52 protein-coding genes and 2 tRNA genes (2 of these 54 cut by a window edge) are annotated in these 57098 nt (G+C 71.6%); 21 read left to right on the forward strand and 33 right to left on the reverse strand.

Annotated features, from left to right (window positions below):
• From ABEA87_RS09260 to leuC, 3 genes are all read right to left on the reverse strand, one after another.
• Positions 1-101: the start of an HU family DNA-binding protein gene (locus ABEA87_RS09260; RefSeq protein WP_345627911.1), read on the reverse strand. It extends 418 nt beyond the left edge of the window; 101 of the gene's 519 nt are visible here — the first part of the coding sequence; the start codon lies at positions 99-101; its stop codon lies off the left edge, out of view.
• Positions 102-266: 165 nt separating this feature from the next.
• Positions 267-857: a 3-isopropylmalate dehydratase small subunit gene (leuD, locus tag ABEA87_RS09265; RefSeq protein WP_345627913.1), complete on the reverse strand. Its 591-nt coding sequence runs from the start codon at positions 855-857 to the stop codon at positions 267-269.
• Between the two features lie 82 nt (positions 858-939).
• Positions 940-2358: a 3-isopropylmalate dehydratase large subunit gene (gene leuC, locus ABEA87_RS09270; RefSeq protein WP_345627915.1), complete on the reverse strand. Its 1419-nt coding sequence runs from the start codon at positions 2356-2358 to the stop codon at positions 940-942.
• 49 nt (positions 2359-2407) lie between these two features.
• Here leuC and ABEA87_RS09275 point away from each other — a divergent pair, with 49 nt between their 5' ends.
• Positions 2408-3094, forward strand: a complete 687-nt coding sequence (locus ABEA87_RS09275; protein WP_345627916.1) for an IclR family transcriptional regulator — start codon at positions 2408-2410, stop codon at positions 3092-3094.
• A gap of 326 nt (positions 3095-3420) precedes the next feature.
• Here ABEA87_RS09275 and ABEA87_RS09280 read toward each other — a convergent pair.
• The 3 genes from ABEA87_RS09280 to ABEA87_RS09290 form a co-directional block, all read right to left on the reverse strand.
• Positions 3421-3493 (reverse strand) — tRNA-Glu (locus ABEA87_RS09280).
• 16 nt (positions 3494-3509) lie between these two features.
• Positions 3510-3581: transfer RNA gene (locus tag ABEA87_RS09285), tRNA-Gln, on the reverse strand.
• A 69-nt stretch (positions 3582-3650) separates the two neighbouring features.
• Entirely contained in the window at positions 3651-4439 is a 789-nt protein-coding gene (locus ABEA87_RS09290) for a fumarylacetoacetate hydrolase family protein (protein WP_345627918.1), read from the reverse strand.
• A 33-nt stretch (positions 4440-4472) separates the two neighbouring features.
• On the opposite strand from ABEA87_RS09290, the gene ABEA87_RS09295 reads away from it, so the two are divergent.
• Entirely contained in the window at positions 4473-5372 is a 900-nt protein-coding gene (locus tag ABEA87_RS09295) for a 3-methyladenine DNA glycosylase (RefSeq protein WP_345627921.1), read from the forward strand.
• 104 nt (positions 5373-5476) lie between these two features.
• Here ABEA87_RS09295 and ABEA87_RS09300 read toward each other — a convergent pair whose 3' ends face one another.
• Complete coding sequence (locus ABEA87_RS09300) at positions 5477-6385, reverse strand: hypothetical protein (RefSeq protein ID WP_345627923.1); 909 nt, start codon at positions 6383-6385, stop codon at positions 5477-5479.
• A gap of 55 nt (positions 6386-6440) precedes the next feature.
• On the opposite strand from ABEA87_RS09300, the gene ABEA87_RS09305 reads away from it, so the two are divergent.
• Positions 6441-7388: an endonuclease/exonuclease/phosphatase family protein gene (locus ABEA87_RS09305; RefSeq protein ID WP_345627925.1), complete on the forward strand. Its 948-nt coding sequence runs from the start codon at positions 6441-6443 to the stop codon at positions 7386-7388.
• Positions 7389-7399: 11 nt separating this feature from the next.
• Here ABEA87_RS09305 and cimA read toward each other — a convergent pair whose 3' ends face one another.
• Positions 7400-8977, reverse strand: coding sequence for a citramalate synthase (gene cimA, locus ABEA87_RS09310; RefSeq protein ID WP_345627927.1), 1578 nt, complete (start codon positions 8975-8977; stop codon positions 7400-7402).
• Positions 8978-9476: 499 nt separating this feature from the next.
• On the opposite strand from cimA, the gene ABEA87_RS09315 reads away from it, so the two are divergent.
• Positions 9477-9950 carry a PRC-barrel domain-containing protein gene (locus ABEA87_RS09315; RefSeq protein ID WP_425570804.1) on the forward strand — a complete coding sequence of 158 codons (474 nt, stop codon included), beginning with the start codon at positions 9477-9479 and terminating at the stop codon, positions 9948-9950.
• A gap of 165 nt (positions 9951-10115) precedes the next feature.
• Positions 10116-10859, forward strand: a complete 744-nt coding sequence (locus ABEA87_RS09320) for a tyrosine-protein phosphatase (protein WP_345627929.1) — start codon at positions 10116-10118, stop codon at positions 10857-10859.
• Positions 10860-10888: 29 nt separating this feature from the next.
• Here the strand turns inward: ABEA87_RS09320 and ABEA87_RS09325 are convergent, their stop codons facing one another.
• A complete protein-coding gene (locus tag ABEA87_RS09325) occupies positions 10889-11965 on the reverse strand; it encodes a branched-chain amino acid aminotransferase (RefSeq protein ID WP_345627931.1) in 1077 nt (358 codons plus the stop codon).
• 158 nt (positions 11966-12123) lie between these two features.
• Positions 12124-13152 carry a 3-isopropylmalate dehydrogenase gene (locus tag ABEA87_RS09330; protein ID WP_345628209.1) on the reverse strand — a complete coding sequence of 343 codons (1029 nt, stop codon included), beginning with the start codon at positions 13150-13152 and terminating at the stop codon, positions 12124-12126.
• Positions 13153-13385: 233 nt separating this feature from the next.
• Here ABEA87_RS09330 and ABEA87_RS09335 point away from each other — a divergent pair, with 233 nt between their 5' ends.
• From ABEA87_RS09335 to ABEA87_RS09350, 4 genes are all read left to right on the forward strand, one after another.
• Positions 13386-14144, forward strand: coding sequence for an FAD:protein FMN transferase (locus ABEA87_RS09335; protein WP_345627933.1), 759 nt, complete (start codon positions 13386-13388; stop codon positions 14142-14144).
• Between the two features lie 68 nt (positions 14145-14212).
• Entirely contained in the window at positions 14213-14899 is a 687-nt protein-coding gene (locus ABEA87_RS09340; RefSeq protein WP_345627935.1) for an acyl-CoA-like ligand-binding transcription factor, read from the forward strand.
• Entirely contained in the window at positions 14893-16629 is a 1737-nt protein-coding gene (locus tag ABEA87_RS09345; protein ID WP_345627937.1) for an ABC transporter ATP-binding protein, read from the forward strand. Before ABEA87_RS09340 ends, ABEA87_RS09345 begins: the two co-directional genes overlap by 7 nt.
• 370 nt (positions 16630-16999) lie before the next feature.
• The gene (locus ABEA87_RS09350) at positions 17000-18961 is read left to right on the forward strand and encodes an ABC transporter ATP-binding protein (protein ID WP_345628211.1); all 1962 of its coding nucleotides are present in this window, start codon (positions 17000-17002) and stop codon (positions 18959-18961) included.
• A 14-nt stretch (positions 18962-18975) separates the two neighbouring features.
• Here the strand turns inward: ABEA87_RS09350 and serA are convergent, their stop codons facing one another.
• From serA to ABEA87_RS09370, 4 genes are all read right to left on the reverse strand, one after another.
• Complete coding sequence (gene serA / locus ABEA87_RS09355) at positions 18976-20574, reverse strand: phosphoglycerate dehydrogenase (RefSeq protein WP_345628213.1); 1599 nt, start codon at positions 20572-20574, stop codon at positions 18976-18978.
• Between the two features lie 327 nt (positions 20575-20901).
• On the reverse strand, positions 20902-21915 hold the full coding sequence (gene ilvC / locus ABEA87_RS09360) for a ketol-acid reductoisomerase (protein ID WP_345627939.1): 1014 nt from the start codon (positions 21913-21915) through the stop codon (positions 20902-20904).
• A 34-nt stretch (positions 21916-21949) separates the two neighbouring features.
• Positions 21950-22468 (reverse strand): acetolactate synthase small subunit, encoded by a 519-nt coding sequence (gene ilvN, locus ABEA87_RS09365; RefSeq protein ID WP_345627940.1) that lies wholly within the window; start codon positions 22466-22468, stop codon positions 21950-21952.
• Positions 22469-22508: 40 nt separating this feature from the next.
• Entirely contained in the window at positions 22509-24407 is a 1899-nt protein-coding gene (locus tag ABEA87_RS09370) for an acetolactate synthase large subunit (RefSeq protein WP_345627942.1), read from the reverse strand.
• Between the two features lie 330 nt (positions 24408-24737).
• Here ABEA87_RS09370 and ilvD point away from each other — a divergent pair, with 330 nt between their 5' ends.
• Positions 24738-26585: a dihydroxy-acid dehydratase gene (ilvD, locus tag ABEA87_RS09375; protein ID WP_345627944.1), complete on the forward strand. Its 1848-nt coding sequence runs from the start codon at positions 24738-24740 to the stop codon at positions 26583-26585.
• 115 nt (positions 26586-26700) lie between these two features.
• A complete protein-coding gene (locus ABEA87_RS09380) occupies positions 26701-27969 on the forward strand; it encodes a serine hydroxymethyltransferase (protein ID WP_345627946.1) in 1269 nt (422 codons plus the stop codon).
• Here ABEA87_RS09380 and ABEA87_RS09385 read toward each other — a convergent pair.
• Positions 27954-28529, reverse strand: a complete 576-nt coding sequence (locus ABEA87_RS09385; protein ID WP_425570806.1) for a winged helix-turn-helix transcriptional regulator — start codon at positions 28527-28529, stop codon at positions 27954-27956. The genes ABEA87_RS09380 and ABEA87_RS09385 overlap by 16 nt on opposite strands.
• 55 nt (positions 28530-28584) lie before the next feature.
• Here ABEA87_RS09385 and ABEA87_RS09390 point away from each other — a divergent pair, with 55 nt between their 5' ends.
• Both ABEA87_RS09390 and ABEA87_RS09395 read left to right on the forward strand, forming a co-directional pair.
• Positions 28585-29106, forward strand: coding sequence for a PaaI family thioesterase (locus ABEA87_RS09390; RefSeq protein WP_345627948.1), 522 nt, complete (start codon positions 28585-28587; stop codon positions 29104-29106).
• Positions 29107-29200: 94 nt separating this feature from the next.
• Positions 29201-29626 carry a PH domain-containing protein gene (locus tag ABEA87_RS09395; RefSeq protein WP_345627950.1) on the forward strand — a complete coding sequence of 142 codons (426 nt, stop codon included), beginning with the start codon at positions 29201-29203 and terminating at the stop codon, positions 29624-29626.
• Between the two features lie 9 nt (positions 29627-29635).
• Here the strand turns inward: ABEA87_RS09395 and ABEA87_RS09400 are convergent, their stop codons facing one another.
• A complete protein-coding gene (locus ABEA87_RS09400; protein WP_345627952.1) occupies positions 29636-30559 on the reverse strand; it encodes a 2-hydroxyacid dehydrogenase in 924 nt (307 codons plus the stop codon).
• A 148-nt stretch (positions 30560-30707) separates the two neighbouring features.
• Between ABEA87_RS09400 and ABEA87_RS09405 the strand changes: the two genes are divergently transcribed.
• Both ABEA87_RS09405 and ABEA87_RS09410 read left to right on the forward strand, forming a co-directional pair.
• Positions 30708-31955 (forward strand): PQQ-dependent sugar dehydrogenase, encoded by a 1248-nt coding sequence (locus ABEA87_RS09405; RefSeq protein ID WP_425570817.1) that lies wholly within the window; start codon positions 30708-30710, stop codon positions 31953-31955.
• 11 nt (positions 31956-31966) lie between these two features.
• Positions 31967-33598: a metallophosphoesterase family protein gene (locus tag ABEA87_RS09410; protein ID WP_345627956.1), complete on the forward strand. Its 1632-nt coding sequence runs from the start codon at positions 31967-31969 to the stop codon at positions 33596-33598.
• Between the two features lie 98 nt (positions 33599-33696).
• On the opposite strand, the gene gatB is transcribed toward ABEA87_RS09410, so the two are convergent.
• Complete coding sequence (gatB, locus tag ABEA87_RS09415) at positions 33697-35190, reverse strand: Asp-tRNA(Asn)/Glu-tRNA(Gln) amidotransferase subunit GatB (RefSeq protein WP_345627958.1); 1494 nt, start codon at positions 35188-35190, stop codon at positions 33697-33699.
• A gap of 96 nt (positions 35191-35286) precedes the next feature.
• Here gatB and ABEA87_RS09420 point away from each other — a divergent pair, with 96 nt between their 5' ends.
• Complete coding sequence (locus ABEA87_RS09420) at positions 35287-35469, forward strand: DUF4236 domain-containing protein (protein ID WP_345627959.1); 183 nt, start codon at positions 35287-35289, stop codon at positions 35467-35469.
• Between the two features lie 62 nt (positions 35470-35531).
• Here the strand turns inward: ABEA87_RS09420 and gatA are convergent, their stop codons facing one another.
• From gatA to ABEA87_RS09465, 9 genes are all read right to left on the reverse strand, one after another.
• A complete protein-coding gene (gene gatA, locus ABEA87_RS09425; protein ID WP_345627960.1) occupies positions 35532-37010 on the reverse strand; it encodes an Asp-tRNA(Asn)/Glu-tRNA(Gln) amidotransferase subunit GatA in 1479 nt (492 codons plus the stop codon).
• Complete coding sequence (gene gatC / locus ABEA87_RS09430) at positions 37007-37306, reverse strand: Asp-tRNA(Asn)/Glu-tRNA(Gln) amidotransferase subunit GatC (RefSeq protein ID WP_345627961.1); 300 nt, start codon at positions 37304-37306, stop codon at positions 37007-37009. The genes gatA and gatC overlap by 4 nt, the downstream gene beginning before the upstream one ends.
• A 70-nt stretch (positions 37307-37376) precedes the next feature.
• Positions 37377-39485 (reverse strand): putative bifunctional diguanylate cyclase/phosphodiesterase, encoded by a 2109-nt coding sequence (locus tag ABEA87_RS09435; RefSeq protein WP_345627963.1) that lies wholly within the window; start codon positions 39483-39485, stop codon positions 37377-37379.
• A 218-nt stretch (positions 39486-39703) separates the two neighbouring features.
• The gene (gene ligA, locus ABEA87_RS09440; RefSeq protein WP_345627965.1) at positions 39704-41851 is read right to left on the reverse strand and encodes an NAD-dependent DNA ligase LigA; all 2148 of its coding nucleotides are present in this window, start codon (positions 41849-41851) and stop codon (positions 39704-39706) included.
• A gap of 29 nt (positions 41852-41880) precedes the next feature.
• The gene (locus ABEA87_RS09445; RefSeq protein ID WP_345628215.1) at positions 41881-42837 is read right to left on the reverse strand and encodes a uroporphyrinogen decarboxylase/cobalamine-independent methonine synthase family protein; all 957 of its coding nucleotides are present in this window, start codon (positions 42835-42837) and stop codon (positions 41881-41883) included.
• 125 nt (positions 42838-42962) lie between these two features.
• Complete coding sequence (mnmA, locus tag ABEA87_RS09450; protein ID WP_345627967.1) at positions 42963-44048, reverse strand: tRNA 2-thiouridine(34) synthase MnmA; 1086 nt, start codon at positions 44046-44048, stop codon at positions 42963-42965.
• A 9-nt stretch (positions 44049-44057) separates the two neighbouring features.
• Complete coding sequence (locus tag ABEA87_RS09455; protein WP_345627968.1) at positions 44058-45236, reverse strand: cysteine desulfurase family protein; 1179 nt, start codon at positions 45234-45236, stop codon at positions 44058-44060.
• A 170-nt stretch (positions 45237-45406) separates the two neighbouring features.
• Complete coding sequence (locus ABEA87_RS09460) at positions 45407-46363, reverse strand: electron transfer flavoprotein subunit alpha/FixB family protein (protein ID WP_345627970.1); 957 nt, start codon at positions 46361-46363, stop codon at positions 45407-45409.
• 12 nt (positions 46364-46375) lie between these two features.
• The gene (locus ABEA87_RS09465; protein ID WP_345627972.1) at positions 46376-47155 is read right to left on the reverse strand and encodes an electron transfer flavoprotein subunit beta/FixA family protein; all 780 of its coding nucleotides are present in this window, start codon (positions 47153-47155) and stop codon (positions 46376-46378) included.
• A gap of 192 nt (positions 47156-47347) precedes the next feature.
• On the opposite strand from ABEA87_RS09465, the gene ABEA87_RS09470 reads away from it, so the two are divergent.
• The 4 genes from ABEA87_RS09470 to ABEA87_RS09485 are packed head-to-tail and all read left to right on the forward strand — an operon-like array spanning position 47348 to position 49739.
• Positions 47348-48508: a mechanosensitive ion channel family protein gene (locus ABEA87_RS09470; protein ID WP_345627974.1), complete on the forward strand. Its 1161-nt coding sequence runs from the start codon at positions 47348-47350 to the stop codon at positions 48506-48508.
• 10 nt (positions 48509-48518) lie between these two features.
• Entirely contained in the window at positions 48519-48905 is a 387-nt protein-coding gene (locus ABEA87_RS09475; RefSeq protein WP_345628217.1) for a YidH family protein, read from the forward strand.
• Positions 48902-49243 carry a DUF202 domain-containing protein gene (locus ABEA87_RS09480; RefSeq protein WP_345627976.1) on the forward strand — a complete coding sequence of 114 codons (342 nt, stop codon included), beginning with the start codon at positions 48902-48904 and terminating at the stop codon, positions 49241-49243. Before ABEA87_RS09475 ends, ABEA87_RS09480 begins: the two co-directional genes overlap by 4 nt.
• A gap of 4 nt (positions 49244-49247) precedes the next feature.
• A complete protein-coding gene (locus tag ABEA87_RS09485) occupies positions 49248-49739 on the forward strand; it encodes a PLD nuclease N-terminal domain-containing protein (protein ID WP_345627978.1) in 492 nt (163 codons plus the stop codon).
• Between the two features lie 3 nt (positions 49740-49742).
• On the opposite strand, the gene ABEA87_RS09490 is transcribed toward ABEA87_RS09485, so the two are convergent.
• A complete protein-coding gene (locus tag ABEA87_RS09490) occupies positions 49743-50441 on the reverse strand; it encodes a hypothetical protein (RefSeq protein WP_345627980.1) in 699 nt (232 codons plus the stop codon).
• Between the two features lie 10 nt (positions 50442-50451).
• Here ABEA87_RS09490 and ABEA87_RS09495 point away from each other — a divergent pair, with 10 nt between their 5' ends.
• Positions 50452-50823: a hypothetical protein gene (locus ABEA87_RS09495; RefSeq protein ID WP_345627982.1), complete on the forward strand. Its 372-nt coding sequence runs from the start codon at positions 50452-50454 to the stop codon at positions 50821-50823.
• Between the two features lie 89 nt (positions 50824-50912).
• Here ABEA87_RS09495 and ABEA87_RS09500 read toward each other — a convergent pair whose 3' ends face one another.
• The 6 genes from ABEA87_RS09500 to ABEA87_RS09525 all read right to left on the reverse strand — a co-directional run.
• Positions 50913-51668 carry a hypothetical protein gene (locus ABEA87_RS09500; RefSeq protein ID WP_345627984.1) on the reverse strand — a complete coding sequence of 252 codons (756 nt, stop codon included), beginning with the start codon at positions 51666-51668 and terminating at the stop codon, positions 50913-50915.
• Between the two features lie 517 nt (positions 51669-52185).
• Positions 52186-53340, reverse strand: coding sequence for a hypothetical protein (locus ABEA87_RS09505; RefSeq protein WP_345627986.1), 1155 nt, complete (start codon positions 53338-53340; stop codon positions 52186-52188).
• Between the two features lie 21 nt (positions 53341-53361).
• Positions 53362-54981: an acetolactate synthase gene (locus ABEA87_RS09510; RefSeq protein ID WP_345627988.1), complete on the reverse strand. Its 1620-nt coding sequence runs from the start codon at positions 54979-54981 to the stop codon at positions 53362-53364.
• 87 nt (positions 54982-55068) lie between these two features.
• The gene (locus tag ABEA87_RS09515) at positions 55069-55839 is read right to left on the reverse strand and encodes an enoyl-CoA hydratase/isomerase family protein (RefSeq protein ID WP_425570820.1); all 771 of its coding nucleotides are present in this window, start codon (positions 55837-55839) and stop codon (positions 55069-55071) included.
• A 38-nt stretch (positions 55840-55877) separates the two neighbouring features.
• Positions 55878-56252, reverse strand: coding sequence for a YccF domain-containing protein (locus ABEA87_RS09520; RefSeq protein ID WP_345627992.1), 375 nt, complete (start codon positions 56250-56252; stop codon positions 55878-55880).
• A gap of 11 nt (positions 56253-56263) precedes the next feature.
• A protein-coding gene (locus tag ABEA87_RS09525) for a ribokinase (RefSeq protein WP_345627993.1) crosses the window boundary here: on the reverse strand, positions 56264-57098 show its 3' portion. Its footprint extends 119 nt past the window's final position; 835 of the gene's 954 nt are visible here — the last part of the coding sequence; the start codon falls outside the window, past its right edge — the gene reads right to left on this strand; it ends in the stop codon at positions 56264-56266.

Consider the following 57098-nt stretch of genomic DNA (forward strand, 5'->3'; position numbering starts at 1 on the left):
GCCGACTGGATCTCGGCGAGCACCGCGTCGAGCGCCGAGGCCGCCGACTTCTTGTCCCCCAAGCGGACCGCGAGCGCATCGATGAGCTCGGCCTTGTTCACGACATTCCCTCCCGTACACATTGTTGGCCTCAATGCGGCCATTCTGCGCGCACGGTATGCCCTTCGCGCCAAAAGCACAAACATCTGGCAGAAAAAAGCCGTTGTGTCGTAACGGAAACTCCCCCGGTCGGCTGAGCATCCGGGGGAGTTCCAGGGGTTCGCGAGCTACGCGACAGCAGGCTTGAAGCGCAGCCTTGTCGTCTCGTACTCCGCGATCGTGGTCTCGTGTCGCAGCGTCAATCCGATGTCGTCCAGCCCCTCCATCAAGCGCCAGCGACTGAAGTCGTCGACCGGGAACGACCAGCTCAGACCCGCTGCGCGGACCTCGCGAGCGGCGAGGTCCACGGTCACCTCAAGGCTTGGATCCGCCTCCACGGCGTCCCACAACGATTCGATGACTGTCAATTCAAGCTCGACCGGCAGGAGCCCTTCCTTGAGGGCGTTGCCGCGGAAGATGTCGCCGAAGCGCGGGGCGAGCACCGCGTGGAAGCCCCAGTCGCGCAACGCCCACACGGCGTGTTCACGCGATGACCCCGTGCCGAACTCAGGCCCGGCAACGAGGATCGACGCTCCCGAATACTTTTGATCGTTGAGGACGAATGCCGGATCGGCGTCCCGCCACGAGCGGAAGAGACCGTCCTCGAACCCGGAGCGGGTGACCCGCTTGAGGTACACCGCCGGGATGATCTGGTCGGTGTCCACGTTGGACCGGCGCAGCGGCACGGCCGTCCCCGTGTGGACAGTGAACTTATCCATGATTCCTCCAATAGGGCCGCTGGCGGGCCACGGGCTCAGGCCCGTACCCGGCCGGCCGGGGGCTGAGCTGGCGATCCGAGGCTCAGTTCAGATCCGTGGGCGCGGCCAGGTGGCCGAGGACCGCCGTGGCGGCGGCGACCGACGGGGATACCAGGTGGGTGCGCCCGCCCTTGCCCTGCCGGCCCTCGAAGTTGCGGTTGGACGTGGACGCGGAGCGCTGGCCCGGCGCGAGGATGTCCGGGTTCATGCCCAGGCACATCGAGCAGCCGGCGAAGCGCCACTCCGCACCCGCCTCGGTGAAGACCTCGTTCAGGCCCTCCTCTTCGGCCGCCGCCCGTACCGCGGCGGAGCCCGGCACGACCAGCATCCGTACGCCGCCGGCCACCTTGCGGCCGCGCAGCACGTCGGCCGCCGCCCGCAGGTCCTCCAGCCGCCCGTTCGTGCACGAGCCGACGAAGACCACGTCGATCGGCACCTCCCGCAGCGGCGTGCCGGGCGTCAGCGCCATGTAGTCCAGGGCCCGCGCGGCCGCGCTGCGCTCGGCCTCGCTGGCGAAGCCGGCCGGGTCGGGCACCTGGGCGGACAGCGGCGCGCCCTGCCCCGGGTTGGTCCCCCAGGTGACGAACGGCGTGACGGCGCTGGCGTCGAGCGTGACCTCGGTGTCGAACGTGGCACCCTCGTCGGTGGCCAGGGTCCGCCAGTAGGCCACGGCCTCGTCCCACGCGGCGCCCTTGGGCGCGTAGTCCCGCCCGGCGAGGTAAGCGAACGTTGTCTCGTCCGGCGCGACCATGCCGGCCCGGGCGCCCCACTCGATCGACATGTTGGAGACGGTCATCCGGCCCTCCATGGAGAGCTTGCGGATCGCCTCGCCCCGGTACTCCACGATGTGCCCGCGCCCGCCGCCGGTGCCGACCTGGGCGATCAGGGCCAGGATCAGGTCCTTGGCGGTCACCCCGTCGGCCAGCTCGCCGACCACGTTGACCGCCATGGTCTTCGGCCGCGACTGGGGCAGCGTCTGGGTCGCGAGCACGTGCTCGACCTCGCTGGTGCCGATGCCGAAGGCGATAGAGCCGAAGGCGCCGTGGGTCGAGGTGTGCGAGTCGCCACACACGATGGTCATGCCCGGCTGGCTGAGCCCGACCTGCGGACCGAGCACGTGCACGACCCCCTGCTGGGCGTCGCCGAGCGAGTGCAGCTTGATTCCGAACTCCGCGCAGTTCTTGCGCAGCGTCTCGATCTGGGTCCGCGACACGGGATCGGCGATGGTCAGCAGGTTGTCGGTCGGCGTGTTGTGGTCCTCGGTCGCGATCGTCAGATCCGGCCGGCGAACCGGGCGCCCGGCCATCCGCAGGCCATCAAATGCCTGCGGGCTGGTCACCTCGTGCACCAGGTGCAGATCGATGTAGAGCAGGTCCGGCTCGCCCGCGGCCGAGCGCACCACGTGCGCGTCCCAGACCTTCTCCGCCAAGGTTCGCGGTGTTGCTTCGGGTACTCCCACCATCTGGACATCCTAAAATCTGGGAGGTATGTTTCGCCTTGTGGGACACAGTATGAGCGGTGTCGGCGTTCTCGACAAGGCAGTGGTCATCCTCGCCGCCTGCGTAGACGGCGCCAGCCTCGCCGAACTCGTCGAGCGGACCAAGCTACCCCGGGCCACCGCCCACCGCCTGGCACAGGCGCTGGAGATCCACCGTTTACTCGTTCGTGACCAACAGGGCCGCTGGCGTCCCGGCCCGCGGCTGGGCGAACTGGCCAACGCCGCGCCCGACGTTCTGCTGACCGCGGCCGAGCCGATGCTCACCGCGTTGCGTGACGCCACCGGCGAAAGCGCCCAGCTCTACCTTCGCCGGGCCGACGAACGCATCTGCGTCGCCGCGGCCGAGCGCGCCAGCGGGCTGCGCGACACGGTGCCGATCGGCGCGGTGCTGCCGATGACCGCCGGCTCGGCCGCCCAGGTGCTGCTGGCCTGGGAGCCCCCGGAGGCGGTCATGCCGCTGCTGCCCCGATGCAAGTTCACCGGCCGCACCCTGGCCGAGATCCGTCGACGCGGCTGGGCCCAGAGCGTGGGCGAGCGCGAGCTGGGGGTGGCCAGCGTCTCGGCGCCGATCCGCGACCGCACCGGCCGGGTGATCGCCGCTATCAGCGTGTCCGGGCCGATCGAGCGGCTGGGGCGGCGCCCCGGTGACCGGCACGCGATGGCCGTGGTCCGGGCCGGGCAGCGCCTGTCCGGGCTGTAGCCCGGTCGAGGCCCGGGCCGTCACGGCTGGGGCCCTGGGGCCCGGGTCGTCACGGGCCTCGGCCCACCGCGGCCAGCCCCACCACGGCCGGCCCCACCACGGCCGGCCCCACCACGGCCGGCCCCACCACGGCCGGCCCCGCCACAATCAGGGCCCACCACAGTCCGAGCCCACCACAGCCGGCCGCTGCCGGGGCCCGAGCGGTTGCCGGCTCTTATCCGGAGAACCCGGAGCGCTTCTTCAGGGAAAGCACTCAGCCCACCGATCCGGAATTCCAACGAAACGCGGAGCGCCTCCCCGAGGGGAGGCGCTCCGCGTATTACCTGTAGCCCCGACCGGATTCGAACCGGCGCTACCGCCTTGAGAGGGCGGCGTCCTGGGCCACTAGACGACGGGGCCAAGACTGTCTTACGGGCTGGGGTACCAGGACTCGAACCTAGACTAACTGAACCAGAATCAGTTGGGCTGCCAATTACCCCATACCCCATCGGTGCCGTTGTCCGGCGCCGGAACAAGACTCTACCTGACTGTCATAGGCGAGCCAAATCGGCTCCGGTCAGTCGAGCGCGGCGACCCGGTTGGCAAGCACACCCACCCCGCCGACCGAGACGGTGACCGTGTCCCCGGCGACGATCGGACTGACCCCGGCGGGCGTACCCGTCAAAATCACATCCCCTGGCAGCAGGGTCATGACGTGCGACACATAGGACACCAGGGTGGGTACGTCGAAGATCATGTCCTTGGTCCGGCCGAGCTGGCGGACCTCCTCGTTGACCTCGCACCGGACCTCGACGTCGTCCACCGCGACGTCCGTGGTGATCCACGGGCCGAGCGGGCAGAACGAGTCGAAGCCCTTCGCCCGGGTCCACTGGCCGTCCTGTCGCTGCAGGTCACGGGCGGTGACATCGTTCGCGCAGGTGTACCCGAAGACCGCCGCGGCGGCTGCGGACCGGTCGACCCGGCGAGCCCCGGACGCCCCGATGACCACCGCCAACTCGGCCTCGTGCTCGACGCGCTTGGACTGGGTGGGCAGCCGGATCACGTCGTTGGGGCCGATGACGGAGGTGGTCGGCTTCAGGAACAGCAGCGGCTCCTTCGGCACATCCGCATTGTGCTCGGCCGCGTGCTCGGCGTAGTTACGCCCGACGCACACCACCTTGCTCGGCAGGATGGGCGAGAGCAGGCGCACGTCGGCGACCGCCCAGCGCTCGCCGGTGAAGCGCAGCTCACCGAAGGGGTGCCCCTCGATGGCCGCGACGGTCAGCGCCTCGGGGCCGGCGTCGGCCTCACCCTCGACGGCTCCGAATGACAATCCGTTGGCATGTACAAAACGAGCGATTCGCACGCCCTCAATCTAGCCGGAACGGCGCGAGCCACAATGGCGGGTGTGAGCAATGTGGTAGCCGAGTCCGTCTGGCGCGACCGCCGGGCCGCGCACGAGCGGCGGGTGGACGGCTGGACCGCCGGGCACCGGGCCCGCCGGGCGACCGCCACGAAACACCCGGTCGAGGACTTCATGTTCGTCTACTACTCCCTGCGCCCTTCCCAGCTGCGCCGCTGGCACCCGGGCGCCGGGGTGGTGCTGGCCGGCGCCGACCCGGCGGAACTCGGCGCCCACTACGTCGCGGTCCCGGGCGGCGCCACGCTGGACACCCGGCCGGTGCTGGCCAAGCGCGCCGAGTTCCTGGCCTGGATCGGCCCCCTGCTCGAGCGGATGGCCGGCCGGGCGCCATACGTGGGCTGCTTCGGCATGCACGAGTGGGCCATGGTGTACGGGCTGGCCCCGAACGAGGTGCGGCACGAGCAGTGGCCGCTGCGGCTGACCCCGGAACGCACCGCCGAGGTCGTGGAGCAGACCGGGGTGCGGTGCGCGCACTTCGACGCGCACCGGTTCTTCACGCCGGCCGCGGTCCCACTCAACCAGTTCCAGCCGACCCGGGAACGGGAGATCGAACTGGAGCAGCCGGGCTGCCTGCACGGCAACATGGACCTCTACAAGTGGGCGTACAAGCTGTCCCCGCTGGTCGATTCGGAGCTGGTGGCCGACTCTTTCGGCCTGGCCCGGGAGATCCGCGAGCTGGACATGCGGGCCAGCCCGTACGACCTGGCCCCGCTCGGGTACGAGCCGGTACGGGTGGAGACGCCCGAGGGACGCGCCTACTACGCCCGGGCACAGCGCGACTTCGCCGTCCGGGCCGCTCCGCTGCGGGCCCGGCTCATCGACGCCATCGACCGTCTCAACCGCCTCGACCCGACCGGGCCCCGCGAATCCCGCTGAGAGGCGGCCCGGGCCGGCAGGCCCCGGTTTGAGGGTCGGGCCCGGCGACCCCATTTAAGGCGCGGGCCCGCCTCGGGCAGGCCCAGGGGCCCGCCCGAGGCCTCTCACTGCAGGATGTTCACCGCCCGCGCGACCACCAGGGCCACGGTCACCAGCGAGATCGCCGACTGGAACATCATCGCCAGCTTGGCCCACCGGGACAGCGGCAGCGTGTCCGTCGGGCTGAACGCCGTCGCGTTGGTGAACGACAGGTACAGGTAGTCCACGAAGCCCGGCTCCCAGTCCCGGCTCGTCAGCTCCGGCACGGTCATCTGGGAGAACAGGAAGTCGGGGTGCGGTCGCCGGGCGCTGGCCCGCGCCGCCGGCCCGCCCCGGTCGAGCTCCCAGTACCACAGCGCGAACACGATCACGTTGTTCAACCAGATGGCGGCGCCGTTGAGCAGCAGCGTGATCGGTTCGTCCGCCTCCGCGGCCGTGTGGTGCAGGATCCCCCACACCAGCGTGACGACCGACCAGGCGACCGCGAAGCTGGCCGCCGCGACCAGCATCAGGCCGGCGGCGCGCAGCAGCTTGCTCTCGCGGGTGAGCCGGACCGGGTTGCCGATCGACAGCAAGATGAACAGCACCAGTTCCAGCAGGGGCACCAGGTACCTCGGCCGGATCGACAGGTCCGGGGAGATGCTCAGCTGCAGCACGACGGCCACCAGAACGCTGGCGCCCACCGCCAGCCGGGTCTCCCCCTGGGTCTTGCGCAGCCACGCCGGCAGGCGGTGCGACACGCTGCCCGCGCCGGTGCGGCCGAATCCGGCCAGCAACTCCAGCCGGGCCAGCCGGACCCGCAGAGCGTCGTGCTGCGCCAGTTCCAGGCCATGTTCGCGGGTGTGCTCCCGCTCGTGTTCGAGCTCGAACGCCTCAAGGTCCGGCTCTGTGGCACCGCCCGGAACACCGGGGCTCGATTCCTCGGACGGCTCTGGGTTCCCGGAAGGCTCCGGATCCTCGGGGAGTTCTGTCACGCCGCTCATTGTGTACCCGAGGTCCCCCCCGGTCGGCGCTCGATACGGTTAGCGCATGACGATCGTGGCGTGGGTGCTTGCCGTGCCCTTCGCGGTGTGGGCGCTCATCCGGCTGTTCGGGCTCGAACGCGGCTGGCTGATGGTCTCCGGGATCGCCTTCACCCCGTACGTCGCGGTGGTCTCGGTGGTCCCGCTCGCCGTGGCGCTGCTGACCTGCCGCTGGTGGGCCGCCGCGCTGGCCGGCGCCGCGACGCTCGCGCTGGGCGCCTGCGTGCTGCCCCGGATGCTCGGCGGACCCGAGCGCCGCGAGGGGGTCGAACTGCGGGTACTGACCGCCAACGTGTTCCTGGGCGAGGCCGACCCGGACGCCCTGATCGCCCTGGTCGAGCAGTACCTGCCGGACGTGCTGACGCTGCAGGAGTACACCCCGGCGCTGGCCCGCAAGCTGACGGCCGGCGGCCTGGACGATCTCCTGCCGTACCGGGTGGTGGACGCGCAGCCGGGCGGGCACGGCTCGGCGCTGTACAGCCGGCACTCGTTGACCGGCACCGACCGCCGGATCGGGGCCGGCGGGTACCGGTCGGTCACCGCGGCCGTGGAGGTGCCGGGAGGCGGATCGGTGCTGGTCGAGTCCGCGCACCCGCCCGCGCCGTACGCGGCCGATCAGATGGGCCACTGGTTGACCGGGCAGGCGTCCATGGACCGGGCCACCCCGGACGGACCGCTGCGCGTGCTGGCCGGCGACTTCAACTCGACGCTGGACCACGCGGCGCTGCGCGCGTTGATCTTCTCCGGGTACCGGGACGCGGCGAGCGTGGTGGGCCGTGGCCTCACGCCGACCTGGCGGCTGCACCGGTGGCCGCTGCGCCGCACCCGGCTGCCCGGCGTCGCGCTGGACCACATCCTGGCGGACCGGCGGATCGCCGTGCGGGCGGCGGTCGTCTGCTCGTTGCCGGGCACCGACCACCGCCCGCTGTTCGCCGAGCTGATCCTGCCCGGCTGATCCGCCCGCGGCTACGCCGCGGGTACCGGGGCGAGCCCGTAGGTCAGCGCGTCGACCAGCGCGTGCCAGCTGGCCTCGACCACGTTCTCGTGCACCCCGACCGTGGTCCAGTCCCGGCCGGCCCGCGCCGTCTCCACCAGGACCCGGGTCACCGCCTGGGTGCCGTGCGAGCCCTCCAGGATCCGTACCTTGTAATCGGCCAGCTCGAAGTCGGCCAGCACCGGGTAGTGCCGCCGCAGCGCCACCCGCAGCGCCTCGTCCAGCGCGTTGACCGGGCCGTTGCCCTCGGCCGTGGCGATCACTCGCTCGCCGCGCACCCGCACCTTCACCGTCGCCTCGGAGATCACCGAGCCGTCCTCGCGGTGCTCCACCGTGGTCCGGTACGACTCCAGCGCGAACGGTCGGGTCACGCCCTCCAGTTCGGAGCGCACCAGCAGTTCGAAGGAGGCGTCCGCGGCCTCGAAGGACCAGCCTCGCGCCTCCAGGTCCTTGACCCGTTCGGTGACCCGGGCCAGCGTCTCCGGATGGCCGGCCAGATCGAGCCCCAACTCGCGGGATTTGAGTTCGATGCTGGCCCGGCCGGCCATCTCGGTGACCAGGATCCGCATGTCGTTTCCGACCACCGAGGGCTCCACGTGGTTGTAGAGCAACGGATCCACTTTGATCGCACTCGCGTGCAGCCCCGCCTTGTGAGCGAACGCGGCGGCCCCGACGTATGCCTGGTGGGTGTCGGGCGCGATGTTGGCGATCTCGGCGATGGCGTGCGAAACGCGAACCATCTTCTCCAGGCAGCCCTCCGGTAGGACCGGCAGCCCGAGCTTGAGTTGCAGGTTGCCCAGCACCGCGAACAGGTCGGCGTTGCCGGGGCGCTCGCCGTACCCGTTGGCGGTGCACTGGAAGTGCGTGATGCCGGACTCGACCGCGGCGACGGTGTTGGCCACCGCGCACGCGGTGTCGTTCTGGCAGTGGATGCCCAGCGCGTCGCCGTTCACGCCCAGCCGACCCATGAGGCCGGTGACCACGGCGGTGATCTGCGAGGGGAGCATGCCGCCGTTGGTGTCGCACAGGACCACCCGCTCGGCACCGGCGGACAGCGCGGTCGACACGACGCTGGCCGTGTAGTCGGGGTCGAAGCGGTATCCGTCGAAGAAGTGCTCACAGTCCAGGAAGACCCGCCGGCCCTGGGAGATCAGGTATTCGACGCTGTCGCGCACCATGGCCAGGTTCTCCTCGGCGGTGGTCCGCAGCGCGCGGGTGACGTGCCGGATGTCGGACTTCGCGACCAGGCACACCACCGGGGTCTGCGCGTCGAGCAGCGCCTGGATCTGCTTGTCCTCACGCACGTCGACGCCGGCCTTGCGGGTCGAACCGAAGGCCACCAGCACCGCGTGTTTGAGGTCGAGTTCGCTGCGCGCCCGTTCGAAGAACTCGGTGTCCTTGGGCATGGCCCCGGGCCAGCCCCCTTCGATGAATCCGACGCCGAGTTCGTCGAGCAGCCGCGCCACCGCTAGCTTGTCCACCACCGAGTAGCTGATGCCCTCGCGCTGTGCCCCGTCGCGCAGCGACGTGTCGAACACCTGATAGGCCATGGATTTCTCCTGTTCCTGAAGGGTCGTTTGGGGGTGGCGGTACCAACAAAAAGACCCCCCGCGGAGTGCGGGAGGTCTGCGCGCGCAGGGGATGTGCTGCGCGCGCTAATCGATAATCAGCCGGGAGTACCACAACGTCACGTTGAGTAGATTGCCACCGGTGTCCGCGTGCTGGAAGCAATCTCCCACATGGTGGGCAAACCCGTGATCGTCCTCACATCCTGCCGGCGCCGATCGGTGACCCGCGAAAATGGTCGCATCATTGGGTCAGACCATTCCGCTCGCCAGGCCCGATCGGCTCGCAGCGAGCGTTCGCATGGCCGGCGCTGCCACCGCTGCGTCGGCCATGTTCTTTTTCGGGTGTATCCGGGGCGTTGCAGGGGTACCTCCCCCAGAGGGCACACCAACTCCAAGCGGAGGTAGAGCCGTGAACAGGCCGAACCCCAACCTATTCCGAACTCCTGCGACGGGCGTACCGGTACCGGACCCGGTGGAGCCGGTGCCCGACACCGAACCGTACGGGGCGGCCGCCCCCGGTGTCGGTGCGGACCCGGCCGACTCGGGCGCCGCGCCGATGGGCGGGGACGTCCCGCCGATGACAACGCCGAGCGTCACTCGCCGCTTCGACGCCTGGAACTACCGGGAGGACTCCGGGGTCGGCGACGGATCCGACCTCGTCGGGTTCAGGATCGAGGCGACCGACGGGCACATCGGCAAGATCGACGAGGCCAGCGCTCTGGTCGGCGAGCAGTACCTGGTCGTCGACACCGGCCCATGGATCTTCGGTAAGAAGGTCCTCCTGCCGGCCGGCACGGTGAACCGCGTCGACCAGCTCGAACAGCGCATCTACGTCGACCGGACGAAGAGCCAGATCAAGGACGCGCCCCAGTTCGAGCCGGACACGTACGCCAGCCCGGAGTACCGCGAGAAGGTCGGCGGCTACTACGGGTCCACGTACGAGCGGCACCGGTAGCGCGGCGCCAGCGGTGCGGGGCGGGCGGGGCCGGATCGGGGCACCGCCCGCCCCGCCTATGCGCGGGCACTCCCGTCCCGGGGCACCGCCGCCCGCCGGTGGCGGAGGCTTCCTCGGCGGCACCGCCCGGGGTCAGGGTCGATCGGCCGGCGTAGGGTTCGGGTCGTGGACCAGAGCTTCGCCACCTTCTCCGCCCCCACCGTTTTCAACTTCCGCGATCTCGGCGGCCACCGCACGATCGACGGCCGCACCGTCCACTATGGACGGGTCTACCGATCCGATTCGCTGCACCGGCTGACCGGCGACGAGTGCGGGCAGCTGTGCGCCTTCGGGGTCCGAACGGTCCTCGACCTGCGCCGGCCGCACGAGATCGAGAGGGACGGCCGGATCCGGGAGACTCCCGGCCTCAGCTACCACAACATCCACCCCCTGCACCAGGAGTGGGACTCCGCCCTGTATGAGCCGGACGGCGGGCCGGCACGATACCTGGCCGACCGGTACATGGACATGATCCTGGAGGGCTCCGAGGGCATCGGCGAGGCGCTGCGGCTGGTCGCCGAACCCACCAGCGCCCCGCTGGTCATGCACTGCTTCGCCGGCAAGGACCGCACCGGCGTGCTGGCCGCGCTGACCCTGTCCCTGCTCGGGGTGGACGACGAGACCATCGCCGCCGACTACGGGCGCAGCGAGGCGGCGCGGGCGGCGCTCATCGCCCAGATGATCAGCGACTCGCCCGAGTTCGCCCGCGCCGGCGGCCCACCGGCCCAGATCGTGGCCTGCCCGCCGGAGGCGATGCTGCTGTTCCTGGCGCGGCTACGGGAGCGGTTCGGCTCGGTACCGGGCTTCGCCGCCTATGCCGGAGTGACCGATGGGCACGTCGCGTCGCTCCGTGCCCATCTGCTGGCCTGACTTCCCGGCGCCCGCTGGCGGGCGGTCGCTCAGATCACCCGGTGCACCCAGCCGTACGGGTCGGCCGCGCGGCCCCGCTGGATGTCCACCAGCTCGCGGCGCAGCCGCTCGGTCACCTCGGTGCCGGTCATGGTGAACTCCCCGTCGGGGAAGGCGACCCGGCCGATCGGCGTGATCACCGCGGCGGTGCCGCAGGCGAACGCCTCGCGCAGCTTGCCGCTCTCCGCATCGGTCCGCCACTCGTCGAACGAGTACGGCCGCTCGACCACCGTCATCCCCCGGTCCCGGGCGAGCGTGAGGATCGAGTCCCGGGTGATGCCCGGCAGGATGGTGCCGGTCAGCGCCGGGGTGACCATGGTGCCGTCGTCGTAGACGAAGAAGACGTTCATCCCGCCCAGCTCCTCGACGTAGCGGCGCTCCACCGCGTCGAGGAACACCACCTGGTCGCAGCCGCGCTCGGCGGCCTCGGCCTGGGCGCTGAGGCTGGCCGCGTAGTTGCCGCCGCACTTGGCGGCCCCGGTGCCGCCGGGAGCCGAACGGGTGTAGTCCTGCGACACCCACAGCGCGACCGGCTTGACGCCACCCTTGAAGTACGAGCCGACCGCCGAGGCGATCACCACGTACAGGTAGTCCGATGAGGGCTTCACGCCGAGGAACACCTCGGAGGCGAACATGAACGGGCGCAGGTAGAGGCTGCCGCCCTCGTCGGTCGGGATCCACTGGCGGTCGATGCGCACCAGCTCGTCGAGGGAGGCGAGGAACAGGTCCTCGGGCAGCGGCGCCATGGCCATCCGCTCCGCCGACCGGCGGAACCGGGCGGCGTTGGCGTCCGGCCGGAACATGGTGACCGAGCCGTCGTGGGCGTGGTAAGCCTTGAGCCCTTCGAAGATCTCCTGCGCGTAGTGCAGCACGGCGCTGGCCGGGTCGATGGCGATGGGCGCGCGCGGCTCGACCCGCGGGTCGTACCACCCCTTACCCTCCGCGTAGCGGACGGTGACCATGTGGTCCGAGAACACCCGGCCGAATCCCGGATCGGTCAGCAGCGCGGCCCGCTCCAGGTCCGAAACCGGCTGCGGATTCGGGCGGATCTCGAATTCGATGCTCATCTGTTCAATCCTCCGTAAGCGCTACGGGCCTGGTGAGAAAATACCCCGAACGTTCGTTCAGCGCGCACACGCACCCGGCCCGCGACGGCCCCTCGACCCGTAGTTGAAAGAAAGGGGCGCGCGACCCGTTCGTCGCGCGCCCCCCGTGAAGTCTGGGATCAGCGGGACAGCCCTGCGAGACGGTCGCCGACCTCGGCGGTGCGCACCGGCTGCCCTGGCTTACGCCCCGCCAGCTCGGTCGCGACCGCCTCGGATACTCGGCGGGCCTGCTCGGGGTGCCCGAGATGGTCGAGCAGAAGGGAGGCGGAAAGCACCGCCGCCACCGGGTCGGCGATGCCCTTGCCGGCGATGTCCGGCGCGGAGCCGTGCACCGGCTCGAACGTGGACGGGAACCGGCGATCCGGGTTGATGGATCCGCTGGCCGCCAGCCCGATCCCGCCGGTCACCGCGGCGGCGATATCGGTCAGGATGTCGCCGAACAGGTTGTCGGTGACGATCACGTCGTACCGCTGCGGCTGCGTCACCAGGAACATCGAGGCGGCGTCGACGTGCTGGTACTCGGTGGAGACGTCCGGGTGCTCGGCGGCGATCTCGGCGAACGTGCGCGCCCAGAGGCCCCCGGCGTGAGTCAACACGTTGGTCTTGTGGACCAGGGTCACCTTGCGCCGCTCGCGGCGCTCGGCCCGATCGAACGCGTCCCGGATGACCCGCTCCACGCCGTGTCGCGTGTTGAGGCTCTCCTCGGTCGCGATCTCCGCGGCCGTGCCCCGGTGCAGCACGCCGCCGGCGCCCACGTACAGGCCCTCGGTGCCCTCCCGGACCACGGTGAGGTCCACCTCGCCGGGCTTGACGTTGGCCAGTGGGCTCGTGGTGCCGGGCCACAGGCGGGACGGACGAAGGTTGACATACTGGTCAAAATCAAACCGAAGGCGCAGGAGCAGCCCGCGTTCCAGCACGCCCGGCGGCACGCTGGGGTCCCCGATCGCCCCGAGCAGGATGGCGTCGTGCTGGGCGAGCTCGTCGCGCACGCTGTCCGGCAGCACCTCGCCCGTGCGGTTGTACCGCGTGGCGCCGAGGTCGTACTCGGTGGATTCGATCCCGGGAAGGACCGCGTCGAGCACCTTGCGTGCCTCCGCGACCACTTCGGTCCCGATGCCGTCACCGGCCACCACCGCGATGCGCGCCACCGCCACGTCAAGCCTCCTCGCTCCGGATTATCTAGGGAACGTTAAGGCATCATCCTAAAGCTCGGTACGCCGGTCCCAGTATCTGGATTGATGCGGAGAATTGGCGGCTAGCGGCACGTCGGCACCGCCGGCCGGCATTCCCAGCGAACTGCCAGGCAATCGTCAGGGGATGGCCATCTGCCGCGCCTACAGTCAGCAACGACGGCTTCAGCACTAATGAGGGGAGCCACACAGTGCATGCGCTGTCCGAGCGGGTCATCGCCCGTCATAGTGTCCAGATAACGGGCGCGACCTACGCGTTTTGCATCGCGGCACCACCAACCATGGCCCGCCGCACGATCGGTGAGGCGCTCGCCGCGGCAGTGGCCGAGCTGCGCGCCGTAGACACCGCGCTCAGCCCCTTCCACCCGCGCTCGCTCGTGTCCGCGGTGCGCCGTGGGGAACTGGCGGCCGGCTCGTACCCGCCACCGCTGCTCGACATCATCGAACGCTGCGACGCGATGCGCGCGGCCACCGACGGCTGGTTCGACGCCTGGGCGGTACCGGGTGGTTTCGACCCCAGCGGCCTGGTCAAGGGCTGGGCGATCGACCGGGCCGCGGTACTGCTGCGGGCGGCCGGCATCGACGACTACGCGATCACCTCGGGCGGCGACTGGCTGGTGCGGGGCAACGGCCCGCGGGGCGGCGCCTGGCGCGTCGGGGTCGCCGACCCGGACAACCCGCTGCGGGTACTCGCGACGGTCGAGCTGACCGACGGCGCCGTGGCCACCTCCGGGTACGGGGCGCCGGTGATCGATCCGCACAGCGGCGGGCCGGCCCGATCCAGGGGCCCGGCAACCGTGACCGGCCCCACCCTGGCCACCGCCGACGCATACTCCACCGCGCTCTACGCGGCCGGCGAGGCCGGGCTGCCCTGGTTCCCCACCGCCGACGGGTACCGGGCGATCGTGGTGGCCGGCCGCCGCACACGGGATCTGCTCACGTTACGCTGAACGCTTAAGAACTTCGTGCCACGCATAATTGCGTGGCACGAACGTTCTGGCACCAGTACTTTGTCCGCGTGACCCTCCTCGATACCAATCAGGGGCGTCGCGCGGTCGATATCCCCGACGGGCCGATCTCCGACGGCCCGCCGGCTGGCCTGCGCGAGCGCAAGAAGCTCGCGACCCGCGACGCCCTGAGTGCCGCGGCGCTGCGCCTCGCCCTCGAGCGCGGGCCGGAGAACGTCCGCGTCGACGACATCGCGGCGGCGGCCGGCGTCTCGCCGCGCACCTACAACAACTACTTCTCCAGCCGGGAAGAGGCCATCTGCGTCGCGCTGACGGCCAACCTCGCGCTGCGGGTCCGCGGGGCGCTGTGCGCCCGGCCGGCCGGTACATCCCTGGCCGAGGCGATCGTCGACGCTCTGATCGCCCAGTACTGCGCCGGAGAGCCGGACCAGGCCACCATCTGCCTGCTGTTTTCAAGCCCCGCGCTGCGCAGCGAGTTCTTCGCGACCGCCACCGCGATGGAGCGGCCGCTGGCCGAGGCCATCGCCGAATGCACCGGCCAGGACGCCGCTCGCGATCTGTTCCCCCGGGTGCTCGCCGGCGCGGTCTCCGGGGCCGCCCGGGTGGCGGCGGAGCACTGGCTCGCGGCCGGCAGCGGCCCATCCCTGGCCACCGTGCTGCGCGAGGCGCTGAGTTGGGTCGCTCCGGCGCTACGGGCGGCCGCCACACCATCGAATCCCGGGGAGCCCGAGTGCTGATCCGACTATTGCGCACATACCTGCGTCCGTACCGGCCGACGATCACGCTGATCGTGCTGCTGCAACTGGTACAGACGCTGGCAACGCTCTACCTGCCGACCCTCAACGCCGACATCATCGACACCGGCGTGGTCCAGGGCGACACCGGTTACATCCTGCGCACGGGCGCCATCATGATCGCGGTGACCCTGGTGCAGGTGATCTGCTCGGGCGGCGCGGTGTACTTCGGCGCGCGGACGGCCATGGGGCTGGGCCGCGACGTCCGCAAGGAGGTGTTCCACCGGGTGATGTCGTTCTCTGCCCGGGAGATGGGCAAGTTCGGCACCCCCTCGCTGATCACCAGGACCACCAACGACGTCCAGCAGGTCCAGATGCTGGTGCTGATGACCTTCACGCTGATGGTGTCCGCACCGATCATGTGTGTCGGCGGCATCATCCTGGCGCTCAACCAGGACGTTCCGCTCTCCTCCCTGCTGCTGGTCATCGTGCCGGTCCTCGGCGTGCTGATGGGGTTGATCATCTCCCGGATGCGGCCGCTGTTCCGCCTGATGCAGGTGCGCATCGACCAGATCAACCGGGTGCTGCGGGAGCAGATCACCGGCGTCCGGGTGATCCGCGCGTTCGTCCGGGACACGCACGAGCGGGAGCGCTTCGGCTCCGCCAACAACCAGCTGTTCGATGTCTCACGGGGCGTCGGCCGGCTGATGGCGCTGATGTTCCCGGCCGTGATGCTGGTGGTCAACGTGTCCAGCGTCGCCGTCCTGTGGTTCGGCGGCCACCGGATCGACAGCGGCCACATGGAGATCGGCGCGCTGACCGCCTTCCTGAGCTACCTCATGCAGATCCTGATGTCGGTCATGATGGCCACCTTCATGTTCATGATGGTGCCCCGCGCCGAGGTCTGCGCCGAGCGGATCGAGGAGGTGCTCGACACCGACTCCAGCGTGGTTCCCCCGGCGAACCCGGTTCCGAGCGCCCGACGGCACGGCGAGCTGGAACTGCGCGACGTCGAGTTCCGCTACCCGGGCGCGGAGCAGCCGGTGCTGCGCGGGATCAACCTCTCGGCCCAGCCGGGCGAGGTCACCGCTGTGATCGGCAGTACGGGCAGCGGCAAGACCACGCTGATCAACCTGGTGCCGCGGCTCTTCGACGCCACCGCCGGCAGCGTGCTGGTGGACGGCGTGGACGTGCGCGAACTCGAGCCCAAGGTGCTGGCGAGCGCGGTCGGCTTCGTGCCACAGCGGCCGTACCTGTTCTCCGGCACGGTCGCCTCGAACCTGCGGTACGGCAATCCCGACGCCACGGACGACGAGCTGTGGCACGCGCTGGAGATCGCGCAGGCGCGGGGGTTCGTCGAGCAGATGCCCGACGGGCTGGACGCGCCCATCGCCCAGGGCGGCACCAACGTCTCCGGCGGGCAGCGACAGCGCCTGGCCATCGCCCGCGCGCTGGTCAGCCGCCCGGACATCTACCTGTTCGACGACTCCTTCTCGGCGCTGGACTACGCGACCGACGCGGCGCTGCGCGCGGCGCTGGCCCGCGAGACCGCCCGGGCGACGGTGGTCATCGTCGCCCAACGGGTCAGCACGATCCGGAACGCGAACCGGATCATCGTGCTCGACGAGGGCCGGGTGGTCGGCACCGGCACGCACGACGAGCTGATGAGCACCGATGAGACCTACCGGGAGATCGTGCTCTCCCAACTGACGGAGCAGGAGGCCGCGGCGTGAGCCGGTCAAGCGCCGCAGGCGCCAGGCTCACCGCCGCGAAGGACAACAACAGCGGCGTGAGCCGGTCAAGCGCCGCAGGCGCCAGGCTCAGCCGCGACGGGAAGGCGGAGGCGTGACCAGGCCAGGCAGGCAGACGGGTCCGGGCGACCGCCCGGGGGCCGGCGGCATGGGGCCGAACGGCTCGGGGGCCAGCGGGCCGACGCCGAGCGGTCCGAATTCGAGCGGCCCGAATTCGAGCGGTCCGAGCCCCAGCGGCCCGGGCCCCAGCGGCCCCGGCGCCAGCGCGCCGGGCGCGAGCGGCCCCGGCCGGGCCGGGCACGGTGCCGGCGAGCGGGCCACCCCACAGCGCGGGCTCGGTCCCTCGCCCGCGATGCGGCGCGGCCCGGGCGCGTTCATGGCCGGCGCGTCGACCGAGAAGTCGCTTGACTTCCGGCGATCCAGCCTGCGGCTGCTGCGTACCCTGCGGCCCGAGCGGGGCCTGGTCATCGTGGTGCTGCTGCTGGCCGCGGCGAGCGTCGGGCTGAGCGTCACCGGGCCGAAGATCCTCGGTCGGGCCACCGACCTGATCTTCTCGGGCGTCATCGGGCGGCAGCTGCCGGAGGGCGTGAGCAAGGCTCAGGCCATCGCCGGCCTGCGCCAGTCGGGTCACGGCTCGATCGCCGACATGGTCCAGTCCATGCACGTCGTACCCGGGCACGGCGTCGACTTCGACCAGGTCGGGCGCGTCCTGCTGCTGGTCGTGCTGATCTATTTCGGCGCGGGCGTGTTCGGTCTGCTGCAGGGCCGGCTGACCACCGCCGTCGTGCAGCGCGCGGTGTTCCGGCTGCGCGAGGAGGCCCAGACGAAGCTGGCCCGCCTGCCCCTGCGGTACTTCGACCAGCAGCCGCGCGGTGAGATCCTCAGCCGGGTCACCAACGACATCGACAACCTCGCCCAGTCGATGCAGCAGACGTTCGCCCAGATCGTCACGTCCCTGCTGACCATCATCGGTGTGCTGGTCATGATGTTCCTGATCTCCCCGCTGCTCGCGCTGATCGCGCTGGTCACGGTGCCGGTCTCGGTCTTCGTGACCACGAAGATCGGCAAGCGGGCCCAGCCGCGGTTCATCGCGCAGTGGGCCACCACCGGCCGGCTCAACGGCCACATCGAGGAGATGTACACCGGGCACTCGCTGGTCAAGACGTTCGGCCGGCAGGAGGAGGCGGCGGAGACCTTCGAGGAGCACAACGGCAAGCTCTTCGAGTCGGGCTTCCGGGCGCAGTTCATCTCCGGTCTGATCCAGCCCGCCATGATGTTCATCAGCAACGTCAACTACGTGTTCGTCGCCGTGGTCGGCGCGCTGCAGGTGGCCTCCGGCGCCATCAGCCTCGGCGACATACAGGCGTTCATCCAGTACTCCCGGCAGTTCAGCCAGCCGCTGACCCAGGTGGCGAGCATGGCCAACCTGCTGCAGTCGGGGGTGGCCTCGGCCGAGCGGGTGTTCGCGCTGCTGGACGCGGACGAGCAGGAGCCCGACCCGGACCCGGCCAGCACGCCCCGCCCGGCGCAGGTACACGGTCGGGTCGAGTTCGAGCACGTCTCGTTCCGGTACACCCCGGACACTCCGCTGATCGAGGATCTGTCGTTGACCGTCGAGCCGGGCCAGACGGTGGCCATCGTGGGCCCCACCGGTGCCGGCAAGACCACCCTGGTCAACCTGCTGATGCGGTTCTACGAGGTGACCGAGGGACGGATCACCCTCGACGGGGTGGACATCGCCACCATGAGCCGGGAGGAGCTGCGTTCCCGGACCGGCATGGTGCTCCAGGACGCCTGGCTGTTCGGCGGCACCATCGCGGAGAACATCGCCTACGGCGCCTCCGCCGGCTCACCTGAGCTGGACGGTACGCCCGCGGCGGTCAGCCACGAGCGCATCGTCGAGGCCGCCCGGGCCACCCACGTGGACAGGTTCGTGCGCACCCTGCCCGACGGGTACGACACGGCGCTGGACGAGGAGGGTACCGGCGTCAGCGCGGGCGAGAAGCAGCTGCTCACCATCGCGCGGGCGTTCCTCGCCGAACCGGCGATCCTGATCCTGGACGAGGCGACCAGCTCGGTGGACACCCGCACCGAGGTGCTGATCCAGCGGGCGATGAACTCGCTGCGCCAGGGGCGCACCAGCTTCGTCATCGCGCACCGGCTCTCCACGATCCGCGACGCCGATCTCATCCTGGTGATGGAGAACGGCAAGATCGTGGAGCAGGGCACCCACCACGAGCTGCTGGCCGCCGAGGGTGCGTACGCGCGGCTGTACTCCGCCCAGTTCGCGCAGGCCGTGACCGACGTGAACTAGTCCGAACCGAGCCGTCAGTCGGTCAGGTCCACGGTGGCGTACGCCGTGGCCCCGACCGACTCGGCGGTCTTGGCCATCAGGTCGGCCGCGACGGGCGAGTCGACGGTGAGCGTCATCAGCGCCTCGCCGCCGGCCGACCGCCGGGCGACCTGCATGGCCGCGATGTTCAGCCCGGCACCGCCCAGGATCGTGCCGACCGTGCCGACCACGCCCGGCCGGTCCAGGTACCGGAAGAACAGCAGCACGCCGTCCGCGGACAGCTCCAGGTCGAACCCGTCGACCCCGGTCAGCCGGACCCCGGCGGCCCCCGCGACGCCGTTGTGCACCGTGCCGCACACCTCCACCGCCCGGCCGTCCGGCAGAGCGCCGCGCAGCGACACCAGTGGCGGCTGCTCCTCACCGTCCGGCACGGCCGCGAGCGTGACCTCCACGCCGCGGTCGGCCGCGATCAGCGGCGCGTTGACGTACGTCACCCGCTCCTCGACCACCGCGGCGAACAGTCCCTTGGTGGCGGCCAGCCTGAGCACTGACACGTCATTGGCCACCACCGGGCCGCGCACCTCGATCTCCACGTTCACCGCGACTCCCCCGGCGACGGCGGTGAACACCTTGCCCAGCCGTTCGGCCAGCGGCAGCAGCGGGCGGACGTCCTCGGCGACCACGCCGCCGGCCTGGATGTTGGCCGCGTCCGGCACGAACTCGCCCCGCAGCGCCAGGCGCACGCTGCGCGCGACGGCGAGCCCGGCCTTGTCCTGAGCCTCGACGGTGGACGCGCCCAGGTGCGGTACGGCGACCACCGTGTCGAACCGCAGCAGCGGTGAGGAGGTGCACGGCTCCTGTTCGAACACGTCGAGCCCGGCCCCGGCCACCCGACCCTCGGCCAGCGCGGCGGCCAGCGCCCGCTCGTCGACCAGGCCGCCACGTGCCGCGTTGACGATCCGCGCCGTCGGCTTGACCAGCCGCAGCTCCTTCTCCCCGATCAGCCCGATGGTCTCCGGCGTCTTGGGCAGGTGGATGGTGATGAAGTCCGACTCGCGCAGCAGCTCCTCCAGGCCGACCAGCCTGACCCCCAGCTGCGCCGCCCGGGCCGGTTGGAGGTACGGGTCGTACGCGATCAACCTGGTGCCGAAGGCGGCCATGCGCTGCGCGACCAGCATGCCGATGCGCCCCAGGCCGACCACTCCCACGGTCTTGCCCTGGATCTCCACGCCCACGAACCGGGACCGCTTCCACTCGCCCCGGCGCAGCGAGGCGTTGGCCTCGGCGGTGTGCCGGGCGACCGAGAGCAGCAGCGTGATGGCCTGTTCGGCGGCGGAGACGATGTTGGAGGTCGGCGCGTTGACCACCATGACGCCGCGGGCGGTGGCGGCCGGCACCGCCACGTTGTCCAGCCCGACGCCGGCCCGGGCGATCACCCTCAGCCGGGGCGCCGCGGCGATCGCCTCGGCGTCCATCCGGGTGGCGCTGCGCACGATCACCGCGTCGGCGTCCGCCAGCCCGGCGAGCAGCGCCGGCCGGTCGGTGCCGTCCGCGTGGCGGACGTCGAAGTCGTCGGCGAGCACGTCGAGTGCCGCCGGAGCCAGTTCCTCGGTGATGAGCACGACAGGAGTCACGGTGTCGGTCACGGTGCCCTCGCTTGCCCTCGTTGCGCTGGCGGCCGAGGAGCGCCGCGCCGCGCTCCCATCGACGTTGATCGTACGGGCCGGGAGGACGCCAGGGGAGATAGACAAATGGCGATTGTTGCCGCGTTACCGAGTACCGCGCCGCTTGCCACGGCGATCGTGGCGGGGTCAGAAACGATCGCGGCCGCGGGCCGAACCGATCTGGCGGGGTCAGGAACGATCGTGGCGGGGGTCAGAAACGATCGTGGCGGCGGTCCACCGCTCGGGTGGCCGCCGCCAGGATCTCAGGCGTCGCTGGGAGCCGGGACGATCCGGCGCTCAGGCCGTCTCGGTGATCGGCCGGTCCACCCAGCTCATCATCCCGCGCAGCTGCTTGCCGGTCTCCTCGATCGGGTGCGCCGCGCTCTCCGCCCGCCACTTGTTGAAGTTCGGGCGGCCGGCGTCGTCCTCGGACATCCACTCGCGGGCGAACTCGCCGCTCTGGATCTCTCCGAGGATCTTGCGCATCTCGTCCTTGACCCGGGCGTCGACCACCCGCGGGCCCCGCGAGTAGTCGCCGTACTCGGCGGTGTCCGAGATGCTGTACCGCATCCGGGCGATGCCGCCCTCGTACATCAGGTCAACGATGAGCTTGAGCTCGTGCAGGCACTCGAAGTATGCGATCTCCGGCGCGTACCCGGCCTCGGTGAGCACCTCGAACCCGGTCTGTACCAGCGCCGAGGCGCCGCCGCACAGCACCGCCTGCTCGCCGAACAGGTCGGTCTCGGTCTCTTCCTTGAACGTGGTCTTGATGGCACCGGCGCGGGTGCCGCCGATGCCCCGCGCGTAGGACAGCGCCAGGGCCAGCGCCTGCCCGGTCGCGTCCTGCTCGACCGCGACCAGGACCGGAACGCCCTTGCCGTCGACGAACTGACGGCGCACCAGGTGGCCCGGGCCCTTCGGCGCGACCATGGCCACGTCGATGTCGGCCGGCGGCTCGATCAGCCCGTACCGGATGTTCAGGCCGTGCCCGAAGAACAGGGCCTTGCCCGGCTTCAGGTTCGGCGCGATGTCGTCGGCGTAGATCTTGCGCTGCGCCGTGTCCGGTGCGAGCAGCATGATCACGTCGGCCCAGGCGCTCACCTCGGCCGGCGTGCCCACCTCAAGACCCTGCTCCTGCGCCTTCGCCCGGCTCTTCGAGCCCTCCGGAAGGCCGATCCGCACCTCGACGCCGGAGTCGCGCAGCGACAGCGCGTGGGCGTGTCCCTGGCTGCCGTACCCGATGACGGCGACCTTCTTGCCGGCGACGAGGGACAGGTCCGCGTCGTCGTCGTAGTAGACCTCAGCGGTCACGTTTGAGTTTCCTTTCCAACTAGCGTGGGCCTGCTCAAGCGGCCGCGCGGAGCGCGGGACCACTGATCGACCGTGAGCCACGGCCGATCGCGACCAGGCCGGACTGCACCATTTCCTTGATCCCGTACGGTTCGAGGTCGCGCAGCAGCGCGTCCAGCTTATCGGCGGTACCCGTTGCCTCGATCGTCAACGTGTCCGGGGCGACGTCCACCACCCGGGCCCGGAACAGGTTCACTGTCTCCAGGATCTGGGTGCGGGTTGGCCGGTCCGCGCGGACCTTGACCAAGAGAAGCTCGCGGTGCACGCTCGTGGCCGGCTCCAGCTCGACAATTTTCAAAACGTTCACCAGCTTGTTGAGCTGCTTCGTCACCTGCTCCAGGGGTGAGGAGTCGGCGTTGACGACGATGGTGATGCGGGAGACCTCGGGGTGTTCGGTCTCGCCGACCGCGAGCGAGTCGATGTTGAAGCCGCGCCGGGAGAACAGCTGAGCCACCCGGGCGAGCACGCCCGGTTTGTTCTCGACCAGTACCGACAGCGTGTGCTTGTCGCTCATCACAGGTGATCCCTCTTCGTTGCGATCTCGGCGGCCGGCATCAGAGGTCGTCCTCGTCGAAGGCCGGGCGGACGCCACGGGCGAACATGATCTCATCGTTGCTGGTACCGGCGGCGACCATCGGCCACACCATCGCGTCCTTGCCGACCACGAAGTCGACCACGACCGGCGCGTCGTCGATGGCCATCGCCGCCTCGATCGTCTTGTCGACGTCGTCCTTGGACTCGCAGCGCAGTCCGATGCAGCCCAGCGCCTCGGCGAGCTTCACGAAGTCCGGCACCCGGTGCTTGTGGGTGCCCAGGTCGGTGTTGGAGTAGCGCTCGTTGTAGAACAGCGTCTGCCACTGGCGCACCATGCCCAGGTTGCCGTTGTTGATCACGGCGACCTTGAGCGGGATGTTCTCCAGCGCGCAGGTGGCCAGCTCCTGATTGGTCATCTGGAAGCAGCCGTCACCGTCGATCGCCCACACCGTGCTGTCCGGCCGGCCGACCTTCGCGCCCATCGCGGCGGGCACCGCGAATCCCATGGTGCCCAGGCCCCCGGAGTTGATCCAGGTGGCCGGGTTCTCGTACGAGATGAACTGGGACGCCCACATCTGGTGCTGGCCCACGCCGGCCACGTACACGGTGTCCGGCCCGGCGATCTCGCCGATCCGCTTGATCACGTGCTGCGGGGCGAGCGTGCCGTCGGTCGGCTCCTCCCAACCCAGCGGGTACCGCCCGCTCAGCTCGTCGAGCGTGCGCCACCACTCCTCCAGGTCGGCCTGGCGCCCGGCGGTGTGCTCGGCGGTCACCGCGGCGATCAGCTCGTCGATGACGAACCGGGCGTCGCCCACGATCGGCACGTCCGCGGTGCGGTTCTTGCCGATCTCGGCGGGGTCGATGTCGGCGTGCACCACCGCCGCGTTCGGCGCGAACGAGGGCAGGTGGCCGGTGACGCGGTCGTCGAAGCGCGCGCCCAGCGCGACGATCAGGTCGGCCCGCTGCAGCGAGTACACGGCTGGCACGGTGCCGTGCATGCCGGGCATGCCCAGGTGCTGCCGGTGCGAGTCGGGGAACGCGCCGCGCGCCATCAGTGTGGTGACCACCGGGATTCCGGTCAGCTCGGCCAGCGTCCGCAGCGCCTGGGCGGCGCCGGCGCGCAGCACCCCGCCGCCGACGTACAGCACCGGCCGGCGGGCGCCGACCATCATCCGGGCCGCCTCGCGGATCTGCTTGCCGTGCGGGTGCAGGGTCGGCCGGTAGCCGGGCAGGTCCAGGGTCGGCGGCCAGGAGAAGCTCGTCTGCCCCTGCAGCACGTCCTTGGGGATGTCCACCAGCACCGGGCCGGGACGGCCGCTGGATGCCAGGTGGAACGCCTCCGCCAGGATCCTGGGCAGCTCCTCGCCGGTCTGCACGAGGTAGTTGTGCTTGGTGATCGGCACCGTGATGCCGGCGATGTCCGCCTCCTGGAAGGCGTCCGTGCCGATCGCGCTGCGCGACACCTGGCCGGTGATCGCGACTATGCCGATCGAGTCCATGTAGGCGTCCGCGATCGGGGTGACCAGGTTGGTCGCGCCCGGACCCGAGGTGGCCATGCAGACGCCGACCCTGCCGGTGGCGTGCGCGTAGCCGCTGGCGGCGTGGCCCGCGCCCTGCTCGTGGCGGACCAGGATGTGACGGACCGCGGAGTCGAACAGCGGGTCGTAGGCGGGCAGGATGGCGCCGCCCGGGATCCCGAACACCACGTCTACGTCTAGTGCCTCGAGCGAGCGGACGAGCGCGCTGGCGCCGGTCATCGGCTCGTTGACCAGAGCCTTCGCGCGGACGGGCCGGTCGGCCGGTACCCGGGGCGAGGCGGCGGCCGGCTGCGCGGGCGCCGGGATGGCGCGGCCGGTGGCCGCCTGCCGATCCGGGGCGGCGCCGCGATGGGCGATGATGTCGGGTGTCGGTTTCGTCATGTCAGGCCTTTGCTCGAAGTGTTCGACTCGCTGATACGGACCTGGTCTCGGGCATTAAAAAAGCCCGCGTGCTGGACGCACGGGGCTGACGCACTCTCCGGAACGGGTGGAGAGTGCGTCTAGGTAAGTACTCGGGTGAGCCGGGACGATGACATGTTGCCTACTCTGACGCATCTCATTCGCTGAGTCAACCTGTCCCAGCATCCGGACGATCCGCAGGTGACCCCGTTGCCCGCGCGTCCCACCGCCGGGAAGGTCCATCCGTCCCGCCAAATGGACCGGCGGGACTGGGTGTCGCCGCGACCGGCCCGCCGGTGACAAACTGGGCGGATGCCTGAGCTGCGGTCGAAGACCTCCACCCACGGCCGGACCATGGCCGGCGCGCGCGCCCTGTGGCGGGCCACCGGAATGACCGACGCCGATTTCGGCAAGCCGATCATCGCCATCGCCAACAGCTTCACCCAGTTCGTACCGGGGCATGTGCACCTGCGCGACCTCGGTGCCCTGGTGGCCGAGTCGATCGCCGAGGCCGGCGGGGTCGGCCGGGAGTTCAACACGATCGCGGTGGACGACGGGATCGCCATGGGCCACGGCGGGATGCTCTACTCCCTGCCCAGCCGGGAGCTGATCGCCGACTCCGTCGAGTACATGGTCAACGCGCACTGCGCCGACGCCCTGGTGTGTATCTCCAACTGCGACAAGATCACGCCCGGCATGCTGCTGGCCGCGCTGCGCCTGAACATCCCGACCGTGTTCGTGTCCGGTGGCCCCATGGAGGCCGGCAAGACGGTGGCGATCGAGGGCGTCGTGCACTCCCGGATCGACCTGATCGACGCGATGATCGCCTCGTCCAACGAGGCGGTGACCGACGCCCAGCTCGACGAGATCGAGCGCTCGGCGTGCCCGACCTGCGGCTCGTGCTCCGGCATGTTCACCGCCAACTCGATGAACTGCCTGACCGAGGCGATGGGCCTGGCGCTGCCCGGCAACGGCTCGACGCTGGCCACCCACGCCGCCCGCCGGGCGCTGTTCCAGGAGGCCGGCCGGGTGGTGGTCGACCTGGCCCACCGGTACTACGACAACGACGACCACTCGGTCCTGCCGCGCTCGATCGCGAGCCCGCACGCGTTCGAGAACGCGATGGCCCTGGACGTGGCGATGGGCGGCTCCACCAACACGGTGCTGCACCTGCTGGCCGCGGCCCGGGAGGCGGGGCTGGACTTCGGCGTGGCCGACATCGACGCGGTCTCCCGCCGGGTGCCGTGCCTGGCCAAGGTCGCGCCGAACACGCCGAAGTACCACATGGAGGACGTGCACCGGGCCGGCGGCATCCCGGCCATCCTCGGCGAGCTGAACCGGGCCGGGCTGCTGCACCGGGACGTGACGACGGTCCACTCGTCCAGTGTGGACGAGTGGCTGTCCACCTGGGACGTCCGCGCCCCCGCGCCGTCCGCGGAGGCGGTCGAGCTGTTCCACGCGGCACCCGGGGGTGTCCGCACCACCGAGCCGTTCTCCACCGCCAACCGCTGGGACCGGCTGGACACCGACGCCGCGGACGGCTGCATCCGCTCGATCGACCACGCCTACTCCGCCGACGGCGGCCTGGCCATCCTGTTCGGCAACATCGCGCCCGAGGGCTGCGTGGTCAAGACCGCCGGGGTGCCGGAGGAGGTGTGGCGGTTCAGCGGGCCGGCCGTGGTGTTCGAGTCGCAGGAGGACGCGGTCAGCGGCATCCTGGCCGACCGGGTCAAGCCCGGCGACGTCGTGGTGATCCGGTACGAGGGTCCGCGCGGCGGCCCGGGCATGCAGGAGATGCTCTACCCGACCTCGTTCCTGAAGGGCCGGGGGCTGGGCCGCGCCTGCGCCCTGATCACCGACGGCCGGTTCAGCGGCGGCACCAGCGGGCTGTCCATCGGGCACATCTCGCCCGAGGCGGCCGGCGGCGGCCTGATCGCGCTGGTCGAGGACGGCGACCTGCTGGAGATCGACATCCCCGGCCGCCGGCTCGAGCTGGCGGTCCCCGACGAGGTGCTGCAGGCCCGGCGTGTCGCGCAGGAGAAGCGGGACCGGCCATACTCCCCCGCCGACCGGCAGCGGTCGGTGTCCGCGGCGCTGCGCGCGTACGCGTCGATGGCCACCAGCGCGAGCGACGGCGCGTACCGGAAGGTCCCCGAGTAGGTGCCGCCCGCGGCGGCCCGCCGAACTAGGATCGGGGGGTCGCCGCGACCGGCGCGTCGGGGTGGAGTCGACCACCGGGAAGCGACGCGGACGACGGCACCGTGAGGAGTAGCCCATGCACACCCCGCCGATTCCGCACCTGGCCGCCACCGACCCGCGGCTCGCCGAGCTGATCGAGGCCGAGGCCCAGCGCCAGCACGACAAGCTGCGCATGATCGCTTCGGAGAACTACGTCTCCGCCGCCGTGCTCGAGGCCACCGGCAGCGTGCTGACCAACAAGTACTCCGAGGGCTACGCGGGCAAGCGCTACTACGAGGGTCAGCAGCTCATCGACCAGATCGAGACGCTGGCCATCGAGCGGGCCAAGGGGCTGTTCGGGGTCGACCACGCCAACGTCCAGCCCTACTCGGGCTCGCCCGCCAACCTGGCCGTCTACCTGGCGTTCCTGCGGCCCGGCGACGCCGTGATGGGGATGTCGCTGCCGATGGGCGGTCACCTCACCCACGGCTGGTCGGTCTCGGCCACCGGCAAGTGGTTCCGCTCGGTGCGGTACGGGGTGAAGGCGGAGACCGGGCGCACCGACCTGGACCAGGTGCGCGAGCTGGCCCTGGCCGAGCGACCCAAGGTCATTTTCTGCGGCGGTACGGCGATCCCGCGGACCATCGACTTCCCGGCCTTCGCCCAGATCGCGCGGGAGATCGACGCCGTGCTGGTGGCCGACATCGCGCACATCGCCGGGCTGATCGCTGGCGGCGCCCACCCGTCCCCGGTCGGGTACGCCGACGTGATCACGACCACCACGCACAAGACCCTGCGCGGCCCCCGTGGCGCGATGATCATGACTACCGCCGAGCGGGCCACCGCGATCGACAAGGCGGTCTTCCCCGGCCTGCAGGGCGGACCGCACAACCACACCACGGCGGGGATCGCGGTCGCGCTGCACGAGGCGGCGCAGCCGACCTTCCGGGACTACGCGCACCAGGTGGTCGCCAACGCCAGGGCGCTGGCCGAGGCACTGACCGAGCGCGGCTTCGACCTGATCTCCGGCGGCACCGACAACCACCTGATCCTGGTCGACCTGACCAGCAAGGGCATCGGGGGCAAGCCGGCGGCCCAGGCGCTGGACCGGGCCGGCATCGAGCTGAACTACAACACCGTGCCGTTCGACACCCGCAAGCCGTTCGATCCGTCGGGCATCCGGCTGGGCACGGCGGCGTTCACCACGCGCGGGCTCACCGAGACGCAGATGCCGCAGGTGGCGGGCTGGATCGACGAGGCGGTCCGGGCCGCGGCCGCGGCCGACGAGGCGGCGCTGGACAAGATCGCCGCACAGGTACGGGACCTGCTCGCCGGGTACCCGGCGCCGGGCTACACCGCCGCCTGATCCTTCGGCTCGCCCATTGGCGCGCCCGCCTTCGTCAGGGGTGAGCGTTGGGGGTGCTCGCCCACGCCACAATCCGGCTCGGCTGCGCTCCCCCGAAGGCGGGCGCCCGGGCCGGGCCGGGGCACCACGTCCCTCGCCGAGGCGAGCCGGTGCCCCGCCTCGCAGCGCAGTTCCAGGTGCACCTGGGCGCCGCAGTCCCGGTGCTCCGTACGCGTCGCCGGCCCCTCCGGGTCCGCCAGGTACCGGTCGCCCCACTCCCGTACGGCGACCAGGATCGGGTACAGGTCGATGCCCTTGGCGGTCAGCCGGTACTCGTACCGGACCCGGGCGCCTGGCTCCTGGTACGGCTGGCGGCGCAGGATGCCGTGGTCGAGCAGCAACGCGAGCCGGTTGGCGAGCACCTGCCGGGGGATGTTGGTGCGTTCGCGCATCTCCTCGAACCGGCGCAGGCCGCTGAAGATGTCGCGGAGCACCACCACCGTCCACCGCTCACCGAGGATCTCCATGGTCCGGCCGATCGTGCAGTTCTCGACCGACCAGTCCAGTGCCGCAGGTCTCATGTCGCCAGGCTAGGTCTCGTTGACAGACTCAACAAACGGCTGCGAGGCTGAATTCATGACCCAGACCCAGGCGGCGGAGCAGACGCGTACCCGAACCTTCTCCTGGTCCGACCCGTCACTGCATGCCGCGGTCATCGGCAGCCGCCCGGGGCTCGAGACGCTGCGGGCGATGATCGATGGCGAGCTGCCTCCACCGCCGATCTTCTCCACGATCGGGGTCGATCGGATGGAGGCGGCCGAGGGCCTGATCACCGTGCTGCTGACCCCCCGCGAATTTCACTACAACCCGCTCGGGTCGGTGCACGGCGGCGTGATCTCCACGGTGCTGGACACCGCCGCCGGGTGCTCCGTGCACTCCCTGCTGCCGGCCGGCCAGGGGTACACGTCGCTGGACCTCAGCGTGCGGTTCCTCCGGGCGGTGACGGTGAACTCGGGCACGCTGCGCTGCACCGGGACGATCCTGTCCCGCACCCGCCGCAGCGCCCTGGCCGAGGCCCGCCTGGTCGACGAGTCCGGCCAACTGGTCGCGCACGCCACGTCCTCGTGCCTGATCTTCGATGTGCCCACCGCCCGCTAGCCGGTGCGCCGCCGACCCGTCGAGCCGGGGCGAAAATTCAGGCGTCTGACGGTCCGCATGCGGCGGGCCGGGGTCGAGGTGGGACCATAAGGCCGTGAGTACCGTCAAATTCCGTCACAACGCGGCGATCGCCATCGCCGGGCTGGTCGCCCTGTTCGGCGCGGTACCCGTCGCCACCGTCCGGTGGTACCTGTCGCCGATCCTGCTGATCCCCCTCGCGATCATCATCTGGGGATGGCGGGCCGGCACCGACGCCAATCCGGAGGGTCTGTCCATCCGCGCGCTGTTCGGCGCCCGGCGACTGCCCTGGACGCAGATCACCGGTTTCGTGCCGGCCGACCGCCGGGTGATCGCCATGCTGGACGGCGGCGGATCGGTGTCCCTGCCCGCCGTCACGCCGTCCGATCTGCCCAGGCTGGTCGCGGCGAGCGGACAGAAGCTGGGCACGTCCCAGCCCGAGCCGCCGGAGCCGGCGGGCGTGGAGCCGTCCGGCCGCGAGGCGAGCCCGGCCGCCGAGTGACCAGCGGGCTCAGTACCCGTTGCGTACCTCGTTGATCAGCGGTTCACCCGCCGCGTACCGGCGGATCTGATCGCCCACCAGCCGGTAGGCGCGCGGCAGCAGGCCGCGCACTGAGCCACCCACGTGCGGGGTCAGCAGGAAGTTCGGCATCGTCCACAGTGGATGATCGGCCGGCAGCGGCTCCGGATCGGTCACGTCGACCGCCGCGCCGATCCGCCCGGTCGTCAGCTCGGCCACCAGGGCGTCGGTGTGCACCACCGGCCCACGGGCGGCGTTGACCAGCAGCGCGCCGTCGGGCATCCGCCGCAGGAAGTCGGCGTCGACCAGCCCCCTGGTCAGGTCGGTGAGCGGCACCAGCAGGATCACCACGTCGGCGTCGGGCAGCAGCCTCGGCAGCACCTCGATCCCGTGTACGCCGTCTCTGGCGGTGCGGGCGACCATGGTCACCGTCACCCCGAACGGTGCCAGCCGGGCCGCGGTCGCCACGCCGATCGCCCCGGCCCCGACGATCAGCACCCGCTTGCCGGCGAGCTCGTCGGTCGGCGTGTACGGATCGTAGGACCACTCCCGCTTCGCCTGGCCCCGGATGAACGCCGGGAAGGCGTGCAGGTACGACAGCAGGGCGGTGAGCACCCACTCCGACGTGGGCGACGAGTGCACGCCCCGCGCGTCACACAGGGCGATCCCCTGCGGGATCCGGCCGACCCAGGCGTCCGCGCCGGCGGACAGCAACTGGATCACCTTCAGCCCGGTGAGCTTGCCGGTGAACTCCACCTCTTCGCGCGAGGCCAGAAACGGCGGCACCCAGAAACTGACCGAGTCGGGGTCGGAGGGCATCGGCCCCGGCGCCTCGGCGAGCACCTCGACGGTGACCTGCCGGGGCAGTTCGCCGAGCAGCGATCGGCCCTCTTCGTGTGCGATCCACGCCTTCACGGGTATCGACGATAGCCGCCGGACCGGCCGCCCGACGGGCGGGCCGCGCCGCGAAGCACCCGAGGCGCGGGCCGCGCGGCGGGGGTTGGGCCCGGTCCCGGGCCGGTTGGATTGATCAAGAAGCGTCGTCGCGATCGGTGCGGCTAGGCTGGGCCCCGTGACCGCGACCCTCTTCGTGCGTGTCTCCCGGCTGACCGCCGGCCTGGTGCTGGCGGTGAGCACGCTGGCCGCGTGCAGCTTCGGCCCACCACCCCCCGACCAGGCGGGTCAGCCGCCCAGGCTGCCGACCCCGTCGACGTCGTCCAGCAGTGACCAGGACGACTCGCAGGTCGCCGTCGACGTGGTCGCCAAGGGGCTGGCCGTGCCGTGGGGGCTCGCCTTCCTGCCGGACGGTACGGCCCTGGTCACCGAGCGCGACAGTCATCGGCTCCTGAAGATCGGACCGGCCACGGACAGCGCCTCGCCCGACGCCGATCCGTCGGCGGGCACCGGCCAGCCGAGCGCCGACCCGTCCCAGGGGACGGACGGAATGGTCGTCACGCCCGTCCAGACGCTGACCGGGATCACGAACGGCGGCGGCGACGGCGGCGACGGCGGGCTGCTGGGCATCGCGGTCTCGCCGAAGTACCAGACCGATCAGACCGTGTACATCTACTACACCACCGACAAGGACAACCGGATCGCCTCGCTGAAGCTGGGCGGCACCCCCAAACCGCTGGTCACCGGCATCCCGGCCGGGGCCAGCGACAACGGCGGCTCGCTCGGGTTCGGGCCGGACGGCATGCTCTACGCGACCACGGGCGACGCCGGTAACCCGGCCGCCGCGGCGGACCCGAAGAGCCTGGCCGGCAAGATCCTGCGGATGACCCCGGACGGCAAGCCGGCGCCGGGCAACCCCACCTCCGGCTCCCTGGTGTACGCCTCCGGCCTGCGCGACCCCGAGGGGCTGGCCTGGGACCCGGGCAAGCACCTGTACGTCACCGACCTCGGCAACACCTCGTGGGACGAGGTGGACCAGATCCAGCCCGGCAAGGACTACGGCTGGCCGACCGTCGAGGGCACCGGGGACAACCCCAAGTACGCCGACCCGGTGGTGCAGCTGAAGCCGAGCGAGGCGGGCTGCGCCGGGCTGGCGGACAGCGGTAACAGCCTGGTGGCCGGCTGCCTCACCGGTACCCGGCTGTACCTGATCCAGCTGACCGACGCCGGCGGCACCCTGGGCGCGCCGGACCCCCTGCTCGACAAGGCGTACGGCCGGCTGCGCACCGTCGCCACCGCTCCCGACGGCTCGATCTGGGTCACCACGTCCAACAAGGACGGGCAGGGCACACCCACAACCGACGACGACCGGATCCTGCGGATGGTTCTGTCCGACAGCGGCGTGGGGTTGAGCTGAGTTTGACCGGGATGACGTCGGGCGGCGGCGGGCCGGAAGGCCGACGCCCCCTCCGGGACCTCCTGCGCGCCTCCGGGCGCGGCGGCGGGCGGCGGGCGCGCGGCGGCATCGGGCTGGCCCGCGGCGTCGGGCGGCTGGCCGGGGCGGGCGGCCGGGGCGTCCTGGCCGGCGTGCGGGCCGCGAACCGCCGGCACGTGTGGCGGCGCCTCGGCCTCGCCCTGGCGCTCGCGGTGACCAGCGTGGTCGGCCTGACCATCGGCCTGCTGGTGGCCGGGCCGAGCCACGACGACGTGGGGCCGTTCGCGGCCCAGTTCAGCGTGACCCCCTCGCTGTCCGGCGGCACCGACGTGCAGATCCCGCCGCTCGGCTCATTGGAGCTGGCCAGCCACGACGGGCCGGCGCACCTGACGGTACGGCTGGAGGCGCTGGACCAGAAGCGCACGCTCGCGCTGGCCACCGACCCCAACGGCATCGCCAAGGCCAGCTCGGGGGCCGTCGCCGACATCGAGCGCGGGGTGACCCGGATGCTGTTCCAGGCGACCGGGGCCGGGGTGCTGGGTGCCCTGGTGCTGTCCGCGTTCGTGTTCCGCAACACGAGACGGGTGGCGATCTGCGGCGGGCTGGCCCTGGTCGCCATCCTGGGCAGCGGCGCGGTGGCCCTGGGTACCTTCCGGCCCAGCTCGGTCGACGAGCCGAAATACCACGGCCTGCTGTCCAACGCCCCCGCCGTGATCGGTGACGCGAAACAGATCGCCAACCAGTTCGGCCAGTACCGGGACGAGCTGCAGCGGCTGGTCAACAACGTCAGCAAGCTCTACGGCACGCTGTCCACCCTGCCGGTGTACCAGCCGGCCCCGGGCTCCCTGCGCGTGCTGCACATCTCCGACCTGCACCTGAATCCGGCCGCCTGGTCGGTGATCTCGACGGTGGTCAAGCAGTACGACATCAACCTCGTGGTGGACACCGGCGACATCGACGACTGGGGTACCCAGCCGGAGACCTCGTTCGTCAACTCGATCGGCGCGCTCAAGGTCCCGTACGTCTTCGTGCGTGGCAACCACGACTCGGCGACCACCGCGAACGCGGTGGCCAAGCAGCCCAACGCGATAGTGCTGGAAAACCGGGTGGTGACCGTGGACGGCCTGACCATCGCCGGGATCGGTGATCCGCTCTTCACGCCCGACAAGGAGCCCGGGCCGACCGGGGCGGCCGGGCACCAGGCCGCGGAGGTGGAGGAGTCCTCCGGCGAGAGGCTGGCCGAGACGATCGCGAACTCGGGCAAGAAGGTCGACGTGGCCATGGTTCACGAGCCGACCTCGGCCGGCGCGCTGGACGGTTCGGTACCGCTGGTGCTGGCGGGCCACATCCACCGGCGCATGGTCAGCACCATGCCGGCGCTGCCCGGCGAGCAGAAGACGACGCTGATGGTCGAGGGGTCGACCGGCGGCGCCGGACTGCGCGGCCTCGAGGGCGAGGCGCCGACGCCACTGGAGATGTCGGTGCTCTACTTCGATCCCACCCACGCGCTGCAGGGGTACGACGACATCACCCTGGGCGGCACCGGCCAGACCCAGGTGACCATCCAGCGGCACGCGGTCAAGATGCCCCCGAGCGCCTCACCGAGCCCCTCGCCCAGCCATTGATCTTCCGGCCCGCGCCGAGACCTGGCCCGTGTTCGGGGCCTAGACCCGGACCCGGACCGCCTGGGACGGCGGGCGGCCCGCTGCTCGCGAGCCGCCGGTCAGGAGCCGAGCCGCTTCAGGATCAGCTCGCGGACCGACTTGGCGTCGGCCTGGCCCTTGGTGGCCTTCATGACGGCGCCGATCAGCACGCCGGCCGCGGCGACCTGGCCGCCCCGGACCTTCTCCGCCACGGCGGGGTTGGCCGCGATGGCATCGTCGATCGCCGCCGTCAGCGCGCCGGTGTCCGAGACCACCTCGAGGCCCCGGGCCGCCATCACCTCGGCCGGTGAGCCCTCGCCGGCCACCACGCCCTCCAGGACCGTGCGGGCGAGCTTGTCGGTCAGCTTCCCCTCGTCGACCAGCCGCTGAAGGGCCGCCACCTGCTCCGGGGTGGTCAGCGCGCCCAGCTCCGCGCCGGTCTCGTTGGCCCGCCGGGCCAGCTCGCCCATCCACCACTTGCGGGCCGCGTCCGGCGCGGTGCCGGCCGCGATCGTCGCCTCGATCAGCTCCACCGCGCCGGCGTTGAGCACCGACTGCATGTCGTGGTCGGACAGGCCCCAGGCCTCCTGCAGTCGGCGCCGGTGCAGCCTCGGCGACTCGGGCAGGGCCGCCTTCAGCTCGGCCACCCAGGCCGCGTCCGGCGCCAACGGCACCAGGTCGGGCTCGGGGAAGTACCGGTAGTCCGTCGCGGTCTCCTTGCTGCGCCCGGACCGGGTGTCGCCGGTGTCCTCGGAGAAGTGCCGGGTCTCCTGGACGATCCGGCCACCGGCGTCCAGCACACCCGCCTGGCGCAGCATCTCCGAGCGGACCGCCCGCTCGACGCTGCGCAGCGAGTTCACGTTCTTGGTCTCGGTACGGGTGCCCCACTCCTCGCCCGGCCGGTTCAGCGACACGTTGACGTCGCACCGCAGCGAGCCCTGCTCCATCCGGACGTCGGACACGTCCAGCGACCGGATCACGTCGCGCAGCTCGGTGACGTATGCCCGGGCCACCTGCGGGGCCCTCGCGCCGGTACCCGGCACCGGCTTGGTCACGATCTCCACCAGCGGGATGCCCGCGCGGTTGTAGTCGACCAGGGACTCGGTGGCACCGTGGATGCGCCCGGTCGCGCCGCCCAGGTGCAGCGTCTTGCCGGTGTCCTCCTCGAGGTGCACCCGCTCGATCTCCACCCGCACCAGCTCGCCGTCCACCTCGACGTCCAGCCAGCCCTCCGTGCACAGCGGCTCGTCGTACTGGCTGATCTGGTAGTCCTTCGGCATGTCCGGGTAGAAGTAGTTCTTCCGGGCGAACCGCGACCAGCTGGCGATCGTGCAGTTGAGCGCGAGCCCGATCCTGATCGTCGCCTCGATCGCCGCGCGGTTGGCCACCGGAAGACTGCCGGGCAGGCCCAGACAGACCGGGCAGACCTGGGTGTTGGGCGTGGCGCCGAATTCGGTCGGGCAGCCGCAGAACATCTTGGTCCTGGTGCCCAGCTCGACGTGCGTCTCCAGCCCGATCACGGGCTCGTAGCGGGCGATCACGTCATCGTAGGTTAGCGCCGCGGTGGTGGTCACCAAGACAGCCTAGCCGGCCGCCCACCGCCGAATCCGCCGGGTTTCGCGGCCGGGACGCTCGGGTACTCCCCGGCACAGAGTGAGAGGAGGCGCATCATGCCACTCATGTTTCGCAAGGTCTACCGGCTCGGCCCGCTGCACCTCAACTTCGGCAGCCACGGGCTGTCCTCGTGGAGCATCAAGCTCGGTAGATGGTCCTGGAACTCGCGTACCCGCGCGCAACGCGTGGATCTCCCGGGGCCGCTGTCCTGGCGAGGTCGCCGCGGCGCTTCCCGGTAGCACGATTCGCCACCGCGGGTTCGGGGTCCGGTCGGAGCTGGCCCCGAACCCGCGGTCGTGAGCTACAGGGCCGGCGGCGCCGGGGGCGGGATCGCCGACTCCAGTGCCGCGCCGACCCGGTACATCCGGTCGTCGGCCATGGTCGGCGCCATCACCTGCAGGCCGACCGGCAACCCCTCGGACAGTCCGCAGGGCACCGAGATCGCCGGGCCGCCGTACAGGTTCGACGGGATGGTGAACAGGTCGGCCAGGTACATCTGGTACGGGTCACCGGTCCGCGAGCCGAACGGGAACGCGACGAACGGCGTGGTCGGCGCGACCAGCACGTCGACCTGCTCGAACGAGGCGGCGAAGTCGCGGCTGATCAGGGTGCGGACCTTCTGGGCCTGGCCGTAGTAGGCGTCGTAGTAGCCCGAGGAGAGCGCGAACGTGCCGAGGATGATGCGCCGCTTGACCTCCGGGCCGAAGCCGGCGTCGCGGGTCAGCGACATGACCTCCTCCAGCGAGTGGGCGCCGTCGTCGCCCACCCGCAGGCCGTAGCGCACGCCGTCGTAGCGGGCCAGGTTGGAGGACGCCTCGCTGGGCGCGATCAGGTAATAGGCGGGCAGCGCGTACTCGAAGTGCGGGCAGGACACCTCGATCACCTCGGCGCCCAGCTTGACCAGCGCGTCGACCGCCTCGCGGTACGCCGCCAGCACGCCCGGCTCGGCGCCCTCGCCGCTGAACTGGCGCACCAGGCCGACGCGCACCCCGCTGAGGTCGCCGGACGCGCCCTGCCGGGCCGCCTCGACCACCGGCGGCACCGGCGCCGGGATCGACGTCGAGTCGCGCGGGTCGTGGCCGCCGATCACCGCGTGCAGCAGCGCGGCGTCCTCGACCGTGCGCGCGCACGGGCCCGGCGTGTCCAGGCTGGACGAGAAGGCGATCAGGCCGTAACGGGAGGTGCCGCCGTACGTGGGCTTGGCGCCGACCGTACCGGTCACGGCGCCCGGCTGCCGGATGGAGCCACCGGTGTCAGTCCCGATGGCCAGCGGCGCCTCGTAACCGGCGACCGCGGCGGCGCTGCCGCCGCCCGACCCGCCCGGGATCCGGTCGAGGTCCCACGGGTTGCGGGTCGGCCCGTACGCCGAGTACTCCGTCGATGAGCCCATCGCGAACTCGTCCATGTTGGTCTTGCCGAGCACGATCAGCCCCGCCTCGCGCAGGCGGCGCACGATGGTGGCGTCGTACGGTGGCCGCCACCCCTCAAGGATCTTCGATCCGGCGGTGGTCGGCACGCCCTTGGTGGCCAGCACGTCCTTGACCGCGATCGGCACGCCGGCCAGCGGCCCCAGCGGCTCACCCGCGACGCGTTTGGCGTCGACGTCGGCCGCGGCGGCCAGCGCCCCGTCGCCGTCCACGTGCAGGAACGCGTGTACCCGCTCGTCGACCGCGCCGATCCGGTCCAGGTGCGCCCGGGTCACCTCGACCGCGGACACCTCCCCGGCGGCGATGAGCCGGCCCAGTTCGGCGGCGGAGGACCGCACAAGATCGTCGCTCACGCTTCCTCCTCCAGAATCCGCGGCACCCGGAACCGCCCATCCTCGGCGTCCGGCGCCCCGGACAGCGCCTCGTCCCGGGTCAGCCCGGGAATCACCACGTCATCGCGCAGGACGTTGGTCAACGGGACGGAGTGCGACGTCGGCGGGATGTCAGCCGCGGCGACCTCACCCACCCGTGCCACCGCCCCGAGGATCACGTCGAGCTGCCCGGCGAACGTGTCCAGTTCCTCTTCCGTCACGGCGAGGCGGGCCAGGTGCGCCAGATGCGCGACCTCCTCGCGGGAGATGGCGGCCAATGCTGCCCCCTGTAGTCGTCTGCTCGGTCCTCGGGCGCAGCGTGGCACGCGCGCCGGCCGGAGAGAAAGTCTATTTGCCCGCCCCGCCGCGCCGGGCGCCCGGGGTCATCTCGGCGGAGGGCCAGCCGGCCAGAAGCCGCTGCGGAGGGCGGTACCGGGACAGCCAGAAGGCCAGCCGGTCGGCCGGCATCGGCCGGGCGTAATACCAGCCCTGCGCGACGGCGCAGCCCATCCGGGCGAGCAGCCGGTAGGTCCGCTCGTCCTCCACGCCCTCCGCCACCACCCGCAGCCCGAGCGCGCCGGACAACTCGATGATCGAGCGCACGATCGCCTCGTCGTCGGAGTCCTCCGCCATGCCCAGCACGAACGAACGGTCGATCTTGACCTCGGACAGCGGCAGCCGGCGCAGGTGCTGCATGGACGAGTACCCGGTGCCGAAGTCGTCCAGCGACAGCGCCACTCCCAGCCGGTCCAGCCGGCGCAGCGTGGACAGCACCCGCCGGGGATCCGCCATCAGGGCGCCCTCGGTGATCTCCAGCTGCACCTGGTCCGGGCCGATCCCGTGCTGGCGCAGCCGGTCGGCCAGCCGGTCGACGATCTCGCCGGTGTGCAGGTCCCGCACGCTCACGTTGATCGCGGCGCGCAGGCTCAGGCCGTCCGCCTCCCACCTGGCCAGCTGGGCCACCACGTCGTCGACCACCCGGAGGGTCAGCAGCCGCATCACCGCGCTGTGCTCGGCCACCCGGATCAACTCCTCCGGGTCGACCATGCCCCGCTGCGGGTGGTGCCAGCGCAGCAGCGCCTCCACGCCGATCACGTCGCCGGTGCGCAGCTCGACCTGCGGCTGGTAGTAGAAGGCGATCTCCTCGGCGTCCGGCGTCTCCAGTGCGCGCCGGAGATCGGCGAGCAGACCCAATCGCTGCGGAGAGTTGTGGTCAGATTCCGGAGCGTAAACGGCGACGGCGTCGCCCCGGTTCTTGGCGTCGTACATCGCCACGTCGGCGTGGCGCATCAGGGTGGCGAAGTCGTCGCCGTGGCGCGGGTACACGGCCACCCCTATCGATCCGCCCACGTCCAGCGGCAGTCCGTCCAGGGCCACCGGGTCCGCCAGCACGGCCGCGATCCGCTCGGCCATCGCCCGCGCCTCGCCGGCGCCGGACAGCCCCGGGGCGACGATCGCGAACTCGTCGCCGCCCAGCCGGGCCACCAGGTCCCCGGGGCGCACCGCGCCGGTCAGCCGCCGGGCGACCTGGACCAGCAGCCGGTCGCCCACGCCGTGCCCGAGCGCGTCGTTGACGTGCTTGAACCGGTCGAGGTCCAGCAGCAGCAGGGCGAACACCGTGGCGCCCCCGTCCTGCCCCGCGGCCTCGTGCACGCCGACCTGGTCGGCGACCTCGGTCATCAGCCGGTCGCGGTTGGCCAGCCCGGTCAGCAGGTCGCGGGTGGCCAACCGGCTCTGCACGGTGGACAGCCGGGCCATCTGGTTCACCGCGTACAGCGGCACCAGGACGAACGGGATCAGCGCCGGGGTCAGCGCGATGGCGCCGACCAGGACCGGCCCGAGCAGCAGCAGCGCGCCGGTGGACAGCGCCTCGTACCCGACCGTGTGCCGCAGCAGGCCACCGAAGCTGCCGTCGAAGCGCAGCCAGACCGCCCAGGTGACCAGCGTGTAGTTGACCACGAACCAGGTCGCCCCGGCGGCCAGCGCCAGCAAGGCGTCCGGCCAGCCCGGCCGGTTGGCGCTGACCAGCGGGGTGGCCCCGGCGAGCCTCAGCACCAGGGCCGCGGCACCGAACGCGACAGCGTACTGGCCCGCGTTGAACGCGGCGCGCCACGGCGTGTACCGCATCCGGGCCGCCGACGCCGCCACCGCGACGGTCTGCACCAGCACGGCCGGCCCGATTCCCCAGATCAGCAGGGTGGCGAAGGTGAAACAGATCGACGGGAAGACCGGCGAGGTCTGGCGTGGCCCCGGTGGGCGCAGCGGCCACACGTCCAGCAGCACGGCCAGCGCCGCCATCAGCCAGAAGGCGCCGGACGCGGAGCGCAGGAATCCGGGCAGGGTGGTCAGGTGCGGGGCGAAAACGGCCAGCCCGGACGCGCAGACGACGGCGACATACCCGAAGAAGACGCCCTCCCGCCGGGGAGGTGCCGTGTTGCGCAGCGCCGTCGGCTCCATCGATCCTCCCTGGGCGCCCGCGGGCTCGGCGATCGCCGTGGCCGACACGCCTGCCAATGAAACGACATCACCATAAGTGGGTGACGCCGGTTTTGCGCCCATCATGGCGACTCGTGACAAAGTCGAAATAGATCGCGCAGCTCACCGTACGTCCGGCCGGCGCCGTCGCGCAGTGTTCCACCGACCTGGGCGGACCCAATTCACCGGAATGGTGGGATTTACTCCCCGACCTGGGCCACCGCTCGGGCCGCCTCCGGGCCCTCGCCGAGCAGCACCGCGAATCCGTCCTCGTCAAGCACCGGAACCTTGAGCGCGACCGCCTTCTCGTACTTGCTGCCCGGCGACTCGCCGACCACCACGAAATCGGTCTTCTTCGACACGCTCGAACTCGATCGACCGCCCCGCGCGGTAATCGCCTCCGCCGCGCCGTCGCGCGAATAGTCGGCGAGGCTCCCGGTGACCACGACAGTGATCCCGGCCAATGGTTTCGGCCCCTCGTCGACCCGCTCCTCGGCCAATTTCACGCCGGCCGCGCGCCACTTCTCGACGACCTCCCGGTGCCAGTCCACGGTGAACCAGTCGATTACCGAGTCGGCGATCGTGGGGCCCACGCCCTCGACCCCGGCCAGTTCGTCGCGGGACGCCGCCTCGATCATGTCGATCGAGCCGAACTGCCTGGCCAGCGCCTGCGCGGCGGTCGGGCCGACGTGCCGGATGGACAGCGCCACCAGGATCCGCCAGAGCGGCCGGTCCTTCGCCTCTTCGAGGTTGGCCAGCAGCTTGACCGCGTTGGAGCCGAGCTCGCCGTCCTTGTTGACGAAGAATTCGCTGCCGGCCAGCCGCTCGCCGGTCAGGCCGAACAGGTCACCCTCGTCCGTGATCACGCCGTCGGTCAGCAGCGCCGCGGCCGCCTTGTAGCCGAGCACCTCGATGTCCAGCCCGCCGCGGCCGGCGAGGTGGAAGATCCGCTCGCGCAGCTGGGCGGGGCAGGCCCGGGTGTTCGGGCAGCGGATGTCGACGTCGCCCTCCTTCGCCGGGGCCAGCGGGGTGCCGCACTCCGGGCAGTGGGTGGGCATCTCGAACGCGTGCTCGGTGCCGTCGCGCTGGGCGACCACCGGCCCGACGACCTCCGGAATGACGTCCCCGGCCTTGCGCAGCACCACCGTGTCGCCGATCAGGACGCCCTTGCGGGCCACCTCGCTGGCGTTGTGCAGGGTGGCGAGGGCGACCGTGGAGCCGGCCACCCGTACCGGTTCGAGCACCGCGTACGGCGTGACCCTCCCGGTGCGCCCGACGTTGACCCGCACGTCCAGCAGCTTGGTGTTGACCTCCTCGGGCGGGTATTTGAAGGCGATCGCCCAGCGCGGCGCCCGGCTGGTGGAGCCGAGCCGGCGCTGGATCGAGACCTCGTCCACCTTGACGACCACGCCGTCGATCTCGTGCTCGACGTCGTGCCGGTGCTCGGCGTAGTACGCGATGAACTCGCGCACCTCGGCCAGCGTGCGCACCACCTTCCATCGCTTGCTGACCGGCAGGCCCCAGCCCTCCAGCAGCTCGTAGGCGTGCGACTGGCTGGTCGGCTCGAAGCCCCGGCGGGCGCCCAGCCCGTGCACGACCAGGTGCAGCGGCCGGCTCGCGGTGATCCGGGGATCCTTCTGGCGCAGGCTGCCGGCGGCGGCGTTGCGCGGGTTGGCGAACGGCGCCCGGCCCTGCTCGACCAGGGTGGCGTTGAGCTCGCCGAAGCCCTCGACCGGGAAGAAGATCTCCCCACGCACCTCCACCAACTCCGGCGGCTGCTCTCCCCCGTCCTCGGGGCCGCGCAGCCGCTCGGGCACGTCGCCGATGGTGCGCACGTTGGGCGTGACGTCCTCACCGGTGCGCCCGTCACCCCGGGTGGCCGCCCGGACCAACCGGCCATGCTCGTACGTCAGGTTGATCGCCAGCCCGTCGACCTTGAGCTCGCACAGGTAGCTGAACGGCCCACCGGCGTCCCGCTCGACCCGCTCCGCCCAGGCCGCCAGCTCGTCCTCATTGAACGCGTTGTCGAGGCTGAGCATCCGCTCGGCGTGGGTCACCGGGGTGAACATGGTCGAGTAGGTGCCGCCGACCCGCTGAGTGGGCGAATTCGGCGTGCGCAGCGCCGGGAACTCGCCCTCCAGCGCGGTCAGCTCGCGCATCATCGCGTCGTATTCGGCGTCGGAGACGCTCGGCTGGTCGAGAATGTAGTAACGGTATTGGTTGTCGTCGATCTCCGAGGACAGCTCAGCATGCCGCTCCCGCGCCGCGGCCGGCGGCTCGGCACCCGCCTGGGCCTCCTGCGCCCGCGTCGCCCGCGCCTGCCCCGGAAGCTCCCCGTCAACGTCCATACCGGCACGTTAGCCTGCCGGTACGACAGTTACGAGCGAGCCTCGTCCAGCAGCCGTTCGGCCGCCTCCCGGCACACCTTGATGATCGACCGGGCCTGTCCGGGGGTGGCGCCGGACAGCCCGCAGGCTGCGGTGATCACCACCCGTTCGGGTAACTCGCCGAGCGGGAACCCGAGCTTGTTCCACAGCTCCCGGACCCGGGCGGCGACCCGGGCCGCGGGCGGCGGATCGCCGAAGCCCGGCAGCGCGCCGACGAACAGGCCCACCCCGGCGTCGATCGCCTCGCCGATCTGGTCGAGATCGGTCGCCAGTGCGAGATCGACCGCGACCGCGACCGCCCCCGCCGACCGGAACAGCTCGATCGGGGCGTCGGGCGCGCAGCAGTGCGCCACCACCGGCACGCCCACCGACCCGAGCACCGTCTCCAGCGTCTCGACCGCGGTCACCGGCTCCACCGCCCGCAGGGCGCCGAAACCACTCTCGGTCGGTACCCGGCCGGCCAGCACCGCCGGCAGCGACGGCTCGTCGAGCTGGAGCAGCAGCCGGGCGCCCGGCACCCGACGGGACACCTCCGCCACGTGCGCGGACAGCCCCTCGGCGAGCGACGCGGCCAGCTCCCGTACCGCGCCGGGGTCGCGCAGCACCGCGCCGCCGGTCGGCAGGTCCAGCGAGGCGGCCAGCGTCCACGGGCCGGCGCACTGCAGCTTGAGCGGCCCGGCGTACCCGTCGGCCTGCTCGGTGAGCTGGTCGAGATCGCGTTCGAGCAGGTCGGCGGTGCGCCGGGCATCGCGCCCCTGGTGGGAGGCCATCCGCCAACGGGCGGCGTAGAGCTCGACCGGCAGGTCGACCAGGAATCCCGCGCTCCGCCCGACCATGTCCGCGCCCGGCCCTCGGGCCGGCAGCTCGGGCAGGTACGGCAGCTCGGGCAGCTCGCCCAGGACGGTCTTGATCGCCTCGGTGATGTCCGTACCGGGCAGGGAGCCCATCCCGGTCGCGGCGCCGGCCGGCCACGGCCGCTGCCGGTCGGCGGGTGCCGCCCCGGCCGGATCGGTGGCGGTCAGCTCCACGTCGGCACCGTCCCGCGCGCCGGGTGCCCCGGCGCTGGAGGCGCTCACGCCGCGCTTGCCAGGCGCTCGGCGTGGCTGATCGTGGCGCAGCCCAGCACGATGTCGCCGGCCGGATCCGGCTGGTATGCCACCATGGCCTGGCCCGCGGCCACCCCGCGCACCGGCCGGTCCAGCGTCGCCACCAGCCCGTCCGGAGACGCCACGACGGTCGCCGGGACCACCTCACCGTGCGCCCGTAGCTGGATCTCCGCGCGTACCCGGGACCCACCGCTCCACAGTGGACGCTGACCGTACACGGTGGACACCTCCAGCGCCTCGGCCGGGCCGACCGTCACCGTGTTGGTCACCGGCGTGATGGACAGCACGTAGCGCGGCCGGCCGTCCGGCGCCGGGCGCTCGATGCGCAGGCCCTTGCGCTGGCCCACGGTGAAGCCATAGGCGCCGTCGTGCTGGCCGAGCACCTCGCCGGAGCCCGCGTCCACGATCTCGCCCGGCGTCGAGCCCAACCGCTCGCGAAGCCAGCCCTGGGTGTCGCCGTCGGCGATGAAGCAGATGTCGTGCGAGTCCGGCTTGTCGGCCACCGCCAGCCCGCGCCGGGCCGCCTCCGCGCGCACCCCGGCCTTGGTGGTGTCGCCGAGCGGGAAGATCGAGTGGCCCAGCTGCTCGGGGGTGAGCACGGCCAGCACGTATGACTGGTCCTTGCCCGCGTCCACGCTGCGGCGCAGCCGGCCCTGCTCGTCGCGGCGGGCGTGGTGGCCGGTGACCACCGCGTCGAAGCCCAGCGCGAGCGCCCGGTCCAGGACGGCGGCGAACTTGATCTTCTCGTTGCAGCGCACGCACGGATTGGGCGTGCGCCCCGCCGCGTACTCGGCGACGAAGTCGTCCACCACGTCCTCGTGGAACCGGTCGGCCAGGTCCCACACGTAGAACGGGATGCCGATCACATCGGCGGCCCGCCGGGCGTCCCGGGCGTCCTCCAGCGTGCAGCAGCCCCGGGCCCCGGTCCGGTACGTCTGCGGGTTGCGGGCGAGCGCCAGGTGCACGCCCGTGACGTCGTGCCCGGCCTCGACCGCCCGGGCGGCGGCGACGGCCGAGTCGACCCCTCCGGACATGGCGGCCAGCACTCGCATGGGACCAGACTACCGGGCCGCCGGCTTCTTCACCCCGGCCCGCCGGGCCCGCTCGACCGCGCCCGGCAGCGCGGCCAGCAGTTCATCGATGTCGGCCTTGGTCGAGTCGTGGCCCAGCGAGAGGCGCAGCGAGGAGCGCGCCCGCTCCTCGTCGGAGCACATCGCCAGCAGCACGTGCGACGGCTGGGCCAGCCCGGCCGAACAGGCCGAACCGGTGGAGCAGGCGACCCCCGCCGCGTCCAGCAACAGCAGCAGCGCGTCGCCCTCGCAGCCGGGGAACGAGAAGTGCGCGTTGCCCGGCAGCCGGTCGGTGCGGTGGCCGTTGAGGATTGCGTCCGGCACCGCGTCGAGCACCCGGTCGATCAGCTCGTCGCGCAGCGCGCCGACCCGCACCGCGAACTCCGGCTGGGCCTTGACGCTGGCCTCCAGCGCGGTGGCGAACGACACGATCCCGGGTACGTCCAGCGTGCCGGAGCGCACGTCGCGCTCCTGGCCGCCGCCGTGCATCAGCGGGGTGGCGGCCACGTCCCGGCCCAGCAGCAGCGCGCCCACGCCGACCGGGCCACCCAGCTTGTGCCCGGTCACGGTCAGCGCCGCGGCGCCGCTCGCGGCGAAGTCGAGCGGTATCTGGCCGACCGCCTGGATCGCGTCGGAGTGGCACGGTATGCCGTACTCGGCGGCCATCGCGACCAGCTCGGGGACCGGCTGTATCGTGCCGACCTCGTTGTTGGCCCACATGACGCTGATCACGGCCACCTCGTCCGCGTGCGCGTCCAGCTCGGCACGCAGCACGTCCAGCTTCACCGTGCCGTCGGCGTCCACCGGCAGCCAGCTGACCGTGGCGCCCTCGTGTTCCTCCAGCCACTGCACCGAGTCGAGCACGGCGTGGTGCTCCACCGAGCTGGCGATCACCCGGGTCCGCGCCGGGTCGGCCGCCCGGCGCGCCCAGAAGATGCCCTTCACGGCGAGGTTGTCGCTCTCGGTACCCCCGCCGGTGAAGATCACCTCAGAGGGCCGGGCACCCAGCACCGCGGCGATCAGCTCGCGTGACTCCTCTACCTTCCGGCGGGCGCACCGGCCGGCGGCGTGCAGCGACGAAGCGTTGCCCACCTCCCTGGCGGCGGACACGTAGGCCTCGACCGCCTGGGGCAGCATCGGCGTGGTCGCGGCGTGATCAAGGTAAGCCATCGCCCTCAAGCCTATCGACCGTCGCGGCACCCGACCGCTGCCGCTGCCCTCAAATCAAGACCGTGAACCCCGGGGACCTCGCACGCTGGCGGTACGCGGCCCGCACGCGAACAATCCCCGGTGCGGCAAAACGGCCCCGGGGACTGTCCCGGGGCCGTTTCACGCCGGGCTCACTTGCGCTTACGGATCTCCTCGGCGGCCTGCGGGACCACCTTGAACAGATCGCCCACCACGCCGAAGTCGGCCAGCTCGAAGATGGGCGCCTCGGCGTCCTTGTTGACCGCGATGATCGTCTTGCTGGTCTGCATGCCGGCCCGGTGCTGGATCGCACCGGAGATGCCCAGCGCGACGTACAGCTGGGGGGAGACCGTCTTGCCGGTCTGCCCGACCTGGAACTGGTGCGGGTAGAAGCCGGAGTCGGTGGCCGCGCGGGACGCGCCGACCGCGCCGCCGAGCAGGTCGGCCAGCTCCTCCACCACCTTGAAATTGTCGGCGCTGCCCACGCCGCGACCGCCGGACACGACCACCGAGGCCTCGGTGAGCTCCGGCCGCGAGCCCTTCTGCTCGACCGTCCGCTCGACCACGGTGACCAGCCGGTCGGCGTCTCCCAGCGCGACGTCCACAGGGGACACTTCGGGCGTGGCCGGCGCGGGCGCGGGGGTCACCGAGTTGGGCCGCAGCGTGACCAGCGGCAGCCCCCGGGTCACCTTCGACTTCACGATGGTCGAGCCGGCGAACACCGTCTGGGTGGCGGTGCCGTCCGCGGCCAGGTCGACCACGTCGGTCAGCAGGCCGTTGTCCAGCTTGACCGCGAGCCGCCCGGCGATCTCCTTGCCCTCCTGGCTGGAGGCGAGCAGGACCGCGGCCGGCGACACCTGGCCGACCAGCCGCGCGAGCACGGTGGCCTTCGGCGCGACCAGGTAGCCGGCCAGATCCGGGTGCTCCGCGGCGTAGATCTTCGCGGCGCCGTACTCGCCGAGCCGGTCCGACAGCGCGGCGGCGGTGCCCGGTTCGCCGAGCACGACGGCCGCCGGCTCGCCGAGGGTACGGGCGAGAGTGAGCAGTTCCAGGGTCACCTTCTTGGGCGCCCCACCGGAGTGCTCCACGACAACGAGAACTTCAGCCATGATGACCCGACCTCACACGAACTTCTCGGACGCGAGGAACTCGACCAGCTTCACGCCGCCGTCGCCCTCGTCACTGACCTTGGTGCCGCCCTGCCGCGGCGGCCGCTTGCCGGCCTCCACCACCGCGCTGCTCGCCCCGGCCAGCCCCACCTCGTCGGCGGAGATGCCCAGGTCCGCCAGGGTCAACGTCTCGACCGGCTTCTTCTTCGCCGCCATGATGCCCTTGAAGGACGGGTACCGCGGCTCGTTGATGGTGTCCCAGACCGAGATCACGGCCGGGGTGGCGGCGGTGACCACCTCGTACCCCTCGTCGGTCTGGCGCTCGACGGTCAGCGTGGCGCCGTCGATGGTGACCTTGCGCGCCCCGGTCAGCGCCGCGATGCCCAGCCGCTCGGCGATCATGTGCGGGATCACCTGGACCCGGCCGTCGGTGGACTCCGCGCCGGAGATGACGAGGTCGGGGCTCAGGCGCCCGATGGCCGCCGCGAGCACCTTGGAGGTCGCCAGGGCGCAGGAGCCGTGCAGCGCGTCGTCGACCACGTGCACCGCCTTGTCCGGGCCCATCGACAGCGCCTTGCGGATCGAGTCGGACGCGTGCTGCGGGCCGACGGTCAGCACCGTGACCTCTCCGCCGTGCGCCTCCTGGATCTTGAGCGCCTCCTCGATGGCGTACTCATCCATCTCATTGATCACGTTGTTCGCCGACCCACGGTCGACGGTGTTGTCGTCAGGGCTCAGGCTGCGCTCCGATCCAGAGTCGGGCACCTGCTTGACGAGTACGACGATATTCATCGCGCTTCGATGACCTCCTGTTGAACGGGCGTACCTGGAGCGTTCCGCGTGCCGCCGGACGGGTCAACCTGGCTCGCTGTGCGGTTGCCCACGGCACATGTTACCCGCTAGTAGGTTTTGGCTCTCGCCGGAACGGCGTGACCGAAGTCACCCGCCGCGCGCCGCCGCCACCGGCTCGGTAGCGTCACATTCGTGCACGACGCCGTGGTCCAGCTCACCTTCGTCGTCCTCGCCTGCCTGGCTCTGCTCGCCGCCGTCGAACTGCTCCACCAGATCCTCCTCCGGGTCGGCCGCCGACTCGGGCCGGTGGCGAGCCTGAGCCGGCGGGGCCACCGGCCGTTCGAGACCCTGCTGGTGTTGCTGACCTTGGACGTGGGACTGCGCCACACCGGCCTGCGCGGTCCCTGGCGCTACGGGATCGCGCACCTGCTGGACATCCTGGCGATCGCGGCCGGGGCCTGGCTGCTCGCCGCCCTGCTCCTGCTGATCGAGGACGCCGCGCTGTCCAGGTTCCGCACCGACGTGCTGGACAACCTGTCGGCCCGGACCATGCACACGCAGATCCAGCTGCTGCGCCGGATCACCGTGGCGGCCTCGGTGGTGGCCGCGATCATCATGAGCCTGTTCACCTTCCGTGAGGCACGGCTCGTCGGCACCAGCCTGCTCGCCTCGGCCGGCGTGGTGGCCGCCGTGGTCGCGTTCGCGGCCCAGGCGCTACTGGGCAACGTGTTCGCCGGACTGCAGATCGCCTTCGGGGAGTCGCTGCGGCTCGAGGACGTGGTGGTGGTCAACGAGCAGTGGGGACGGGTCGAGGAGATCACTCTCACGTACGTGGTCATCCACATCTGGGACGACCGCCGGATGGTGCTGCCCACCTCGTACTTCACCACCACGCCGTTCGAGAACTGGACGCGTACCCAGGCCTCCCTGCTCGGCACCGTCGAGCTGGACCTGGACTGGTCGGTGCCGGTGGACCAGATGCGCGACGAGCTGCGCGTGATCCTCACCGACAGCCAGCCGCTGTGGGACGGCCGGGTCTGCGTCCTGCAGGTCACCGACGCGGTACACGCCCTGGTCCGGGTGCGCGCCCTGGTCAGCGCCAAGGACGCGCCCACCCTCTGGGACCTGCGCTGCCTGGTGCGCGAGCGGCTGGTCGGCTGGCTTCGCGAACAGCACCCGCGGGCCCTTCCCCGGCTGCGCACCGAGGTGGGCGCCCCGGACGGGCGCGAGCCCGCGGCCGAGCACCCGAGCAACCACGGCGGCGGACCGGACCGGGACGCCCAGGTGTTCGGCGGTGACTCGGCCGGACGGCGACGCGGAAGCGAGTTCACCGGGCCGGAGGACCGCAGATAATGAGCCGGTGATCCTTCGCGTGATACGGCACTGGTTCGATCCCGAACAGGAGCGGACCGTGGGTCACCGGCCGGACTACCGGTACTCACTGGCCAACGAGCGGACCTTCCTGGCCTGGGTACGCACCGGACTGGCCCTGCTCGGCGGCGGACTGGCGGTCGCCGGGTTCCTGCCGCGGCTGCGCGTCACCCACCTGCGCGAGGCGATAGCGGTGGTGCTCCTGGTCCTCGGCGGGGCGATCGGGCTACACGCGGTCGATCACTGGGCGCGCTCCGAGCGCGCGATGCGGCTGGATCAGCCGCTGCCGCCGTCCCGGCTGCCGGCGGTGCTGGCCCTCACGCTGGCGCTGGGCGCGCTGGCACTCATCATCATCATCGCTGTCGCGGGCATGCGGTGACCATCGGACCGCACGTCTCGGACGGGGACGAGGACCCCGACGAGCCGGCCGAGACCGCCCGGTTGCGCACCCGGCTGTCCTGGCGCCGTACCGCCCTGTCGGCCACCGGTGTCCTGCTGCTGACCGCGCGGGCGGCGCTGCTGCTGGACCCCGTTCCGGCGGCCGTAATCATCGCGCTGGGCACGCTCGCCTGGCTCGGGCTGCTCGCCCTGTGCCGGAACCGGATGACCGCGATGTCCGGCAACCCGCCGGACCCGGCCGGTCGGATTCCCGCCGGGTTGGCGCTTGGAATCGCCGGTTTCGCGATACTCGGTATCGCCGCGGCCGTACTACCTTGACTTCATGGGCCGACTACTCTCCCTGCTCGCCCTCGCCGACCTCGCGCTGATCGTGGTCGCGCTGATCGACTGCCTGTCGGCGGAGCACTACGAGATCCGGACGCTGCCCCGGATCGCGTGGATATTCATCATCGTGCTGATCTCCCCGATCGGCCCGATGGTGTGGTACATGGCCGGTCGGCCGGACCGGATGCTCGATCCGGAGCTCGAACTCGAGCGCGGCCTGCGGCAGGACGGCGAGCCGGTGGAGCCGTCCGGTCCGGGGCGGGTCCTCGCCCCGGACGACGATCCGGAGTTCCTGCGTCAATTGGCAGCGCGCAACCGCGACCGGGAGGAGGAGCGGCTGCGCGCCTGGGAGGCCGACCTGCGACGGCGCGAACGCGAGCTGCGCCGCGAGCGTGAGCGGGGCAGGGACGGCGAGGCGGGCCGGGAGGGCAAGCTCGGCCGGGAGTGTGAGCGCCCGGCCGAGGAGCCGCCCGCGGACCCGAAGATCTGAGCGTCAGCTCGCGCAGTCGGTGCAGGCGGCCAGCCAGGCGACCACGGCATGCGCCGCGGACTGCACGTCCTTGCTCAACTCGTCATCGGGAACCGGCGTCCCCCGCAGGTGCGTCCCGTCGAGACCCCAGTAGCTGATGTCCACCATGACGTTGCCCAGCACCAGGTAGATATCCATCCCGCTGCCCGGGGCGTCATCACCCACGTACTGGTAGGTCTTGCTGAACGCTCCCGGGCCCAGCCCCGACACGGGAGTCACCGCACCGACCGCGATGTTGTGGGACGTGTTGCCCTTCTCATTCTGGGCGGTCGCCAGCGCATCGGCGAGATCCTTCTGTGCCGCCGCGGTCGGGGTGTCGGTGAACGCGTCGCTGTCGGCGGTCACGGTAAGGTCGATCTCGCGAGTCTCGGGCGGCTGCTTGTCCAGCACACCGGCGTTGTCCCACGTGCAAAAGTCGCCATCGTAGTCGCCACCCGTCGACTTGTGATCATTGATGGTCGATCTCCCCTGGGGCACCAGCGACGTCACCGTCGCGGAGGGGAAGGAGTCGCAACCCGGCAGCTTGTGGTAGACCGCACCGGACGAGGCCGAAGCGCTCGCCGAAGGCCTCGTTCCCGCCGTGGCCGCGGCGCTGTCGTTCCCGCCCCGACTCAGGGCGAGCGCGGTGGCCAACCCGCCGCCAAACAAGACAAGCACCACCACGACCGCGCCGATGATGACCGGCGTCGCCGAGGACCGCCGCGACGGGGGCACCGGGCTGCCCGGCGGGAAGGGCGCCCCGGGCGGAAACTGCCCGCTGAGCCCGAACTGCGGCCTGGGCGGAAACTGCGCCCCCGGGGGAAACTGCGCAGTGGGCGGAAACCGCGCCGCGGGCGGGAACTGGCTGCCGGGCGGGAACTGGCTGCCGGGCGGCACCGAGTTCGCGGGCGAAAACGGCCCGGTGGGTGGGACCGGCCCGGCGGGCGGGTACGGCACGGTCAACGCCGGCGTCGTGGGCGGCAACGCCCCCGCCGGTGGTACCGGCACCGGGGGCTGTGGGGACTGTGCCGGAAAACGATCGGGGTTTACCGGGGCCGGTGGTTGAGTCACGAGTGCTCCGAGGGAATGTCAGGCAAGCTCGAGCGGGCGCGGGTCCGCGTTCGCCGGGTCGGGGACGGGGCCGCGCCGACCCCGTCAGCTCTTGCAGTCGGAACAGGCGGTCAGCCAGTCGATGGCGGCATGCGCGGCGGTCTGCGCACCCTTGCTCGTATCGATCGCGGCCATCGGCTTCTCCTGCCCCATGGGCCCGTCGCTACCCCCGAAGGCGATCTCCACGATCACGTTGTCCACCATCAGGTCGACCGTTGTCGCGCCGTCCGTGGCGAGATCGCTCTGGGTCGTGTTGTCCAGGCTGAAGGCCTGGGTTCCCAGGCCGGACAGCGAGCTCACCGCGCCGTACTTGGTGCCGGCGGCCGTGGTGCCGGCCTGGCCCTTGGCATCCGACAGCAGGTCGCCGAACTTGTCCTTGGCCGCCTGCGTCGCTGTTTCCGACGAGTCGCGGAAGAAACCCATGTTGATCTCGATCGCGCGGCTCTCATTCGTTCCGTTCAGGGCGAGGTAGTTGTCCCACGAGCACGAAAGGTTGTCCCCCTGGTGCTTGTCGGTGGTCTTCTGCGCGTCGGGTACCAGCGACTTCAGTGTCGAGGCGGAGAAGTCCTCGCACGCCGGCAGCTTGCGGTAGATCGGCCCGGTCGAGTGCGCCGACGCCGGGGCACTCGCCGGCGCCGCGTTGCCGGCCGCCGGGGCGGTACCCGGGGACGCCACGGCACCACCACCGCCACCTCGGTTCAGGTACAGCGCAGTGGCCAACCCACCACCTAACAGGACGAGCACCACCACGACCGCGCCGAGGATGACCGGCTTCGCCGAGGAGCGCCGCGGCGCCGGCACCGGACCGGCCGACGGAACCTGCCCTCCAGGCGGGAAGGGCCCCGGGGGCGGGAACTGCCCGCCGGCCGAGAACTGTCCTCCCCCGGGCGGGAAGGGTCCCCCGGGTCCGAACTGCGCGGGCGGAAACGGTGGCCCCGGCGTGGGCGGAAACTGCCCGCCCGCCACCGGCGGGAACTGCGCACCGGGCTGGACCGCCCCCGCCGGAGGAAACGGACCGGCGGACGGGAACGAAGGCGGTGCCGGCGTCATCGGCGGGTACCCCACGGCCGACGGGTACTGCGGCGGGACCTGGCCGGGGGGTACCGGGCTGGGTGGTTGAGTCACAGATGCTCCGGGAGGCGTCATGCACGATCGAACGGGCGAGCCTCATCCGAACCGTCCAGAGCCCACACGACCCAGTCGTCGCCATGCGGGAGGGATGCAAGATCAGCTAGCCAGCGTTACCGTACCTGGCACGCGCCAGGTGCTCTGCCAGGCCCCGGGTGGGCGGTCGGCACCCGAGCGGGGGCCAGGGTGGTCAGCTCTGGCAGTCGGCGCAGCCCTTGAGCCAGGCGACCACGGCTCGCGCGATGGTCTGCGCCCCCTTGTTCGCCTGGTCCGCGGCCATCGGCTTCAGGTCCGTGTCGGCGCCGTCGAAACCCTCGTAGTTGAGCTCGACGAGCACGTTGTTGACTCGCATGTCGATCCTGGTTCCGTTGGCCGGGAAGACATCCTCGTGGACGGTGTAGTCCTGGGCGGTCGCCTCGTCGCCCAGACCCGACGGCGTGGTCACCGGGCCGTACGCGTGGTCGGCGCTGTCCGTCTTGCCGGCCTGGTCGTTGGCCTCGGACCGGGTCTCGTCGAACGCGTCCTTGGCCGTCTGGACGGCCGCCTCGAACTCGTTGTTGTAGGCCTGCGCGTGGATCTCGGTTCCCCGGACCCCCGGAGGGTTGGTGTCGTCGGCGTCGATGTTGTCCCAGTCGCATTCGGTCGACTGGAAGAAGTCGGAGCCGGAGTCCTGGCTGTCCTCGGTCTTCTCGCCCTTGGGGATCAGCGACGGCATCGCGGTGCCGAGGCCGTCGCACGCCGGCAGCTTGTGGTACACGGGCCCGGACGGAACGTCCGGGCCGTCCGCGCGCACCGTCGAGTCGGCGTGCTTCTGGTGAGTGATCAGCAGCGCGGTGGCCAATCCGCCGCCCAGGACGATCAGCAGCAGCACGACGCCGAGGACGATGATCGGCGTCGCGGAGCGCTTTGGCGGTACCGACCCGGGTGGCGGGAAGGCCCCACCCGGCGGGAACTGGCCCGGCGGGAACTGGCCCGGCGGGAACTGGCCCGGCGGGAACTGTCCGGGCTGGCCTGGCGCGAACTGCCCCGGCGCGAACTGTCCCGCCGGAGCCGGTGCGCCGGGCTGCCACGCCGAGCCGGGCTGCGGCGGGACGGCCTGCGGAACGGTGGCCTGTGGAGCAACGGGCTGCGGCCAAGCGGGCTGCGGCGGACCAGGCTGCGCCCAAGCGGACTGCGGCGGACCGGGCTGCGGCCAAGCGGGCTGCGGCCAGGCCGGCTGCGGTGCCGGCGGCGCGGAGTTGGGCGCGACCGGGGCCGGCTCCTGGGCCGGCGCTCCAGTCGGCGGTACAGCTGGTTGTCGCGGTGGGACCTGGCCCGAGCTGTCCGGGCCGGGTGGGTAGGTCACGAATGCTCCGGGGGGCTCGTGTCAGGCGAGGTTGGACGAGCGCGGGTACGCGTCGGCCGGATCGGTGATGACATTGACCAGGTACGGCACCGAGGCCTCGAACGCACGGTTCAGCGCCGGCCCCAGCGCATCCGCCTCGGTGACGGTCTCACCCGCACCGCCCAGCGCGCGAACCACGTCGTCGTAACGCAGGCCGGGCTGAAGATCGGCGGCCACGTCATAACCGTACATGGATCGCATCGGGTGCTTTTCGAGCCCCCAGATCCCGTTGTTGCCCACCACGATCACCACCGGCATCCCGTGCCGTACCAGCGACTCGACGTCCATCAGCGAGAAGCCGGCGGCGCCGTCGCCCATGAGCACGCAGATCTGCCGGTCCGGGTAGGTGGCCCTGGCGCCGAGCGCGTACCCCATCCCGGTGCCCAGGCAGCCGTACGGTCCCGGGTCCAGCCAGCTGCCCGGCGTCGACGGCTCGAGGTACTTGCCGGCGTACGACACGAAGTCGCCGCCGTCCCCGATGGTCACCGCGTCCTGTGCCAGTACCTTGCGCAGTTCCCCGTAGACGCGCGCCGGCCGGATCGGGTCCGAATCGGCCGCCATCGCCTCGGCGTCCTTCGCCCGCGCCTTCTCTTCGGCCTGCCGCAGGACATCGATCCAGTCCGCGTGATCCTCGCGGGCGCCGGTGTGGTCCGCCAGCGCGGTCAGGATCAGCCGCAGGTCCCCGGCCGGCGACACCGCCGGTGTCACGTGCGTGGCGCGCTGCGTCGGCGCGTCCACGATGTGCACCACCGTGGCGTCGCCGAAGTCGCCGAAGCCGAGCCGGAAGTCCAGCGGCGTGCCGATCACCGCCACGACGTCGGCGCCGGACAGCGCGGTGCGCCGGGACTTGGCGAAGGCCAGCGGGTGCCCGGCCGGCAGCGCGCCCCGACCCATCCCGTTGGTGAACACCGGTACCCGCAGCGCCTCCGCCGCCGCCCGCAGCGCCTCGATCGCGTCGCCCGCGTACACGTCGGAGCCGGCGACGATGACCGGGCGGGCCGCGCCGGCGATGAGCGCGGCGGCCCGCTGGACGTCCTGCGGGTCGGGCTCGATGACCGGAATCTGGGGCGGCTCCAGCTCGCCCTCGCCCGCGCTGAAGATGGCCTCCAGCGGGAAGTCGAGGAACACCGGGCCCCGGTGCGCGGTCAACGCCGTGGTGAGCGCGCCGTGCAGCGTCCGGACGATCTCGTCGGTGTCGAAGACGGTCGTCGCCTGCTTGGTCACCGGCGCGACCAGCGGAAGGTGGTCCAGCTCCTGCAGGCTGCCCGAGCCCCAGCGGAAGGCGGGCGCCCTGCCGCCGAGCACCACCACCGGGGACGCGTTGAAGAAGGCGCTGGTCAGGCCGGAGATGCCGTTGGTGACGCCCGGGCCGGCGGTCAGCACGGCCAGGCCGGGCGTGCGGCGCAGCTTGGCGACCGCCTCGGCGGCGAAGACCGCGGACTGCTCGTGGCGAACGTCGAGGATGCGCATCCCGACCTTGTGCGCGGCGTCGTACAGGGGAAAGACGTGCCCGCCGGAGAGGGTGAACATCTCGGTGACCCCGAACGCCCGCAGCGCCGCCAGGGCCAGCTCGCCACCGTGCCCGTCGATCTTCTCAGTCATGCCCGGCATCCTACCGGCGAGTAACTACAGGTTCCACCGGATCGGAGACCGGGCCGGGCCCCAGAGGAGCGCCGGCCCGGGTCGGCCTCACCGGCCGGTGAAGTCCGGCTTCCGCTTCTCCACGAATGCCGCCATGCCCTCGCGCCGGTCGTCCGTCGCGAACAGCGCCGCGAACTGCTGGGTCTCCCAGGCCAGGCCGGAGGCCAGGTCCATGGACAGGCCGCCGTCCACGGCCAGCTTGGCGGCCCGCAGCGCCTGGGCCGGCCCGCCGACGTACCGGCGCACCAACTCCACCGCCGCCGGGAAGACCTCCTGCGCCGTCGGCACCACCCGGTCGACCAGTCCCATCGCCAGCGCCTCCTGCGCGTCGACCAGCCGGCCCGACATCACCAGGTCCTTCGCCTTGGCCGGGCCGACCAGCCGGGCCAGCCGCTGGGTGCCGCCCGCACCCGGGATGATGCCCAGATTGATCTCCGGCTGGCCGAGCTTCGCGTCCGCCGCGGCGATCCGCCAGTCACAGGCCAGCGCCAGCTCGCAGCCGCCACCGAGGGCGTAGCCGGTGATCGCGGCCACCACCGGCTTGGGGATGCGGGCGACCATGTCGAAGGCCGCGGACAGCGCCGGCGCCCGGCCCACCATGTCCACATAGGACATCGTGGCCATCTCCTTGATGTCGGCGCCCGCGGCGAACACCTTCTCGCCGCCGTACACGATGACGGCGGCGACCGCGTCGTCCGCGGCGGCCTGCTGGGCGGCGGCCCGCAACTCCTCCTGGACCTCGGTGTTCAGCGCGTTCATCGGCGGCCGATCCAACCGGATGGTGCCGATCCCGTCCTCGATCGTGAGCTGGACGACCACGCTGACCTCCTCGTCGAATGCCTGCCCGGAGCCTACGCTCACGGCAGGTCGCGGATCTCCCGGCCGAGCGGCAGCAGCGAGACCGGGATCAGCTTGAGGTTCGCCAGCCCGAGCGGGATGCCGATGATCGAGACGAACTGCGCGATGGCGGTCACCAGATGCCCCAGGGCGAGCCACCAGCCGGCGACGATCAGCCAGATCACGTTGCCGATCGCGGACCCCACGCCCGCGGTCGGCCGCTTGACCACCTCGCGTCCGAACGGCCACAGGGCGTAGTTGGCCATCCGGAACGACGCGATGCCGAGCGGGAAGGTGACGATCAGCACGCAGCAGATCAGCCCCGCGACCGCGTAGCCGAGTGCCAGCACCAGCCCGCCGAAGACCAACCAGAACACATTCAGGATGAAGCGCATGTCCTCAAGGGTTACTCATCCGCGCCAGTGCAGTACGTCGCGGCGTACAGCTCGTCGATGACCTGGCGGCCGGCCAGGCCGACCGAGGCGCCGAGCCGCCGCACCGAGGCGGCCCCGGCCGCGCTGGCCCAACGCACCGATTCGACCACGTCACGCCCCTCGCCCCAGGCCACCGCCAGCGCGCCGGTGAACGCGTCACCCGCTCCGGTGGTGTCCACCGCCTCCACGACCGGGGCCGGCACATGCTCGAGTCGGCCATCCCGGTCGCCGTACCAGGCGCCGTCCGCCCCCCGGGTCAGCACCGCCCTCGGTACCGACTCCAGCAGCGCGTCCACCAGCACCGCGCCGTCGGGGGCGTCACCGGTGTCCACGTCGACCATCGGCAGGTTGGTCAGCCCGGCCGCCTCGAGGTGGTTGACCACCAGGAGATCCACCGCCGCGAGCAGCTCGTCGGGCAGTGCGCGGACCGGCGTCGCGTTGAGCACCACCAGGGTGCCCGCGGCCCGGGCCGCCACCGCGGCCGCGGTGACCGTCTCCACCGGCACCTCGAGCTGGCACAGCAGCACGTCGGCGCCGGCGATCGCGGCGAGTTCGCCGGCCGTGAGGTCGGCCAGTGTCGCGTTGGCGCCGGGCGCCACGACTATTGAGTTCTCGCCGAAGTCGTCGACCACGATCAGCGCCACCCCCGAGGCGCCGTAGCGGATCCGCAGCAGCGAGGTGTCCACCCCGGCCCCCGACAGCCGGGCGCGCAGCGTCACCCCGAACGCGTCCGACCCGATGGCGCCGATCACCGTGGTGGCGCCGCCGGCCCGGGCCGCCGCGACGGCCTGATTGGCGCCCTTACCG

The organism is Rugosimonospora acidiphila, assembly GCF_039543385.1.
Classification (GTDB): Bacteria; Actinomycetota; Actinomycetes; order Mycobacteriales; family Micromonosporaceae; genus Rugosimonospora; species Rugosimonospora acidiphila.

Excerpts from the sequence above, each read along its gene's own strand:
- ABEA87_RS09520 (WP_345627992.1), bottom strand. The coding sequence starts at position 56,252 with ATGCGCTTCATCCTGAATGTGTTCTGGTTGGTCTTCGGCGGGCTGGTG.
- ABEA87_RS09420 (WP_345627959.1), top strand. The coding sequence starts at position 35,287 with ATGCCACTCATGTTTCGCAAGGTCTACCGGCTCGGCCCGCTGCACCTC.
- ABEA87_RS09295 (WP_345627921.1), top strand. The coding sequence starts at position 4,473 with ATGGCGGGTGTGAGCAATGTGGTAGCCGAGTCCGTCTGGCGCGACCGC.
- ABEA87_RS09485 (WP_345627978.1), top strand. The coding sequence starts at position 49,248 with ATGGGCCGACTACTCTCCCTGCTCGCCCTCGCCGACCTCGCGCTGATC.
- ABEA87_RS09390 (WP_345627948.1), top strand. The coding sequence starts at position 28,585 with ATGACCCAGACCCAGGCGGCGGAGCAGACGCGTACCCGAACCTTCTCC.
- ABEA87_RS09510 (WP_345627988.1), bottom strand. The coding sequence starts at position 54,981 with ATGACTGAGAAGATCGACGGGCACGGTGGCGAGCTGGCCCTGGCGGCG.
- ABEA87_RS09465 (WP_345627972.1), bottom strand. The coding sequence starts at position 47,155 with ATGAATATCGTCGTACTCGTCAAGCAGGTGCCCGACTCTGGATCGGAG.
- ABEA87_RS09495 (WP_345627982.1), top strand. The coding sequence starts at position 50,452 with ATGATGACCGGCGTCGCCGAGGACCGCCGCGACGGGGGCACCGGGCTG.
- ilvN (WP_345627940.1), bottom strand. The coding sequence starts at position 22,468 with ATGAGCGACAAGCACACGCTGTCGGTACTGGTCGAGAACAAACCGGGC.
- ABEA87_RS09350 (WP_345628211.1), top strand. The coding sequence starts at position 17,000 with ATGCGGCGCGGCCCGGGCGCGTTCATGGCCGGCGCGTCGACCGAGAAG.
- ABEA87_RS09380 (WP_345627946.1), top strand. The coding sequence starts at position 26,701 with ATGCACACCCCGCCGATTCCGCACCTGGCCGCCACCGACCCGCGGCTC.
- cimA (WP_345627927.1), bottom strand. The coding sequence starts at position 8,977 with ATGGCCTATCAGGTGTTCGACACGTCGCTGCGCGACGGGGCACAGCGC.
- ABEA87_RS09385 (WP_425570806.1), bottom strand. The coding sequence starts at position 28,529 with ATGAGACCTGCGGCACTGGACTGGTCGGTCGAGAACTGCACGATCGGC.
- ABEA87_RS09460 (WP_345627970.1), bottom strand. The coding sequence starts at position 46,363 with ATGGCTGAAGTTCTCGTTGTCGTGGAGCACTCCGGTGGGGCGCCCAAG.
- ABEA87_RS09305 (WP_345627925.1), top strand. The coding sequence starts at position 6,441 with ATGACGATCGTGGCGTGGGTGCTTGCCGTGCCCTTCGCGGTGTGGGCG.
- ABEA87_RS09455 (WP_345627968.1), bottom strand. The coding sequence starts at position 45,236 with ATGGCTTACCTTGATCACGCCGCGACCACGCCGATGCTGCCCCAGGCG.
- mnmA (WP_345627967.1), bottom strand. The coding sequence starts at position 44,048 with ATGCGAGTGCTGGCCGCCATGTCCGGAGGGGTCGACTCGGCCGTCGCC.
- ABEA87_RS09435 (WP_345627963.1), bottom strand. The coding sequence starts at position 39,485 with ATGGAGCCGACGGCGCTGCGCAACACGGCACCTCCCCGGCGGGAGGGC.
- ilvD (WP_345627944.1), top strand. The coding sequence starts at position 24,738 with ATGCCTGAGCTGCGGTCGAAGACCTCCACCCACGGCCGGACCATGGCC.
- leuD (WP_345627913.1), bottom strand. The coding sequence starts at position 857 with ATGGATAAGTTCACTGTCCACACGGGGACGGCCGTGCCGCTGCGCCGG.
- ABEA87_RS09410 (WP_345627956.1), top strand. The coding sequence starts at position 31,967 with ATGACGTCGGGCGGCGGCGGGCCGGAAGGCCGACGCCCCCTCCGGGAC.
- ABEA87_RS09325 (WP_345627931.1), bottom strand. The coding sequence starts at position 11,965 with ATGAGCATCGAATTCGAGATCCGCCCGAATCCGCAGCCGGTTTCGGAC.
- leuC (WP_345627915.1), bottom strand. The coding sequence starts at position 2,358 with ATGGTGGGAGTACCCGAAGCAACACCGCGAACCTTGGCGGAGAAGGTC.
- ABEA87_RS09445 (WP_345628215.1), bottom strand. The coding sequence starts at position 42,837 with ATGGGCTCCCTGCCCGGTACGGACATCACCGAGGCGATCAAGACCGTC.
- ABEA87_RS09275 (WP_345627916.1), top strand. The coding sequence starts at position 2,408 with ATGAGCGGTGTCGGCGTTCTCGACAAGGCAGTGGTCATCCTCGCCGCC.
- ABEA87_RS09370 (WP_345627942.1), bottom strand. The coding sequence starts at position 24,407 with ATGACGAAACCGACACCCGACATCATCGCCCATCGCGGCGCCGCCCCG.
- ligA (WP_345627965.1), bottom strand. The coding sequence starts at position 41,851 with ATGGACGTTGACGGGGAGCTTCCGGGGCAGGCGCGGGCGACGCGGGCG.